Origin of the sequence: Streptomyces sp. NPDC015661 (assembly GCF_043077765.1) — a bacterium.
In the GTDB taxonomy this organism is placed as follows: Bacteria; Actinomycetota; Actinomycetes; order Streptomycetales; family Streptomycetaceae; genus Streptomyces.
Genome location: NZ_JBIBST010000010.1, coordinates 223,878 through 280,766 on the forward strand (window position 1 = coordinate 223,878; position 56,889 = coordinate 280,766).

Genomic DNA, 56,889 nt, shown 5'->3' on the forward strand with positions numbered 1-56,889 from the left:
TACATCCACGTCGCCGACCTCGCCGAGGCCCACCTCCTGGCGCTCGACGCGATGACCGCCGGCGAGCACCTGATCTGCAACCTCGGCAACGGCAACGGCTTCTCCGTCCGCGAGGTCGTCGAGACCGTGCGCAAGGTCACCGGCCACCCGGTCCCCGAGACCACCGCCGCGCGCCGCCCCGGCGACCCCGCCGTCCTGGTCGCCTCCGCCGAGGCCGCCCGCGAGCGGCTCGGCTGGACGCCGTCCCGCCCGGACCTGGCCGATGTCGTCGCCGACGCCTGGGCCTTCGCCCGACAGCAGGCAGGAGTCCGGCCATGACGTCGACGCGTGTCGCCGCCGACTTCGAGGCGCTGTACGGCGCCGCCCCCGACGGTGTCTGGGCCGCCCCCGGCCGGGTCAACCTCATCGGGGAGTACACCGACTTCAACGACGGCTTCGTGCTGCCGCTCGCGCTGCCGCACACCACCGTCGCCGCCGTCTCCCGCCGCGACGACGGCGTCCTGCGGCTGCACTCCGCCGACATCGACGGCGGGATCGTCCAGCTGGACGTCGACGCCCTGGAGCCGCTCTCCGGCGGCGGCTGGGCGGCCTACCCCGCCGGGGTCGTCTGGGCGCTGCGGGAGGCCGGGCACCCGGTCGCCGGGGCCGACGTCCACCTCACCTCGACCGTGCCGACCGGCGCCGGTCTCTCCTCCTCGGCGGCCCTGGAGGTCGTCACCGCGCTCGCCCTGAACGACCTGTTCGGTCTCGGGCTCTCCCGCCCCGAGCTCGCCCGGCTCGCCCAGCGCGCCGAGAACGCCTTCGTCGGCGTGCCCTGCGGCGTCATGGACCAGATGGCCTCCGCCTGCGCCGAGGAGGGCCACGCGCTCCATCTGGACACCCGGGACCTCTCGTACCGTCAGGTCCCCTTCGACCTGGCGGGCGAAGGGCTTCGGCTGCTCGTCGTCGACACCCGCGTGAAGCACGCGCTCGGAGACGGCGCGTACGCCGAGCGGCGCGCCGGGTGTGAAGCGGGTGCGCGGGCGCTCGGCGTGCGCACCCTGCGCGAAGTGAGCGCCGCGCATCTGCCCGAAGCACTCGGGCGTTTGAGCGACGAGACGATTCTGCGGTACGTGCGGCACGTCGTCTCCGACAACGCCCGGGTGGAGCGGACCATCGCGCTGCTCGACGCCGGCGCCACCCGTGCCGTCGGCCCGGTGCTCACCGAGGGCCATGCCTCCCTCCGGGACGATCTGCGGGTCTCCTGCGCCGAGCTGGACCTCGTCGTCGAGGCGGCGAACGCCGCCGGGGCGCTCGGCGCCCGGATGACCGGCGGCGGCTTCGGCGGCTCGGCCGTCGTCCTCGTGGAGACCGAGCGGGCGGAGGCGGTGTCCGCCGCCGTCGGCAAGGCCTTCGCCGAGGCCGGGTACGCGGCCCCGGGCATCTTCCCGGCCGTCCCCTCGGCGGGCGCGCGCCGCCTCTGAACCACCGCACACACCCGGACGGCTTCCGCGGCTGAACCACCGCTCGCGTTCACACGACTTCGGACAGTTCCGCGAATCGGCCCCCACCGCGGCGCCCCGCCCCTACTCTGAGGGGCAGCGCCGGTGGGGGCCGGTGCTGTTCAGGGGGCGAGACCCGTCGGGTACGGCGCCAGAAGCGGGGTAGCAGTCAACGCACGGCGGCGGCCGTGCCTTCGGCGGACCCGCCTCCGGCGCCGTACCCGCGTCGGTCCGTTCCTCGACACTTGGGAGTGTCCGTGGCACGCATCCGCGTCCTGGTGGTGGACGACCACCGCATCTTCGCCGAATCGCTGGCCGCCGCCCTCGCGGCGGAGCCCGACGTCGACGTCGCCGCCGCCGGCAGCGGCCCGGCGGCCCTGCGCTGTCTGGAGCGCGGCGCGGCGGAGGGCCGCCGGTTCGACGTGCTGCTCGTGGACGCCGAGCTGGGCGCGGGGCCCGCAGGGGCGGCCGTGGCGCGCGTGGTGCCCGAGGACGGGGAAGGTGCCGTGGACGGGATCTCGCTGGTCACGGGCGTACGACGGATGCAGCCCGCGCTCCGTACGGTCGTCCTCGCGGAGAAGGACGACCCGCGCCGGGCCGCGCTCGCGCTCCAGGCCGGGGCCTCCGGCTGGGTCGCGAAGGACTGCTCGCTGCAGCGGCTCCTCGCGGTCGTACGGGGCGTGCTGCGGGACGAGACGCATCTGCCGCCCGCGCTGCTCACCGGGGTCCTGCGGGAGCTGACGGAGGCCCGCAAGCACCGGACGGACAGCGAGCGGCTCGTGGAGTCGCTGACCCCGCGCGAGCGGGAGGTGCTGCGCTGCATGGTCGCGGGCCTGGGCCGCAAGGCGGTCGCCGAGCGGCTCTTCCTCTCCCCGCACACCGTCCGTACGCACATGCAGAACGTGCTGGGGAAGCTGGGTGTGCACTCGACGCTCGCGGCGGTGGCGCTGGCCCGCCGGGCGGGCGTGGGTCCCGCGGAGCCGGTGCTACCCGGGGATGTTGTCGAACGGGGCGGTCAGCCGGCGTAGCAGTCCGGCCAGTTCGCCGCGCTGGGCGCCGGAGAGCTGGGCGAGGATGGCGCGCTCCTGCGCGAGGAGTCCGGCGAGCGCCTCGTCGGCGCGGTCGCGGCCCTCGGGGGTGAGCCGGACCAGGACCCCGCGCCGGTCGCTGGGGTCGGGGAGCCGCTCGACGAGGCCCTTCTTGGTGAGCCGGTCGATGCGGTTGGTCATGGTGCCCGAGGTGACCAGGGTCTGGGTGAGGAGCTGTCCGGGGGAGAGCTGGTACGGGGCTCCGGCGCGGCGCAGCGAGGTGAGGACGTCGAACTCCCAGGGCTCCAGCTGGTGCTCGGAGAAGGCGAGCCGACGGGCGCGGTCGAGGTGGCGGGCGAGCCGCGAGACACGGCTGAGCACCTCGAGCGGTTCCACGTCGAGGTCGGGGCGCTCACGGCGCCATGCTGCGACCAGTCGGTCGACCTCGTCCTCCATGACGATCAGTGTAGAGGGTCTGTTGACATAAAGTCTCTTGTATTCGAGTTTCTCGACATCGAGTATCTTGGGGTCAAGATATATTTCCCTGGACTATGGGGAAGGGACCCCGCCGGAACTCGTTCCGCTTCGGCAACTCGTGCCAGCAAGGGGGCTTCGAACATGCATTCCGTCGACTCTGCCGCACCGACCTGGGATCCGCAGCAGTACCTCCGTCACTCCGGCCACCGCACCCGCCCGTTCCTCGATCTGCTCGCCCGAATACCGCGGCTGCCGGCCCAGGACCGGCCCGCCCGCATCGCCGACCTCGGCTGCGGACCCGGCAACGTGACGGTCCTCCTCGCCGACCGGTGGACCGACGCGCACATCACCGGCTTCGACCTCTCCGCCGAGATGCTGGAGCGCGCCGAGAAGGACTGGTCCGGCACCACCCTGGGCGGCGGCTGGCTCGACTTCCGGCCCGCCGACGCCGCCCACTGGACCCCCGGCGAGCCCTACGACCTGATCGTCTCCAACGCCGCCCTCCAATGGGTCCCCAACCATCCCGAATCCTTCGCCGCCTGGATCGACGGACTCCATCCCGGCGGCACCCTGGCCTTCCAGGTCCCCGGCAACTTCACCTCGCCCAGCCACGCCCTGCTCGGCGAGCTCTGCGAGACCCCCGAGTGGCGCTCCCGCCTCCGCGACCAGGGCCGCCGCTACGTCCACATCCTCGACACCGCCGACTACCTCGCCCGCCTCACCGACCTCGGCTGCGAGGCGGACGTCTGGGAGACCACGTACTGCCAGCTGCTCCAGGGCGAGGACCCCGTCCTCGACTGGGTCAAGGGCACCGCGCTGCGGCCCGTCCTCACCACCCTGGGCGACGACCAGGAGGCCGTCGACGCCTTCCTCGCCCAGTACCGCGCGCTGCTCCGCGAGGCCTACCCGCCCGGCCCGCACGGCACGGTCTTCCCGTTCCGCCGCATCTTCGCCGTCGCCCGCAAGAAGTCGTGAACGCCATCGTGCCGTTAGCGCGCGGACGCCCCGCACCGGAACTCCGGTGCGGGGCGTCCGTGGGATCCCGTGGTGTCAGGACATGCTGTTGTAGATCCCGTAGCCGTAGCCGATCTTGGCCCGCGGGGCGAACTTGCCCGGGGTGGTGTTCAGGTAGCGGTACACGTCGCCGCCGGAGGTGATGCCGATCAGGTCGGCCTTCCCGTCGGCGTTGAGGTCGCCGGGGGCGACCACCTTGGAGTACGTGTTCCAGCCGTAGCCGATCTTCACCCGCGCCTTGAACGGCGTCGCGGCGACACCGGTGCCGGCGTACAGGTAGAGGTCGCCGCCGGAGGTACGGGCGATGAGGTCGGCGCGGCCGTCGCCGGTGTAGTCGCCGGCGCCGACGAGCTTGTTGTACGCGCCCCAGCCGCTGCCGATCCTCACCCGGGAGCCGACGGCGGTGCCCGTGCCGTTGCCCTGGTAGAGGTACAGGTAGCCCGAGGTGTCACGGGCAAGGAGGTCGCCCTTGCCGTCGCCGGTCAGGTCACCCGGGCCGACGAGCGCGTTGAAGACGCCCCAGCCGCTGCCGAGGTCGTTGCCCTCGATCCAGAGGCGGCCCTGGTAGACGACCGCGATGTCGGAGGAACCGTCCGCGTTCATCGAGGACAGGTGCGTGAAGTTCAGACCCGCCCACTCGCCCGGGTCGCCGAGCTGGACACGCGAGGCGAGCAGACCGGTGGTCCGGGCGCCGTACCACCACATCGTGCCGGCGTTGTCCCGCGCAAGGACGCCTTCCTTGCCCAGGAACGGAAGGCCGCCCGACCCGCCGAACTGCGGGATCCCGGCCCAGCCGCCCACGTCGCTGGACTGCTCGCGCGGGGCGAGGGTGCCGTCGCCCTTGCCGGTGTAGTACCAGAACGTGCCGTTCATGTCGCGGGCGAGCAGCTCGCCGTTGCCGTCGCCGTTGTCGTCGCCGACGGGGAAGATCGCGTTGTAGATGCCCCAGCCGACGCCGATCTGCTTCCGGGCGGCGAACGGGTTGGCCTTGTCGCCCGTACCGGCGTACAGCCACAGGTTGCCGGCCGTGTCACGGCCGAGGAGGTCCGCCCAGCCGTCGCCGTTGTTGTCGCCGATGCCGAAGAGCTGGTCGTAGATGTTCCAGCCGGCGCCGATCTTCACCCGCGTCGCGAACGGCGCGGTGCGGTTCCCGGTGGCGTAGTACAGCCACAGGACGCCGTCCTTGTCGCGGGCCACCAGGTCCGCGCGGCCGTCGTCGTTCACGTCGCCGGGCGCGACGACCTTGTTGTAGATGCCCCAGCCGTTGCCCGTCCAGGCGTACGACGCGTTGTACGGGGTGGCGTCCGTGTAGAGGCGGAGCTGGCCCTGCTGCGAGAGCGTCAGGACCTCGGGGCCGCTCGGGTCCGTGTCCTGGTTGCCGATCGGGATGACGTCCTTCACGGGCTCCGAGGCTTCCCCGTTGAAGAGGCCGCCTTCGCCGGAGGTCGTGGCCGTGTAGAGGTCGCCGCTCCAGGTGCGGTAGATCAGGTCGCCGCCGCCGTCACCGTCGAAGTCCGACAGCAGAGGGGAGGCACCGACCGCGGAGGCCTCCGCGGTGCCGGCACGGACCGCGCCGCTCGCCGGGCGCGTCAGCGACGGCGGGGTGAAGTCGGCGGCCGGCTTCTCGGCGACCGGGACCGGCGACGGCGTGCCGGCGGACGCCGGGCCCGCGAGGAGCATGCCGGCGGAGAGGACGAGCGCGGTGCAGGCGGCGAGCCGACGCGCGCGCGTGGAGGAACGGAAGGACATGGGATCCCCCCCAGGGATCAGAGGTGCGAAGGAACCGGAGAGGGGGCTGGCACTGCGCGGAACGGCGTCGGCGCGGGCCGGTGGGGCCACACGGAGACGACCTCGTTCGCGGGCCGGAGCGCCCCTCGGACGGTCGAACGGGAGTCTACTCACGGAGCCGGGGCGGCCCCGCACCGGAGTCCCGGTGCGGAGCCGCCCGAAGGCCCGTCAGTACAGGGTGTTGTAGATCTGGTAGCCGTAGCCGATCTTGACCCGGGCGGTGATGGCGGAGCCGGTGCCCGTGCCCAGGTACCGGTACAGGTCGCCCGCCGGGTTCACCGCGAGCAGGTCGGCCTTGCCGTCGCCGTTCAGGTCGCCCGGCGCCACGAGCTTGTCGTAGATGCCCCAGCCGGTGCCGATCTTCACCCGCGCGGCGAACGGGGCGGTCGCCACGCCGGTGCCCTTGTACAGCCAGAGGTTGCCGGAGCCGTCCCGGACCACGAGGTCCGCACGCCCGTCGCCGGAGAAGTCGCCCGCGCCGAGGGTCCGGTTGTACGCGCCCCAGCCGGCACCGATCTTGATCCGGGAGGCGACACCCGTGCCCAGGCCGTTGCCCCGGTACAGCCACATGACACCGGAGGCGTCACGCGCCAGCAGGTCGGCCTTGCCGTCGCCGCTCAGGTCGCCCGGGCCGACGAGCAGGTTGTAGATCTGCCAGCCGGCACCGAGGTCCCGGTCGGCGTTGTAGAGGTGACCCTGGTAGATCTCCAGGAGGTCGGCGAACGGGCCGCCGTCGAGCGCGGAGACGAACGAGATGCTCGCGCCGCCCCAGTTGTCGCTGGTGCCCACCTGTTCGCGCGCGGTGATGTTGCCGTTGTTCAGGCTGCCGTACCAGAAGAGGTATCCGGACTTGGCGCGGGCGAGGAACGCCGTCTTGCCGGCGGCGGGGACGTTGCCCGCCGCGGCGAACTGATCCACGTTGTTCCAGGTGCCGCCGAGCTTCAGCCGCGTCGCGAAGGTGCCGTCACCGCGGCCGCTGTAGCCCCACAGAGCACCGCTCTGGTCCCGGGCGAGCAGATCGGCGTTGCCGTCGCCGTTGATGTCGTCGGAGCTGAGCAGCTGGTTGTAGATCTGCCAGCCGGTCCCGACCTCCTTGCGCGGCTTGAACGGCGCGGCCGTGTCGCCGGTGCTGCCGTAGAAGTACAGCTTGCCGTCCGTGGAGCGGGCGACCGCGTCGCCCTTCCCGTCGCCGTCGTTGTCACCGATGCCGACGAGCTGGTCGTACACGCCCCAGCCCGCGCCCACCCGCACCCGGCCGGCGAACGGCTCCGTCGCTCCGCCGGTCCACCGGTAGAGGTACAGCTCGCCGTTGTACTGCCGGGCAAGGAGGTCGTTCTTGCCGTCGCCGTCGACGTCGCCGGGCGAGAACACCTTGTTGTACATGTTCCAGCCCTTGCCCGACCAGGTGGGCGAAGCCGAGGTCACGGTCGTCTCCGAGTACAGCCGGAGCACACCGTCCGCCGACAGCGACAGCACCTCGGGCTTGCCCGAGCCGTCCTGGTCGCCGAGCGGAACGAGGTCGAGGTCCAGGACCGAACCGTCGGTGATCAACTCGGTGGTCACGCCCGAGGACGACGCGATGATCGTCCGGCCGTTCCAGTCGCGGTGGAGCAGATCGGTCTGGCCGTCGCCGTCCACGTCGAAACGCGACGGCACGACAGCCGCCGCCTCGGCGGTACGGGCCGTGCCGGCCGGGCCCGCCAGCGGCGACAGGTCGAGGCGCGGCGGCGCCCCCGCCTCGCGCAGCGGATCCGCCACGACGGGACGCGGCGGCCGGGAGCCGGCATCGGCCACGGCGGGCGACGCAAGCAGCATGCCGGCGGAGAGAGCGAGCGCGGTGCAGGTGGTGAGGCGCGCACGCGTGAACATCACAGAACGCAACAGATCCCCCCCAGGGATCACAGAAACCATGGCCGGGCCCAGGGGTCCGCGACGCCCTCGCAGGCGGCGAACGCACACGAGGGGCGAACACCCTCCCGGATGTGAGAGGAGCGTACCGCCCCGGTACGTCAGTCGATCAAGCGAGATTCCCGGCAGCCGGTGCCCCGCCCGACTGCCGGATCCAGCCCTTGTGACGCCCGGCCACCGGCCTCAGCTCTTCCGGTGCCCTATCAGCCGCGGCTTCTGCTCCAGGCCGTCGAGACCGTGCCACGCCAGGTTCACCAGATGCGCCGCGACCTCCGACTTGTCCGGCTTGCGGACGTCCAGCCACCACTGGCCCGTCAGCGCCACACTGCCCACGAGCGCCTGCGCGTACAGCGGCGCCAGCTTCGGGTCGAAGCCCCGGGCCTTGAACTCCAGACCCAGGATGTCCTCCACCTGCGTGGCGATGTCACTGATCAGCGACGCGAACGTGCCCGTCGACTGCGCCACCGGCGAATCCCGTACGAGAATCCGGAACCCGTCCGTGTAGTTCTCGATGTAGTCGAGCAGCGCGAACGCCGCCTGCTCCAGGAGCTCCCGCGGATGCCCCGCCGTCAGCGCCCCCGTCACCCCGTCCAGGAGCTGCCGCATCTCCCGGTCGACGACGACCGCGTACAGCCCCTCCTTGCCCCCGAAGTGCTCGTACACCACCGGCTTGGAGACCCCGGCCTTCGCCGCGATCTCCTCCACCGACGTGCCCTCGAAGCCCTTCTCCGCGAAGAGCGTGCGACCGATGTCGAGGAGCTGCTCCCGGCGCTCCGCGCCCGTCATCCGCACCCGGCGTCCCCGCCGGGGCTTCGTCTCTCCGCCGCTGCTGCCGGTACCGCCGGTCCTGCCCTCGATCGCCACGTCTTCCATCATGCCGCGTCTGCGGACGCGCTCTGGCGGCGGGCTTCGATGCGGGACTTCGCCGGCCAGCGGACATCGCTCGCCCAGCCCAGCTGCTCGAACCAGCGGATCAGACGGGCGCTGGAGTCGAGCTGGCCGCGCAGCACCCCGTGCCGGGCCGAGGTCGGGTCCGCGTGGTGCAGGTTGTGCCAGGACTCGCCGCAGGACAGCACCGCCAGCCACCACACGTTGCCCGAGCGGTCACGCGACTTGAACGGACGCTTGCCGACCGCGTGACAGATCGAGTTGATCGACCACGTCACGTGGTGCAGCAGCGCCACCCGCACCAGCGAGCCCCAGAAGAACGCCGTGAACGCGCCCCACCACGACATCGTCACCAGACCGCCCACCACCGGCGGGATCGCCAGCGACACGATCGTCCACAGCACGAACTGGCGCGAGATCGCCCGGATCGCCGGGTCCTTGATCAGATCGGGGGCGTACTTGTGCTGCGGCGTCTGCTCCTCGTCGAACATCCAGCCGATGTGCGCCCACCACAGGCCCTTCATCAGCGCCGGCACCGTCTCGCCGAACCGCCACGGCGAGTGCGGGTCGCCCTCCGCGTCCGAGAACTTGTGGTGCTTGCGGTGGTCCGCCACCCAGCGGACCAGCGGGCCCTCCACGGCGAGCGAACCCATGATCGCGAGCGCGATCCGCAGCGGCCGCTTCGCCTTGAAGGAACCGTGCGTGAAGTACCGGTGGAAACCGATCGTGATCCCGTGGCAGCCGATGTAGTACATCGCCACCATCAGCCCCAGATCCAGCCAGCTCACCCCCCAGCCCCAGGCCAGCGGCACCGCCGCGAGCAGCGCCACGAACGGCACCGTGATGAACAGCAGCAGGGTGATCTGTTCGATCGAACGCTTGCTGTCCCCGCCCAGCGTGGCGGAGGGCAGGGCCGCGGTGTCGTCCGGCGCCTCGGCCGTCGACGTCAGCTCCGGGCTGATGGTCATGGGTGTCCCTGGGGGGTGAGTGAAAAAGGGGGAAACGCGTCGAAGCACGAAGCCGTGGCTACGCATCCGTAACCTACGGCGTCGTAAGTATGGCAGCGCCGTGGCGCGCGGCAAGAGGGCGCAAAGAGGGGCCTGCCCGCCGCCCACCATGTGGACACCTATCCTGGGGGCGTCGGACAGCGCGGTCCGCAAGCCTCCAGAACCCCTCCAGACGTGCTCAAACACTGCAAGGAGCCGCACCTGTGAGCAGTGCCGACCAGACCTCCACCGCCAGCACCGAGCTGCGCGCCGACATCCGCCGACTGGGCGATCTCCTCGGCGAGACCCTCGTACGCCAGGAAGGCCACGAGCTTCTCGACCTCGTCGAGAAGGTCCGCCGCCTCACCCGCGAGGACGGCGAGGCCGCCGCCGAGCTGCTCCGTGGCGTCGAACTCGAGACGGCCGCCAAGCTCGTGCGCGCCTTCTCCACCTACTTCCACCTCGCGAACGTCACCGAGCAGGTCCACCGCGGCCGCGAGATGCGCGAGAAGCGCGCCGCCGAGGGCGGCCTCCTCGCCCGCACCGCCGACATGCTCAAGGACGGCGACCCCGAGCACGTCCGCGAGACCGTCAAGAACCTCAACGTACGGCCCGTCTTCACCGCGCACCCCACCGAAGCCGCCCGCCGCTCCGTCCTCAACAAGCTGCGCCGCATCGCCGCCCTCCTGGAGACCCCGGTCAGCCAGTCCGAGCGGCGCCGCACCGACCTGCGGCTCGCCGAGAACATCGACCTCATCTGGCAGACCGACGAGCTCCGGGTGGTCCGCCCCGAGCCCGCCGACGAGGCCCGCAACGCCATCTACTACCTCGACGAGCTGCACGCCAACGCCGTCGGCGACGTCCTGGAGGACCTCGCCGCCGAACTGGAGCGCGTCGGCGTCGAACTGCCGGCCGGCACCCGCCCCCTCACCTTCGGCACCTGGATCGGCGGCGACCGCGACGGCAACCCCAACGTCACCCCGCAGGTGACCTGGGACGTCCTGATCCTCCAGCACGAGCACGGCATCACCGACGCCCTCGAACTCGTCGACTTCCTCCGCGGACTGCTCTCCAACTCCATCCGCTACACCGGAGCCACCCAGGAACTCCTGGACTCCCTCCAGCGCGACCTGGAACTCCTCCCGGAGATCAGCCCCCGCTACAAGCGCCTCAACGCCGAGGAGCCGTACCGCCTCAAGGCCACCTGCATCCGGCAGAAGCTCGTCAACACCCGCGAGCGCCTCGCCCACGGCACCCCGCACCAGGACGGCCGCGACTACCTCGGCACCGCCGAACTCATCCGCGACCTCACCCTCATCCAGACCTCGCTGCGCGAGCACCGCGGCGCGCTCTTCGCCGACGGCCGCATGGACCGGGTCATCCGCACCCTCTCCGCCTTCGGCCTCCAGCTCGCCACCATGGACGTCCGCGAGCACGCCGAGGCCCACCACCACGCCCTCGGCCAGCTCTTCGACCGCCTCGGCGAGGAGTCCTGGCGGTACGCGGACATGCCCCGCGACTACCGGCAGAAGCTGCTCGCCAAGGAGCTCCGCTCCCGCCGCCCGCTCGCCCCGACCCCGGCCCCGCTGGACGCCGCCGGCGAGAAGACCCTCGGCGTCTTCCACACCATCAAGGAGGCCTTCGAGCGCTTCGGCCCGGAGGTCATCGAGTCGTACATCATCTCGATGTGCCAGGGCGCCGACGACGTCTTCGCCGCCGCCGTCCTCGCCCGCGAGGCCGGCCTGGTCGACCTGCACGCCGGCTGGGCCAAGATCGGCATCGTGCCGCTCCTGGAGACCACCGACGAGCTCAAGGCCGCCGACGTCATCCTCGACGACATGCTCGCCGACCCCTCCTACCGGCGCCTCGTCTCGCTCCGCGGCGACGTCCAGGAGGTCATGCTCGGCTACTCCGACTCCTCCAAGTTCGGCGGCATCACCACCTCCCAGTGGGAGATCCACCGCGCCCAGCGCAGGCTCCGCGACGTCGCCCACCGCTACGGCGTCCGCCTGCGGCTCTTCCACGGCCGCGGCGGCACCGTCGGCCGCGGCGGCGGCCCCTCGCACGACGCGATCCTCGCCCAGCCCTGGGGAACCCTGGAGGGCGAGATCAAGGTGACCGAGCAGGGCGAGGTCATCTCCGACAAGTATTTGATCCCCTCCCTCGCGCGGGAGAACCTCGAACTGACCGTCGCCGCCACCCTGCAGGCCTCCGCCCTGCACACCGCGCCGCGCCAGTCCGACGAGGCCCTCGCCCGCTGGGACGCCGCCATGGACACCGTCTCGGACGCCGCCCACACCGCGTACCGCCGGCTCGTCGAGGACCCGGACCTGCCCGCGTACTTCTTCGCGGCCACCCCCGTCGACCAGCTCGCCGACCTCCACCTCGGCTCCCGGCCCTCGCGCCGCCCCGACTCGGGGGCCGGCCTCGACGGACTCCGCGCCATCCCCTGGGTGTTCGGCTGGACCCAGTCCCGGCAGATCGTCCCCGGCTGGTACGGCGTCGGCTCCGGCCTCAAGGCCCTGCGCGAGGCCGGCCTCGACGCGGTCCTCGGCGAGATGTACGAGCGCTGGGGCTTCTTCCGCAACTTCCTCTCCAACGTCGAGATGACGCTGGCCAAGACGGACCTGCGGATCGCCCGCCACTACGTCGACACCCTGGTCCCCGACGAGCTCAAGCACGTCTTCGCCACCATCGAGGCCGAGCACGCTCTGACCGTCGCCGAGGTCCTCAAGGTCACCGGCGGCGAGGAGCTCCTCGACTCCAACCCGGTCCTCCAGCAGACCTTCGCCATCCGTGACGCCTACCTGGACCCGATCTCCTACCTCCAGGTCGCCCTCCTCGCCCGCCAGCGCGGGGACGCCGAGCGCGGCGAGGACCCGGACCCGCTGCTCGCCCGGGCCCTGCTCCTCACGGTGAACGGCGTGGCGGCGGGCCTCCGCAACACCGGCTGACGCCCTTCCCGTACACACGACAGAGCCCCCGCCGGATTCCCCGGCGGGGGCTCTGTCGTCGTACGGGGTACGTCAGTTCTGCGTGGCCTTGCGACGGCGGGTCACCAGGACCGCGCCGACGGCCGCGAGGGCCAGAGCGGCGGCGGCGAGGATGCCGACGGGCGCGCTGGAGCCGGTCTCGGCGAGGTTGCCGTTCTCGTCCTTGACCTCGCCGCCGGTGGTGGAGCCGCCGGAGGCGGTGGTCTCGCCCGTGGTGGAGCCGCCCGTGGCGGTGGTCTCGCCCGTGGAGGAACCGCCGGTGGCGGTGGTCTCGCCGGTGGTGGAGCCACCGGTCGTGGTGGTCTCGCCCGTGGTGGAGCCGCCCGTGGTCTGCTCGCCCGTGGTCGAACCGCCGGTGGTCTGCTCACCGGTGGTGGAGCCGCCCGTGGTCTGCTCGCCCGTGGTCGAACCGCCGGTGGTCTGCTCACCGGTGGTCGAACCGCCGGTCGTGCCGCCGGTGGAGGTGGCCACGCAGGTGTGGGACAGGTTGAACCAGCCCTGCTTGATCACACCGTCGACCTCGGCCTCGGCCGAGACCAGCTTCGCGCCCGGCTCGGAGGCCACGTACGCGTGCTTGTCGGACGGCGGACCGAAGGTCGTGATGACCTGCTCGCCGCCCGGCTCGAAGGTCACCGTCAGCTTGGTGAAGTCGGCGGTGTTGCCGGGGATGACGAAGTGCCAGCCGTCCTTGTCGGCCGGGATCGTCGGGCAGTCACCGTCGTGCGGCGCGTCCGCGGCGACGATCGGCGTCGGCTGGTGCAGCGGGTACGTGTGGGAGCCGTCCGACGCGAAGGCGGCGGGGGCCAGGGACAGAGAACCCGCCATGGCCGCGACAAGAGCGGCTGCGGGTATGAAGGAGCGTCGCATGTGCAGTCGTCCATCTGTGGGATGAGGATGCCGTGGGAGGTGGCTGGGGCAGCCTATCCGTCGGCTTAAGTCGCCCTTAAGCCAGCGGGCCATAACGATTGGCCCAGGAAACAGGTTTAAAAGAGCGTCAGAGGGCGAAGAACGCCGCCACCAGCACCGCCCCGCCGACCCCCGCCAGCGACCACGCCGTCCGCGTCAGCCGCATCCCGCCGCCCACCAGCGGCGCCGCGAGCAACAGCGCCCCGCCCAGCGGCAGCCACGCGTGCAACCCGCCGCCCCAGCCCGTCCGCACACCCTCGTCCGTACCCGGCTTCACCACCACCGGGATCGTCACGCCCTTCTCCGCCGCCACCGAACGCGCGATCGTCAGCGTCCGACGCGTCGACGAAGGATCCTCCGGGGCGTAACGGCCGCTGCACGTCTCGTCGGTGCAGTCGGTCACCGTCAGCGTCCCGTGCTCACGGCCCTTCGCGAGCAGGACGTGCTGGGCGGAGTTCCACGAGGCCCAGGCGCCCGCGACGACGAGGAGCAGGGCGACCAGGGCCATGGCTGCGGTACGGACGTGCGTCATGACCCGCGATCGTACAGTCGTACGTCCCGATCGCCAGGGCCACCGCCGGGGCCACTGCCGGGACCGTCGCCGGGGCCACTGCCGGGACCGTCGCCGGGACCTAGGAGTTGTACGCCGACTGGGCCCGCTCCAGGCCCTCCGCCACCAGACACTCCACCGAGTCCGCCGCCCGGTCCACGAACCAGTCCAGGTCCTTGCGCTCCGTCGACGAGAAGTCCTTCAGGACGAAGTCCGCGACCTGCATCCGGCCCGGCGGACGCCCGATCCCGCACCGCACCCGGTGGTAGTCCGCGCCCATCGCCTTCGTCATCGACTTCAGGCCGTTGTGCCCGTTGTCGCCGCCGCCCAGCTTCAGCCGCAGCACCCCGTAGTCGATGTCCAGCTCGTCGTGGATCGCCACGACGTGCGCCGTCGGCACCTTGTAGAAGTCGCGCAGCGCCGTCACCGGGCCGCCCGAGAGGTTCATGTACGACATCGGCTTCGCGAGGATCACCCGGCGGTTCTCCGGCCCCGGAGGACCCATCCGGCCCTCGACGACCTGCGCCTGCGCCTTCTGCGCCCGCTTGAACGAACCGCGGATCCGGTCCGCGAGCAGGTCCACGACCATGAAACCGATGTTGTGGCGGTTGGCCGCGTACTCGGGCCCCGGGTTGCCGAGACCGACGATCAGCCAGGGCGCGTTCGCGTCGTCCGTCATGTGCGCAGCTCTCCTCGTATCCGCGTATCCGTACAAGAGAAACGGGGTGACGGGCCCGTACGGCCCATCACCCCGTCACGTCAGGCAGAGCCTACGGCTCAGGCCTCGGCGCCCTCGGCGGCCTCGCCCTCGGCGGCCGGCTCCTCGGCCTGCGCGGCCAGGACCTGCAGGACGACGGCGTCGGCGTCGGTGACCAGGGTCACGCCGTTCGGGAGGGTGATGTCCTTCGCGAGGACGGAGGCGCCGGCCTCCAGGCCCTCGACGGAGACCGTGACGGCCTCGGGGAGGTGGGTGGCCTCGGCCTCGACGGAGAGGGTGGAGAGGACGTGCTCCAGCAGGTTGCCACCGGCGGCGAGCTCACCCTCGGCCTGGACCGGAACCTCGACGGTGACCTTCTCGCCGCGCTTCACGAGGAGCAGGTCGACGTGGACCAGGAAGCCCTTGATGGCGTCACGCTGGACGGCCTTCGGGATCGCCAGCTCGTTGGTGCCGTCGATGTCGAGGGAGAGCAGGACGTTCGGCGTACGGAGCGCCATGCCGAGCTCGTGGGCCGGGAGGGTGATGTGGACCGGCTCCGAGCCGTGGCCGTAGACGACGGCGGGAACCTTGGCGTCGCGGCGGATGGCGCGGGCGGCACCCTTGCCGAACTCCGAGCGGACGGAAGCGGCGAGCTTGACCTCGGACATGTTGCACTCCTCGTAGAAGGTGACGAAAAAGGTGGTCACCCGGCCACGACTGGCGATGGCCTGCTACGAAGAGCGCGTCGATAACGGACCGCCGTGACCCTGAACGGGTACGGCCTCCCTCGCCGAGCAACTACGGCAGTCTACCCGCCGCCCGGGGCCCGCCCAAATGGATCAGCCAGCCCGCCCCTCCGCCCAGGTCAGCCCGCCCCACCCCCTCCGCCGGGCCGGCCTGCCGCTCGCGCGGCGGGACCCGCACCACACGGCCGACCGGCCCGCCGGCTCGCGCGGCAGGTCCCGCACCACACGGCCGGCCCGCCGGCTCGCGCGGAGGTCCCGCAGCACGCGCGGCACGTCAGCCCGCCGGCTCGCGGAGCAGGTCCCGCAGCACGCGCGGCACGTCAGCCCGCCAGCTCGCGGAGCAGGTCCCGCAGCACGCGCGGCACGTCAGCCCGCCGGCTCGCGCAGCAGGTCCCGCACCACGCGCGGCACGTCAGCCCGCCAGCTCGCGCAGCAGGTCCCGCAGCACCGGGCCCGCCGAGCCCGAGCCGCTCTCCGCCTCCTCCACCACGCACGCCACCGCGATCTCCCCGTCGTACGCCACCAGCCAGCCGTTGTTGTTCCCGTCCTCCGTCACCTCGGCCGTCCCCGTCTTCGCCCCCACCTCACCCGGCACCCCCGCCAGGACCTTCGCCGAACCGTCCGTCACCGTGTCCCGCATCAGCGACCGCAGGCCCGTCACCACCTCCCGCGGCAGCGGCTTCGTCACCACCGCCGGCTGCTCCGTCCCCTTCACGAGCAGCGGCTGGTGGAACGTCCCCGACACCGCCGTCGCCGTCACCGAGGCCATCGCCAGCGGATTCGTCCGCAGCCGCCCCTGCCCGAACAGCGAAGCCGCCTTCTCCGGCTCGTCCGCCGGCACCGGCACCTCCGCGTCCACCGAACTCACCCCCGTCTTCCACTCCGGCCCCAGCCCGAAGTACTCCTTCGCGAACACCGTCATCTCGTCCCGTCCGAGCCGCCCCCGCAGCGCCACGAACGCCGTGTTGCACGAATGGATGAAGTCCTCCCGGAACGTCGCGTCCCGGATCTCCGACGTCTCCACGTTGTGGAACTGCTTCCCCACCGTCAGGTACTTCGGACAGTCCACCCGCGACTCCGGCGTCACCGCCCCCTTCGCGAGCAGCGCCGCACTCGTCACCACCTTCCACGTCGACCCCGGCGCGTACGTCCCCTGGAACGCCCGGTTGAACCCGCCCGACGGACCGTTCACCACCGCGACCACCTCGCCGCTGTCGATCCGCACCGCCACCAGACCCGCGTTCCGCCCCGTCGCATGCCGGGCGAGGGCCTCCTCCGCCGCACGCTGCGTCCGCGCGTCGACCGTCGTCCGCAGCGGACCCCCGTCCTTCCCCGGATCCGGCCCGAACCGCACCGCCGTCCCCTTCGTCTCCCCGGTGATCCGGTCCACCACCCGCACCTCGCCCCGCGGCTTCCCCCCACCGAGACCGAGCACCGACACCAGCGAGGGATGCTCCTCCGCCGAGATCGCCTTCCCGTCCCGGTCCACCGCCGCCAGCTCCGAGGACTCCTCCTCCACCAGCTTGAACCGCTGCTTCTCGTTCAGCTGCGGATGGATCAGCGGCAGCTCCCACCGCACCCGCCACCCCGCGTCCGTACGCGCCACCGCAAGCTCCGACCCGTACGACCACGTGCCCAGCGACGCCACCGGCATCCGCGCCGAGAACGCCAGACGCGCCCCCGCCTCACCCTCCGGCCGGGCCGCCCCCGCCGTCAGCACCGGCTTCGCGATCTCCAGACCCGCCGTGAAGTTCCGCAGCGTCTCCTCCGCCTTCACCGGCGCATCCGTCAGCTGCCCCGCCGCCGCCAGATCGCCCGCCGCCCACCGGCCCAGAAACGCCTTCGCCGTCCGTACGGCCTCCGGATCCGCCACCACCGGCCCCTCCGCACCCGGCCTCAGCGGCCCGTACGCCACCGCCCACCCGGAGGCCCCCGCCACCAGCACCCCCGCCACCGCCACCGCCGGCCACCTGCGCCGACCCCTGCCCCTGTGTGTCCTCGCCACGTGCGTCATACCCGGCAGCGAAACAGACACCCGTACGACCAGTCCAAGACTCATATCGCGATAGAAGCCATAGCCAAACACCTATCCTTGCTGCTCATGGACCTGCTCCTGCATCTGCGGTACTTCAGGACCGTCGCCGAGGAACAGCACTTCGGCCGCGCCGCCGCCCGACTGCGCATGGCCCAGCCCTCCCTCTCCCAGCGCATCCAGCGCCTCGAACGCGAACTCGGCGTCCGCCTCCTCGACCGCGGCCCCCGCGGCGCCACCCTCACCCCCGCAGGCCGCCTCGTCCTCGCCGACACCGAACAGCTCCTCGCCGCCGCCGACCGCCTCACCGCCACCGTCGCCCGCGTCCACAGCGGCGCCCTCGGCACCCTCCGCGCCGCCGTACCCCCCGGACTCGGCGCCGCCGCCGTCGGCGCCCTCCTCACCGCCTTCCGCACCCGCTCACCCGGCGCCGACCTCGAACTCCGCGAACTCCCCACCACCGAACAGACCGCCGAACTCGCCGCGGGCACCCTCGACGTCGGCATCGTCCGCCACCCCTGCCCCGCCCCCGGACTCGCCTTCGGCCCCACCCTCCGCCAGCCCCTCGGCGCCCTCCTCGCCGCCGACGACCCCCTCGCCGCACCCCCGTACCTCCCCGCCGCCGCCCTCACCGGCCGCGACCTCGTCCTCTTCCCCCGCGCCGAAGCCCCCGCCCTCCACGACGAGACCCTCACCGCCTGCGCCCGCCACGGCTGCACCCCCGCCACCGTCCACGAAGCCGCAGGCCCCGACTTCACCCGCGGCCTCGTCCTCTCCGGCCGCGCCGTCGCCCTCGTCCCCCGCACCCCCGACGGAGCCGGCACCGTCTGGCGCCCCCTCCGCGGCGCCCCCGTCACCTGGCGCACCTCCACCGCCTGGCCCGAGGGCAAGGACGGCCCCGCCGTACGCCTCTTCGCCGACACCGCCCACGAGATCCTCCGCGAGCACGCCGACATGCGGCCCGCCCCGTCCGCCAGGATGGTCTTCCCCCGCCCCGCATCGGAGTTCCCCCTGTGACCCCCCACCCCGCCACCCGCCGCATCACCGCGGCCTTCACCGACGCGGGCGTCACCGGCCGCCTCCACGCCACCGACATCGACACCGGCACCGCCCTCGGCACCGGCTCCGACACCCTCGTACCGACCGCCAGCGTCCACAAGCTCTGCCTCGTCGCCACCCTCTACCGCCAGGCCCACCTCGGCCTCGTCGACCCCACCCGGCCCGTCGACATCCCCGCCGAAGGCCGCACCCCCGGCTCCACCGGCCTCTCCGTCATGCGCGACGCCGCCCGCCTCTCCCTCCGCGACCTCGCGAGCCTCGCCGTCGCCGTCAGCGACAACACCGCCGCCGACCTCCTCTGGAACACCCTCGGCCTCGACACCGTCAACGCCACCATGACCGCACTGGGGCTCCGCAGGACCGTCGCCGTCCAGACCATGAGCGAGCTCTACGCCACCCTGCGCGAGGACGCCGCCGACGACCCCACCGCCTACACCGACCCCGCCACCGTCGCCCGCCTCCGCGCCCTCGACCCCACCCGCACCAACCGCTCCACCCCCCGCGAGATCACCGCCCTCCTCGCCGCCGTCTGGCGCGACGAGGTCTGCCCCGGGGAGTACGGCGAAGAGCTCCGCGCCCTCCTCGGCCTCCAGGCATGGACCCACCGCCTCGCCGCCGGCTTCCCCTTCGACGACGTCCGCGTCAGCGGAAAGACCGGCTCCCTGCCCACCCTCCGCCACGAGGCCGGCGTCGTCGAATACCCCGACGGAGGCCGCTACGCCGTCGCCGTCTTCACCCGGGCGGCCTCCACGGACCTCACCCTCCCGGCCGCCGACGCGGCGATCGGAAAGGCGGCGAGGATCGCGGTGGACGCGCTGAGGTCGCTCGGCGCATGAGAAAGGGCCCTTTCCCACCGGGGAAAGGGCCCTTCTCGGCTATACGCCTACAGCTCAGTGCTCCTCGAAGAGGCTCGTCACCGAACCGTCCTCGAACACCTCACGCACCGCGCGCGCGATCGTCGGCGCGATCGACAGCACCGTGATCTTGTCCAGCTCAAGAGCACCCGGCACCGGCAGCGTGTCCGTGAACACGAACTCGCTGACCTTGGAGTTCTTCAGACGGTCCGCGGCCGGACCCGACAGGATGCCGTGCGTGGCCGTCACGATGACGTCCTCCGCACCGTGCGCGAACAGCGCGTCCGCGGCGGCGCAGATCGTGCCACCCGTGTCGACCATGTCGTCCACCAGGACACAGACGCGGCCCTTCACGTCACCGACGACCTCGTGCACGGTGACCTGGTTGGCGACGTCCTTGTCACGACGCTTGTGCACGATCGCCAGCGGCGCGTCCAGACGGTCGCACCAGCGGTCGGCGACCCGCACGCGGCCCGCGTCCGGCGAGACGATCGTCAGCTTCTCGCGGTCGACCTTCGCACCCACGTAGTCCGCCAGGACCGGCAGGGCCGACAGGTGGTCCACCGGACCGTCGAAGAAGCCCTGGATCTGGTCCGTGTGCAGGTCCACGGTCAGGATGCGGTCCGCACCCGCCGTCTTCAGCAGGTCCGCCACCAGACGCGCCGAGATCGGCTCACGGCCGCGGTGCTTCTTGTCCTGACGGGCGTAGCCGTACGACGGGATGATCACGGTGATGCTCCGGGCGGAAGCCCGCTTCAGAGCATCGATCATGATCAGCTGCTCCATGATCCACTTGTTGATCGGAGCCGTGTGGCTCTGGATCAGGAAGCAGTCCGCGCCGCGCGCCGACTCCTGGAAGCGGACGTAGATCTCACCGTTGGCGAAGTCGAACGCCTTGGTCGGAACGAGACCGACACCCAGCTGGTGCGCGACCTCCTCGGCCAGCTCGGGGTGGGCGCGGCCGGAGAAGAGCATCAGCTTCTTCTCGCCGGTCGTCTTGATCCCGGTCACAGCACTGTCTCCTCAGACGTGTTCTCTGGCCGCGATCCCGCGCCTGTCGAGCGCATGTGCGTGCCAGCCGAATTTGTGTGCACGTATCACGGTACGCCGAGTTCGACGTACCCGTTTCCGGTCAGCTTTCGCCGGCGGACTCCTCAGAGGCGACCTGAGCGGCCTGCGCGGCAGCACTGCCGGGCCGCTTCCGGGCCACCCAACCCTCGATATTCCGCTGCTGGCCCCGGGCCACGGCGAGCGAACCGGCCGGTACGTCCTTCGTGATCACGGACCCCGCGGCGGTGTAGGCCCCGTCCCCGATGGTGATGGGAGCCACAAACATGTTGTCCGAACCCGTACGGCAGTGAGAGCCGATCGTGGTGTGGTGCTTCGCCTCGCCGTCGTAGTTCACGAAGACGCTCGCGGCGCCGATGTTCGTGTACTCGCCGATCGTCGCGTCACCCACGTACGACAGATGGGGGACCTTCGTGCCTTCGCCGATCGTCGCGTTCTTCATCTCGACGTACGTACCGGCCTTGGACTTCTTGCCGAGGTTCGTCCCCGGACGGAGGTACGCGAACGGGCCCACGGACGCGCTCTCGCCGACCACGGCGGAGAAGGCGACGGTGTTGTCCACCCGGGCGCCCTTGCCGACGGTGACGTCCGTCAGGCGCGTGTTCGGGCCGACCACGGCGTCCTCGGCGATGTGGGTGGCCCCGAGCAGCTGCGTACCCGGCAGGATCACGGCGTCGGCCTCGAAGGTCACGGTGACGTCCACGAACACGGACGCCGGGTCCACGACCGTCACGCCGGCCAGCATGGCCCGCTCCAGGAGTCGCCGGTTCAGCAGGGCGCGGGCCTCGGAGAGCTGCACCCGGTTGTTGATCCCGAGGATCTCGCGGTGGTCGCCGGCGACGGACGCGCCGACCCGGTGACCGGCCTCGCGCAGGATCGACAGCACGTCGGTGAGGTACTCCTCGCCCTGGCTGTTGTCCGTACGGACCTGGCCGAGGGCCTCGGCGAGCAGCTTCCCGTCGAACGCGAAGACCCCGGAGTTGATCTCCCTGATCGAGAGCTGCTCGGCGGAGGCGTCCTTGTGCTCGACGATCTCGGTGACGGCCCCGTCGGCGTCCCGCACGATCCGCCCGTACCCGGTGGAGTCCGGGACCTCGGCGGTCAGCACGGTCACGGCGTTGCCGTCGGCGGCGTGCGTGCCGGCGAGCGCCTTGAGGGTCTCCCCGGACAGCAGCGGAGTGTCGCCGCAGACGACGACCACGGTGCCCTCGGGCGCCGCGCCCAGCTCCTCCAGAGCCATCCGCACGGCGTGCCCGGTCCCGTTCTGCTCCTCCTGAACGGCGGTCCGGGTCCCGGCGTAGTGCTCGTCGAGGTGCCCCTTCACCTGCTCCCGGGCGTGCCCGACGACCACGACGAGGTGCTCGGGCTCCAACTCCCGGGCGGCGGACACGACATGCCCGACGAGCGAACGCCCGGCGATCTCGTGCAGGACCTTGGGGGTCTTCGACTTCATGCGGGTGCCCTCACCCGCTGCGAGGACGACGACGGCTGCCGGGCGGTTGGCGCTCACGGGAATGCCCTTCGGCTTTGGGTGGTGGACCCACGAAGGATACCGGGGGGCAAGGAGCCGGACATGAGTGCGGGTCCTGACCTGGACGGTCAGGACCCGAACTGAGCTCTTGTGTGCTGTGGCTCCCGGAGAAGGATTCGAACCCTCATTCAATGGACCAAAACCATTTGTCCTGCCCTTAGACGATCCGGGATGGTTCGCCTGTCATGTCCGATTCCTTGGTCGGGAGATCGGGACGGCCCCTACTATGCCGTACCAGGCCCCCTCGATGCGACGGTACAGATCGGCGCCGCCGAGGATCCGGATTGCCAGGCAGCCACGGTAGTCATCGTTCACGTTCTTGCGGTTGGTTCGCGGGTTGTGGCGCTTGAGGGTCGTCTTGCCGAATGCCGACGAGTCGGCGCCGACGAGATCACCCCAGTACTGCTCGGCTCCGGCCACGTCGGCGGTCTCGTGGATCATGACGTAGTACCTCCGCCGCTCGGGCTCGATGTCGAGGAGGTCGAGCCAAGCGCTGAAGACCCGGATCATCCCCGGATCGCTGTTCACGAACGTCACGCGTTCCCGGCGGGCGTGCGGCTTGTCCTTCGTGCCCTCCGCCCAGTAGAGCCCCACGCCCAACAGGAAGAGCTCGCGCTCCGACATGGCGCCGATCTCCTCGGACGCGGTGCGCTTGACGGCATGCCGTTCCTCGTCACGTCGGCGCAGGGTCGCCTCCCAGCCCCGCCTGGCGATCTCCGACGCCTCCTCCCGGGTCCGTTTCCGTTCCGGCTTCGGGAGGTCTCGCACCCAGAGGGAGATCGAGCTCTTCGAGCAGCCCAGCTCGACCTGGATCTGGTCATAGGTCATGCCCTGGAGGCGCAGCTCGCGGGCTCGGGCGCGGAGGTCGTCCTTGGCGTTGGGGCGCTTGGTCCACTCCGGTGGGGGCTCGCCTTCGAGCAGGCGGTTGAGAATGTCGTTGTTGTCGACGTGGAGGCGGTCTCGGATCTGGCGTCGGCTGAGGCCCTCGCGGCGGAGGGCGACTGCCCGCTCGCGCAGGTTCTCGAAGTCCGCGTACTTGCTGGTGGCGGCTGTCATACGAACACCATCGTCCGGAATGCGGACGTCCGGATCGAAAATGCGGGCGATTCAATAGTTCGAGGGACTGGTGTCCACGGCGTTGACGAGCGGGCTCGCCCGTAGGGTGGTGGGTATGACCACAACGGGGGCAGACCGGGACGCCGAGGGCGTCGGGACTTGGTGGTGGTGGGGGAGACGGCGCAGCGCCGTGCTCGACGTCGGGCTCGCGCTCGTGTCCGCGCTGGAGTGTGCCGTCGAGGGCGTCGGCTTCGCCGACAAGGCCTCGCTGCCCGTGCCCGTGGGCGTGCTCTTCGGGCTGGCCGTCGGCTCCGTGCTGCTCGTCCGCCGCCGCTGGCCCATCGCCGTCGTCCTCGTGTCGATCGCCGTCGCGCCCGCCGAGATGGGCTTCCTCATGGGGATCGTCGGGCTGTACTCGCTCGCCGCCTCCGAGGTGCCCCGGCGGATCACCGCCGCTCTCGCCGGGATGTCGACGCTCGCCGTCTTCGTCGTGACCTTCGTGCGGATGCGCCAGGACGTCGCCCAGGTCGACCAGGGGTCGCCGACCATCGACCCGAGCGGCTGGTACGTGCCGAGCGTCGCGCTCTTCATGACCCTCGGGCTCAACGCGCCGCCGGTGCTCTTCGGCCTCTACATAGGGGCGCGCCGTCGCCTCATGGAGAGCCTGCGCGAGCGGGCCGACTCGCTGGAGCAGGAGCTGTCGCTGCTCGCGGACCGGGCCGAGCAGCGGGCGCAGTGGGCGCGGCAGGAGGAGCGGACGCGGATCGCCCGCGAGATGCACGACGTGGTGGCGCACCGGGTGTCGCTGATGGTGGTGCACGCGGCGGCGTTGCAGGCGGTCGCGTTGAAGGATCCGCAGAAGGCCGTGCGGAACGCGGCGCTGGTCGGTGACATGGGGCGGCAGGCCCTGACCGAGCTGCGGGAGATGCTGGGGGTGCTCCGGGAGGAGGGGGTTCCCGCCGCTCCCGCCGCCGTGCCCCTGGCCGCCGTGGGGCGGGCCGCTGCCGCCGCCGCGGAGGCCGCCGCCGAGGACGGGCCGTGTCTGGACGCCGTCGAGGCCTTGTGCGAGCAGTCGCGGCTCGCGGGGGCGGCCGTGGAGCTGGTGGTGCTGGGTGAGGCGCGTCCGTACGCCCCCGAGGTGGAGCGGACGGCGTACCGGGTGGTGCAGGAGGCCCTGACTAACGTCCACAAGCATGCGGCGGGCGCGAAGGTCGTGGTGCGTCTGGCGCACCGGGACGCGGAGGTCGCGATGCAGGTGGAGAACGGGCCCTCGGACGCGGCGGTGGCCGATGTGGGGCTGCCGAGCGGCGGGAACGGCCTGGTCGGCATGCGGGAGCGGGTGCTGCGGCTGGGCGGTGTGTTCGTGTCGGGGGCGACGGACGCGGGCGGTTTCAAGGTATCGGCGGTACTGCCGACGGCCGAGCGGGGCGCTGCGTAAGACTGCCGACGGCCGAGCGGGGCGCCGCGTGAGGCTGTGGGCGGTCGAGCGGGGCGCTGCGTGAGGCTGTGGGCGGTCGAGCGGGGCGCTGCGTGAGGCTGTGGGCGGTCGAGCGGGGCGCTGCGTGAGGCTGTGGGCGGTCGAGCCGTGCAGTTCCTGAGGCCGCCGGTGGGCGAGCCGGGTGGTTCCTGCGGCCGCCGGTGGGCGCGCTGAGCGGTTCCTGAGGCTGCCGGCGCGTGAGCCTGGCGGTTCCTGCGGCCGCCGGCCGCGCCGGCGGGGCGCTTCGTGGGCGTTGCGGCGTGCCCGTGGGTGCCTCGGCGGGCCTGCCGCTAGCCCGCCGTCAGTCGCGTCGGCTGCGCCCCCGTGATCAGCGTCGACAACGCCGCGTCGATGTCCCTGCCGAGGTACCAGTCGCCCGCGTGGTCGAGGCTGTAGACGCGGCCCTCGACGTCCATCGCCAGGACGGCCTGGTGTTCGCCCTCCTCGCCGAGGGGTGCGAGCTCGGTGTCGAGGGCGCGGCCGAGGTCGGCGAGGGTGCGGGAGAGGTGGAGTCCGGCGAGCGGGTCGAAGCGGACGGCGGCGGGTGCTATCTGCCGCCCGTGGCCGGGTGCGGTGATCCGCAGGCCGCCGAATTCGGCCCAGGCCTCGACGGCGGCGGGGAAGACGCTGTGCCGGTGGCCGGCGGGGGAGATGTGGGCGCGCAGGGTGTCGGCCCATTCTTCGGCGAGCTTGATGTCCCAGCGGCCGGGCTGCCAGCCGGCCTCGCGGAGGGCGGCGTCGACGTTGACCGGGAAGCGCGTGGTGCTGAGGTGGTCGGGCATGGGGGTGCGGTCAGCCGTTCTCGACAGGCGTGGTGGGGTCGACGGCGCGGACGCCGAAGTGGGCGAGCATCGCCGTACAGGAGCGGCAGGGTGCGGCGTAGCTGCCGTGGAGCGGGTCGCCGTCCTCCCGGATGCGCCGGGCGGTGAGTTTGGCGTGCTTGAGGGAGCGGCGGGCCTCGCTGTGGGTGAGCGCCTTGCGCTGGGCGCGTTTGGAGCGGCCGTTCTCGGCGGCGGTGAGGTGCCGGGAGAGGAGGATCGCTTCGGGACATCGTCCGGTGAAGCGTTCCCGCTGGCTGCTGGTGAGGGTGTCCAGGAAGTCCTGGACGAGGGCGTGCAGGACGGGGGGCCGGTCGCCGCGGCCCGCGGTGCACGTGAGGGTTTCGCCGCGGACGGAGAGTGCGGCTCCCACAGTGGGCAGGATTCCGTCGCGACGGTGACGCAGTAAGGGTGCTCGCGTGGCCTCGGCGCTGCTGCTCCAGTTGAGGCGTGGGTCACCCTGTGTGGGCGTTGTTGTTGCGTGCATGGTGCTCGTCTTCCCCTCCTGCAATCCCCCGAGTTGCGTGGACAGCCTGCCAAATAGGGAGCCATATGGGGAAGCTGGGGCGGCGAAAGACGTCTTCGGTGTGTCGGAATCATGGTGCGGCTGTCATGGGGTCGTGACAGTTGGTCACGGTCCGTCGTCGTCGGATCGGCTCCGGTTCGGCCTCTTGTGGCAGCGCATAGGCTGTGCGGAATCAGGCTGTGCGATGCAGCCGGTAGCAGCAGTCAGCGACGCCATGCAGGGGGCAACCGCCATGACGACAGGTCGGCTCGGGCAGGACACCGCGCCACCGAACGCGGCCTACGCCGGGCAGGTCGTGCATTTTCCGGATCCGGTGCGTGCCTCCCGTCACCCCAGAGGGGTACGGGTGGACGAGTTCGGTCACCCGGATTTCTCGCCGTACGCGCGCGCGGCGGCGGAGATCGCCGATCCGCCGGAGGGTTTCGGTGTCGACGAGCTGCGGCTGACGGACTACGTGTCGGCGAACGCGGCGATGGCGGCGACGGGCCATGAGCTGTGGGACACGATTCCGGCGGTGGCGACGCCGCACGGCTGGACCTGGCATCACGTGGCGCGGTCGCGGCGGATGGAGTTGATCCCGGTCGAGGTGAAGGCGCTCCTTCGCCATCACGGCGGGGTGGCGACGGCGGCCGTGGACCAGTCGAAGCGGGGGACGCGTCCGCTGCAGGAGACCCGGCCGGTGCACTTCGGGCTGCCGAAGGGTCTGGTGTCGGTGTCGGAGCAGCAGCTCCAGGGTGTCGAGGAGGATCTCGGCTATCGGCTGCCGGGGGCGTACCGCACGTTCCTGAAGGCGGCGGGCGGGTGTGCCCCGGTGGGGGCGGCGCTCGACGCGGAGCTGGGGCTCCTGGTCGACCAGCCGTTCTTCACGGTGCGGGAGGAGGCGGGCGTCAATGACCTCGTCTATGTCAACAAGTGTCTCCGTGACCACCTGACGAAGGACTATCTGGGCGTGGCTTTCGTCCAGGGCGGTCTGATCGCGCTGAAGGTGCGGGGTGCGGCGGTCGGTTCGGTGTGGTTCTGCGCGTACGACGACGCGCGGGACTCCGGCGAGGTGGCGGCCGGCTGGACGGTGAACGAGCGGGTGGAGCGGCTGTTGCTGCCCTGCGGCGCGGACTTCGACGCGTTCCTCGGGCGTCTGGCGGGCAATCCGCCGGAGCTGGAGACGGTGGCGAACCTGATGGTGGACGGCGGCTTCGCGCGCGCCGTGCCCGTGGTCCCGGTGGGGGAGTGAGCTGGCTGTGGTGACGTTCGCGCAGGCGCAGGAGCGCGCCGAGGAATGGATCAACGGCGACCTGCCGTCGTATCAGCACCGTGAGGTGCGGGTGCGGGAGTTCGAGCTGGGTTTCGTGGTGTGGGCGGAGGACCGCGAGGGCGGTCCGACGTCGGACGGCGGGCGTCAGCGGTTGGTGATCGCGCGCAGTGGTGAGGCGACGCTGTGGCCGGGGCTGCCGGTGGGTGAGGTGATCCGGCGGTACGAGGAGGAGTACGGGGCGACGGACGAGGTTCCGGCGCAGGCGGCGGTGCCGGCGGCGCGGATCGATCTGAACCAGACGTCGTTCCTGCTGAGTCCGCCGGAGTGGCTGCAGGACGCGGCGGACAAGATCGGGCTTCCGCGGGAGGAGTCGCACGCCTCGCAGGAGAGCGTGAGTGCGTCGGCCTCGGTGGACGACGCGTCGGACGCGGTGGGGGCGGGGGAGTCGGGGCCTTCGGCTTCGGTGGCTTCGTCGGCTTCCTCTGCGTCGTCGGCTTCGTCGTCTTCCTCGGCTTCCTCTGTCTCCTCTTCTTCGGAGGTCCCTACGGCGCCGGTTGCGGCTGCCGAGCCCGCTGCGGGTTCCGAGGCGTACGAGCCCACGGCGATGGACGGCGTACCGGCGAAGCCCGTGGCTCCCACGCCCGCGCCCGCGCCTGTGCCCGCGCCTGCGCCCGCGCCCGCTCCCGCGCCTGCGCCCGCTCCCAGTAGTCCGTGGGCGGACGCGAACGCGAGTTCCGGGGGCGCGGACGGGGCGGTGCCGCTGCCCGCGACCGTCTTCGCGCCGCCGCTGTCGGGGACGGACGACGAGGACGCGCCGCCGCCGTCGGTGGGCGCGGACGCGCCGACCGCGCTGATGAAGGGGGGCAGTGCGCTGCCCCCGACGGCGATCGCCCCTCGTCTGGACCCGGCCGCACCGGCCCCGGGTGCGGTGCCCCCGGCCCCGCCGACCCCGGCCGCACCGGCCCCGGGTGCGGTGCCCCCGGCCCCGCCGACCCCGCCCGCACCCCAGGCTTCGCCGGCTCCGGCTCCGGCTCCGGCTCCCGTTCCCGCTCCGACTCCCGCTCCGGCTCCCGCGCAGGCGGGCCCCGGTGCGCCGACGCCTCCTCCGCCGCCCGCGCCCTCGGCGCCGGGTGTCGGGGACATCGCGGACGCCGCGACGAGCAAGGCCGCGCTGCCGCCGAAGGCCGGGCGTGGTCCGACGCCGCCTCCGCCGCCGGGTGCCCCCGGTGTGCCGGGTGGCTCGTCGGGATCCAACGCGTACATCCCCACGCAGCTGGTGTCGCAGCTCGGGCCCGAGGGGCTCACGCCGCCGGCCCAGCCGGGGCCGCCCGGTCCGCCGCCTCCGCCGGCCGCGCCGGGTCCCGTGACGCCGCCGCAGCCGGTGCACCACGCGGCGACGATGCTGGCGCATCCGAACCAGGGCGGTCCGGGCGCGCCTCCGCCGCCCCCGCCGCCGCCGGGTGTGCCCGGTGGTACGCCCGCGGGCGGTATCGCGCATGCCGCGACGATGCTGGCGCACCCCGGTCCGGGTGGTCCGGGCGGCCCGGGTGCTCCGCCGCCCCCGCCGGCTCCGGCGCCGCCGGTCGGTGGGCACACGCCGCCGCCCGCGCCCGGTCCCGTGCCTCCGGGTGGTCCCGTACCCCCGGCGTACGGCTATCCGCAGCCGACCGGTCAGCCGACGGTGGGGCCCGGCTATCAGGCGGTGCTGCGGTACCGGGCGCCGGACGGTTCCGAGGCGCAGATCATCCGGCGTTCGGCGCCGGGCACCCCGCATCCGGAGTGGCAGATCCTGCACGAGCTGCGTGCGATGAACGTGCCGCCGCAGCAGGTGCTCGAACTCCACACGGAGCTGGAGTCCTGTGAGCTGCCGGGCGGTTACTGCGCGCGGATGATCCGGGAGACGTGGCCGCAGGCGCGGATCACGAGCATCGCCCCGTACGGCCGTGATCACGCGGGCCGGCAGCAGGGCATGCGGCAACTCCTGACCCATCAGGGCGAGTTGCATCAGGTCGCGGACGGTCCGGCGCGTCCGGCTCCGGTGCGGGCGCCGCTGCCGCAGGTGCAGCCGGCGCCGCCGATCCCCCCGGAGGGGATCGCGCAGGAGCTGGCGGGGGCGTTCGGTCCGGGTGTGCTCCGGTTCGACCAGCGGGCGGTGTCCCGGCAGGGTGTGCCGGAGCTGGTCGCGCGGACGCTGGTGTGGGCGGGTCTTCCGGCGGACTTCGGTCCGTTCTTCTGGGCGCAGCCGGCGATCCCGGTGGTGCCGACGCTCGCGGAGCTTGCGGCGCAGCGGCAGGTCCAGGCGGCGCCGGACGCGAGTTCGTATCTGGTGCTCGGTTCGGACTTCGGGCGGGCGATCTGTGTCCAGTACGGGACCGCGCACATCGTGGCGGTGCCGGTGGAGGCCGGTCCTGGCGGGCAGTCGGTGCCGCCGCAGTTCGTGAACACGGGGCTGCCGGAGTTCACCCGGTCGATGGCGCTCCTCGGCCGGATGTGGCGGCTGCGGTTCGGTCTCAACCCGGAGCAGGCGGGCCGCTGGACGGTCGACTTCCAGGCGCAGTTGGCGATGCTGGACCCGGCGGCGCTGTCGTCGCCGGAGAACTGGTGGTCGGTGCTGCTCGAACAGATGTGGGACGGCCTTCTGTAGGCGTAACTGAACCGAATGTGACGAAAGGCGCTCGACGTGTGTGCACGTTGGGCGCCTTTTGTCCGTTCTGATGGCGCATCCTGGTTGTTCGAGGCCAAGGGAAGGGGCGTCAGGGATGAGTTTCGCCGTCGGACGGGGGCGCGGTTACCGCCCCGAGCAGGTCGACCGCCACCTCGCCGCGCTCTCCGACGAGCGTGACGCCGCCTGGGAGCGGGCGGCGCGGCTCACGGTCCTCGCGAAGGAGATGGAGGCGGAGGCCGCGGGCCTCCGGCTGGCCGTCACGCAGCTTGTCCCGCACCGGTACGAGTCCCTCGGCGAGGCCGCGCAGAAGATCCTGGAGCTCGCCGAGCAGGAGGACGAGCGGCTCGTCCGCGGCGCCGAGGCGGAGGCCCAGGCCCTCGCGGAGGCCGCCGAGCAGGCGGCCCGGGAGGCGGAGGATGCGGCCTCGGCGTACGCGGAGGGCGTCAGGGCGGCGGCGGACGCGGCGGCCCGGGCCGCCCTGGAGGAGGCCCGCGCGCGGGCCGAGGAGATGGGCGTGATCGCCCGCCGGGACGCGGAGGGGGCCCGGGACGCGGCGCGGGAGACCTTCGAGGAGGCGGAGCGCCGGGCGGAGGCGCTGCTCGCGGAGCAGTCGGACGAGCAGCGGACCGTACGGGACGAGGCGGAGCGCACGGCGGAGGCGGCGGCGACGGCCCTGGACGCCCGCCACGAGGAGCTCGTCGCGGCGGCGGAGGCGCGGCTCGCGGAGACGCAGAAGGCCCTGGCGGAGACGGAGGAGCAGGCCCGGCACGGCCAGGAGGACGCCGAGGCCCGCGCGGAGGAGCTGCTCGCCGAGGCGAGGATGAAGACGGAGCGGGTCGAGCGCGAGACGGAGCGGGTGCTGCGGGAGCACGAGGAGGGGCGGGACGAGATCCACTCCCACATGGAGCACATCCGCAACTCGCTCGCGGCACTGACGGGCCGTCCGGCGGCCCCGGAGCCGGACGGCCCGGACGGCCCCAAGGGGCCGGAAGGACCGGAGGGGCCGGCGCCGGAGTCCGACGCCGACCTTTCCTAGTCGTCGGCGGGGTTACGGGGTGGCGCCGCCCGTGCAGATCGTTCCGTACTCGCCCCACCAGCCCCCGTTGGAGCTGTTGGAGCTGAAGCCGCCCGGCCGGATCGTTCCGTCGTACACCAGCGCCCCGTAGTAGCCGTTCCGGTGGTAGACGTCGACCTTCACCGGCAGGTAGTTCACGTAGGAGCCGATACCGACCGCGAACTTGGTCTCCCCGTACTTGCGCAGGTCGATGCAGGTCTTCGTGGTGCCGGTCTCGACGTCGCGGTCGTAGTAGCCGATGTTCTCGTGGAAGCACGCTCGGCCACTCGGGCAGTTGCCCTCGTTCGCCGCCGCGGACGGTGCCGTCGCCGCCACGCCCGTCAGGGCCAGTCCCCCGGCGAGCGCGACCGTCGCCAGCTTGCGCTTCAACTTCACTGATACCTCCTGGTCAGGGTGTGCACAGTGCGTTCTTGCGTGACGGGAAGAGTCTGTCCGTCCGAGAACTCTCTTTCCACGCGAAGAAATTGCAGATATTAAGGACGATCGTCCGGCGAGTTCCGTGCGCCGCCCCGCGGCCCGAGCGACGAGGTACGTCCACCCATGCGCATCGACACGAGTGAACGAGCCGCCCTGAAGCGGGTCCTCCAGGCGAGACGGGCGGCAATTGACCCTCTGGCCAAGGGGTTCGTCCGAAGATCCGCCGGGCCCGGCCGGCGGGCGGCCGGGCTCAGCCAGGAGCAGATGGATGAGCTGCTCCTGCGTGCCCGGGGTACGTACAACCGCTTCGAGAACGGTCAACTGGACCGCCCGTGCGCGGATTTGCTCGCTTCGGTTGCGAAGATTCTGGAGTTGAGCGAGCAGGAGTGGACGTTGCTGTGGCGGCTGACCCGCAAGGAGGAACCGCCCGGCACCCTGCACGGCAGTACGGGGATGTCCGTCGCGGGGATGTGGGGGAGGCTCATCGAGGGGGTCGGCGGCGCGGTGGCGTACATCAGCGATGCCGCGTTCGGCATCGTCGCCCACAACGAGGAGTTCGTCCGGCTCTTCCCGCCGGGACGCGCCCCGCGCAACATCATGCGGTACCTGCTGCTCGACACCCGGGCCCGGACCGAGACCCTGATCGACTGGGAGACCCGCTGGGTGCCGGAGATGCTGACGCACTTCAAGCACGCGGTGGTGCGGCGCCCGGAGGACTCCGCGCTCGGCCGGCTCGAACAGGACGTCCTCGCCGACCCGGTGACCGGCCCGCTCTACCGGGCCTGCGACCCCGTCCCCCTCTCGTACACCGACGGCGCCGCCCTCCCCGTCCGCCATGCCCTCCACGGCCCCGGTCACCTCACGACCTGCCTGGCGGAACCGCTCACGGCCCCGGGCGCCGTCATCAACCTCAGCGTCTACACGCCCGATCCGCCCGCCTAGGCTCCCGCCCATGCTCATGAAACTGACGGCGATCACGCTCGACTGCGCCGACCCCATGGCCCTGGCCGCGTTCTACCACCACGCCACGGGCATCCCGCTCGCCGACCGGTCCGACGACGAGTTCGCGGGACTGCGCGACGCGGACGGGATGTTCCTCGGCTTCCAGCGCGTCGACGGCTACCGTCCGCCGTCCTGGCCGGACCAGGAGGTCCCCCAGCAGCTGCACCTCGACTTCGACGTCGACGACCTGGAGGAGGCCACGGCCCGCCTCGTCGCCCTCGGCGCGACCGTCCCGGACGTCCAGCCGCGCCCGGACCTGTGGCGGGTGGTCCTGGACCCGGCGGGCCATCCCTTCTGCCTGACGATCCCGCGCCCGCCGCGGGACGCCCGGGCGGAGTCCGGCCGTTCCTAGGAGGCGCGGCCGAGCAGCGCCTCGCCGAGTTCGCTCGTCCGGTAGTACACCTCGCGCCGGTACCGGTGCGAGGTCACCAGGCCCGCGTCCCGCAGCACGGCGAGGTGCTGCGAGACCGCGCCGACGCTCAGGCCGGTCTGCAGGGCGAGGCCGGTGGTGGTCGTCGGGGTGCTCGTACGGCCGAGGAGTCCGGCCCTGCTGCGCCCGAGGAGCCGCGCGAGCCCGTCGCCCGGCTCGGCGGCCCGCTCCCACAGGGTGCCGACGGCCCGTACGGGATAGACGAGGCACGGCGCGACGCCGTACCGCCCCGGGAGCAGGACGCAGCGGGCGGTGAAGGCGCTCGGGGCGAGGGTGATCCCGCCGCCGTCCAGGGCGAGCCCCCCGGGCGGGAGGCCGGCGCCGGTGAGCCGGTCCTCCGCCCACCGCAGGCTCGGGTGCAGATGGGCGAAGACCTCCTGGATGCCGTCCTCGGCGAGCTGCCGGGTGCGGTGGGCGAGGTCGGCCTCCAGTACGGCCCTGATCCGGGGCCAGTACGGGCGCACCCCGGCCCGCCACCAGGCGAGCACCGCCTCCGTGAGGGACGGCGGCCCGGCGAGGGCCGGGAGCTCCTCCTCGATCTCGGCGAGGGGGCAGCGCGGGGGAGGGGCGAGGGCTTCGAGCTCCGGCAGGTGCGGGAGCAGGCCGGTGCGCTCGCGGCCGACGGTCAACGCCGTTTTGATCCAGGGGAGATGGAGGGCGTGGCCGCCGGGGTCGGCGGAGGCGCGCAGGGCGGCGAGGGACTCCCAGAGGGGTGACACGGCGAACCGGAGCTGCGCCAGGTCGTCGACCCCGAACCGTATCTCTCCCACCGGACACCACCCCCACGAGCTTTTCGCCCAGACTAAAACAATGGTCGGCTCCGGCCGGGGGTGGTGGTGTTCCCCGACATGACCACCGCAATCTCTCCCGTCCGTCCCCGGCTCGTCCGGCTGCCGGATTTCCGCCGGCTGTGGATCGGCGACACCGTGAGCCAGGCGGGCACCGCCGTCACCGTCCTCGCGCTTCCGCTCGTGGCGATCGGGCCGCTGGACGCGTCCCCCTTCGAGGCGGGACTGCTCGTGATGTGCGAGTACCTGGGCTTTCTCCTGCTCGGGCTGCCCGCCGGGGCGTGGGTGGACCGGATGCGCCGCCGCCGTGTGATGATCGCGGGCGATCTGGGCCGGGCGGTCCTCCTCGCGACCCTGCCGCTCGCCGCGTGGCTGGACGTGCTGACGCTCCCCCATCTCTACGCGGTCGCCTTCGGGCTGTCCGTCTGTACGGCCTTCTTCGACATCGCGTACCAGAGCCATCTGCCCCAACTGGTCGACGAGGACCGCCTCGTGGACGCGAACGTGGCCCTGGAGGCGACCCGTACGGTGACGGCTGCGGGCGGGCCCGGCGCGGGCGGCGCGCTCGTCGCGGCGGTGACGGCGCCGGTGGCGCTCGCCGTCGACGCGGCCAGCTTCCTCGCCTCCGCGCTGCTGCTGTCCCGGATCCGCCGCCCGGACCCCCGGCCGGCCCGGGTGCCCGGGGCCCGGCTGCGGGACGAGATCGCCGAGGGGCTGAGGTTCGTGTTCCGGGACCGGCTGCTGAGGGCGCTGACGCTGACGGCCGCGATCTCCAACCTGTGCGGCACGATCGGCGCGTCCATGCTCCTGGTCCTCCTGGCGGGTGACCTGGGCCTGTCGCCGTTCCTGTGCGGGCTCGTGTTCACGGCGGAGGCGCTCGGCGGCTTCCTCGGCAGCCTCCTCACGACCCGGATCTCGGCGCGCCTCGGCGAGGGGCGCGCGATGTGCGCCTCGGTCGTGGCCAGCGGGGTGCTGTGGCTGTTCGCGCTGCCGTTCTTCCAGGCGGACGGGCGGTACGCGGTGGCGTGCCTGCTCCAGGGGCTCGGCTGGACCGCCTTCATGACCTTCAGGATCAACTCGGTGGCGCTCCGCCAGCGCCTCACCCCGGCCCCTCTCCTCGGCCGTGTGACGGCGACGTTCCGTTTCGTCGTGTGGGGCTGCATGCCGCTGGGCGCGCTGGCGGGCGGGCTGGTGGGGGAGTACGCGGGGGTGCGTGCGGCGCTGTGGACCGGAGCCGTGGGCGAACTGCTCGCGGTGGTACCGCTGTTGCTGGTGGTGCGGGCGCGGAGGGAGGTCTGACCGGAGCGTGTCGGCCCTGCCGATTGGTCTTTCAACAACCCGGTGGGGTAGAAAGCTCCGTCGATCAATCATGATCACGTCACAAGGCTCTCTCATTCGGGGGAATGGAAGAATGACCTCAACTCGCCGTGTTCTCAGTGCGATTGCCCTTCTCGCCGCCCTGGGTGGCGTCGCTGCCTGCGGTCCGGAAGACCCCAGCGCCGCGGGTGCGACCGGAGGTTCCGGCAGCAGCGCGGCGCCGTCGGCCACGGCGTCCGGGACGACGGACCCCGGCGAGGCCGGCGGCGACGCCCCGGCCGACGACGTCGACGGTGACGGAAAGGGCGGGGACTGCGGCAAGCCGCCGGTCCTGCCCGCGGGGATCAAGAAGCTGAAGGTCCAGCTGATGCGTGACTCCGGCGGTTTCGAGGCCGCGGAGGCCAAGCCGCACTGCACGCCGAACGACTGGATCTACGGCGCCGAGCAGGACGACCCGAGCAAGCACTACGTCCTGCCCAAGGACGTCAAGGCGTACCTGGCCCTCGGCCCCGGTCAGTCGAAGCAGGTCGACCACGAGCAGCTGGCGCTGCACATCGACCGCTGCCTGGCCCAGGAGATCGGGGCTCCCACCGAGGACTACCCCAAGGTGGAGGCCCCCTACGGCTGCTACGGCAACGTGTACGAGGTCACCCTGAACGCCAAGGGCGAGGTGGCGACGATGAAGGAGATCTGGAGCGTCTGACGACGTCCGCCGCCTCCGGTCGGAGTCCGGGCTCCGGCCGGGGGTGACGGGAGGCGGGCCCCGGGGGGCGGCTAACGTCAGCCCCTCTAGGGGAGGGAACAACTTGAAGCACGTACGCATGTCCGGTCGTCGCCGTCTCACGGCCGCAGCCGTCACCGCCGTCCTCGCGACGACGGGCGCCACGATCGCCACGGTCCCGGCCGCAGCCGCACCGGCCTCGGGTCCCGCGGCAGTCGCCGACGAGACGCCGCAGCCCACCGCCGCCCGTTTCCCGCTGGACGCGGAGATCGTCACCGGCGGCACCACCGGCTTCCTGTCCCGGACGAACGGCACGACCCCCGAGTACCGCTGGACGCGGTACGCCGACGGCACGTCGACCGTGCTGCCCGGTGTCGCCCTGGCGACCGGTGGCGTCTCGGACACCGTAGTGACGGGCGAGGTCGAGGAGCCGACCGACAACCGCGTCCTGAAGCTCCACGACATGAGCGACCCGTCGGCGGCGCCGGTCGAGGTGAACCTCGACGCACTGGGCTCCGGCTACTCCTTCGCGGGCGCCGTCGGCTCGACGCTGGTCGTCATGGTGGACCAGGAGGACGGCCCCTGGCTCCCGCACCTCGTCACGGTCGGCGCCGACGGGAAGCTCATCGACCGCCCGGTGACCGGGATGCCGGGGAGCGTCTGCTTCTTCTTCGACGGCTCGCATGCCCCGGGCACCGCGGTGGTCGACTGCGGGCTCGGGTACGACGACGGCCCCGAGACCAGGTTCGTCGTGGACCTCGCCACGGCCGCCGTCGTCTCCTCGTACGACGCCGGCGCTCCGTGGGCCATGGACGGGGCCGCGGTCTCCGCCACCCACGTGGCCTGGGAGCTGTACGACGGCGCGAAGTACCGGATCGGCGTCGGCCGGATCGGCACGCCCGGGACCAGGCTGATCGACGCGAACGGCTACTTCGAGGACACCATCCAGCTGCTCGGCGGCTGGCTGACGTACGGCCAGCCGCGGCGCGTCGAGGAGGGCGGGCAGCCGTACGCGGGCCAGGACCCCGAGGCGCCGAGGCCGTTCACCGCACAGTCGCTCGACACCGGCGAGAAGATCGCGCTCCTCACCCACTTCTCGTCCGCCGTGCAGGCCCCCGACGGCACCCTGCTCGTGCGCGGCGGCTCACTCGACAAGGGCGAGGGTTTCTACCGCGTCGCGCTCGGCGCGGACGGCAAGCCGGTCGCCACGCTGGTCGCGCCCACCGGCCAGGCGACCGCCGTCACCCTGCGCGGCACCACCGCTCCCCCGGCGCTGACCGGTGAACAGCTCGCCAAGGGCGTCGACCTGACCTGGGACCTGTCCCGGGGAGACGTGTACGCCTGGGTGACCCTCAAGCATGTGCGGACCGGAGTGCAGGAACAGTGGGCGGTCGTGACGGGCGACGGCTCCACGGCCCCGCAGACGGTCGGCCTGCATTGGGACGGCAAGGAGCTGACGAACTCGTCGTACGACCCCACCGGCCCCGCCCTGAACGGCGAGTACACGTGGGAGCTCACCGCCCGCCCGGACGAGGGCATCGGCCCCGAGCTGGTCGCCACCGGCCGGTTCACCGTGACCCGGCCCGCCGCCCCGCACGACTTCGACGACAACGGCACCGCCGACCTCCTCGTCCGGGACCCCGCCGGTGTGCTGTGGCGCCTCGGCAGCCGGCCCACGGCCCCGGGCGGCTCCCTGACGGACACCGGCGCCTCGCGCGTCGGCAGCGGCTGGGGGATCTACGACCGGCTGGAAACCGTCGGGAACATCGCGGGCACGACCGCGCCCGACGCCGTGGCCCGCGACAAGGACGGCGTCCTCTGGCTCTACCAGGGCACCGGCGACCGGGCGAAGCCCCTCGGGGTCCGTACGAAGATCGGTGCCGGCTGGCAGATCTACGACCAGCTCGCGGGCGGCTCCGACCTGACCGGCGACGGCCGCGCGGACCTCGTCGCCACGGACAAGGCGGGCGACCTGTACCTGTACAAGGGCACGGGCTCCGCCACCGCGCCCTTCGCGACCCGCAAGAAGATCGGCTACGGCTGGGGCATCTACAACCAGCTCAGCGCCACCGGCAACATCGCCGGAGGTCCGGCCGGGGACCTCGTCGCCCGCGACAGGGCCGGTGTCCTCTGGCTGTACCTCGGCAAGGGCGACGGCACCTTCGCCGCCCGCACGAAGGTGGGCGCCGGGTGGGGCGCCTTCACCGGCCTCACCGCCGTCGGTGACGCCAACGGCGACGGCCGCGCCGACCTGATCGCCTCGAACGGCGACGAGACCTTCTACGCCGGCACGGGTGACTGGAGGGCTCCCTTCAAGCGCGGTGTCTCCGTGTCCCTGACGCAGGACATCACCTACAACACCGCCTTCTAGCCCCGACCTTCAGGCGAGGGCGCACTCCGCCCACGCCTCCGGCAGCAGCCCCGGCGCTCGGCGAGCCCGTCGAGCGCCGGGGCTGCGCCGCGCCCGTGGAGTCGGGGGAGCGCCGGGGCTGCGCCGCGCCCGTGGAGTCGGGGGAGCGCCGGGGCTGCGCCGCGCCCGTGGAGTCGGGGGAGGGTCTTCACGTGGTGGGGCGGCCCTCGGCGCCTGAGTAGCGCTACCCAAATCACTCTGGGCGCCTGCGCGTTGGGGGCTGCCTAGCCGGTCGCGGCGGCGGCCGTCGGCTCAGTCGGCGGGGCCTGGGCGGGGCATCCCCTGGTCCTCCTCCTTCAGGACCGGAAAGCGGCGGGGAGCCACGGTCAGGAGGGCCAGGAGGGCGAGGGCCGCCGCTGCCGCCGCGCCCAGGTAGACCCAGTCCACCGCCGCGTCGACCGCCCGCCGGATGTCGTCGGTGGTGTCGAGGGAGCGGGCCAGGGCGTCGAGGTCGGTGTCGGCGCCGAGGCGGGCGGCGAGGACGCCGTTCGCGACGGCCCCGAAGAGGGCCGCGCCGACGCTCTGGCCGACCTGGCGGCAGAAGAGGACGGAGGCGGTGGTGGTGCCGCGCTCCTCGTACGGGACGGTGGACTGCACGCCGACGATCAGGGGCAGTTGGAAGAGGCCCAGGGTGCCGCCGAGGAGCAGCATGAGCAGGGCGGGCTGCCAGGCCTCGCCGGGGTACGGCAGGAACGGGAAGGCGAGCAGGAGCAGCAGCGCGCCGGAGATGCCGAGGATCGCGGTGAGGCGGAAGCCGATGCGGGTGTAGAGGCGGTTGGACAGGGCGGCCGTGATGGGCCAGCTCAGGGTCCAGGAGGAGAGGACGAAGCCGGCGGCGATCGGGCCGAGGCCGAGGACCGACTGGGCGTACGTGGGCAGGAAGACCGTCGGGGCGACCATCAGCAGGCCGAGCGCGCCGAGGGAGAGGTTGACGGCGGCTATCGTGCGGCGGCGCCAGACCCAGCCGGGGATGATCGGTTCGGCCGCGCGCCGCTCGATGACGACGGTCAGGGCGGCGAGGGCGGCGGCTGCTCCGAGGAGGCCGAGGGACGGGGCGGAGAGCCAGGGCCAGGCGACGCCGCCCTGGACGAGCGCGGTGATGAGGACGGCTCCGGTGGCGAAGATCGCGAGCGCCCCGGCCCAGTCGATGCGTACGCGCGCGCGGGGTGCGGTGCGGGCGGGTTCCAGCAGGTGGCGGGCGATCAGCCAGAGCGCGACGACTCCGACCGGCAGGTTGATGAGGAAGATCCAGCGCCAGTCGGCGTAGCCGGCGAGGAGTCCGCCCACGGCCGGTCCGGCGATGGAGGAGGCGGCCCAGACGGAGGACAGCTTCGCCTGGATCTTCGGGCGTTCCTTCAGGGGGTACAGGTCGGCGGCGATGGTCTGGACGGTGCCCTGGAGGGCGCCGCCGCCGAGGCCCTGGACGACGCGGAAGGCGATCAGGGAGGCCATGTTCCAGGCGGCGGCGCAGAGCACGGAGCCGATGAGGAAGAGGACGGTTCCGGCGATGAGGACGGGCTTGCGGCCGAAGGTGTCGCTGAGCTTGCCGTACACGGGCAGGGTGACGGTGACGGCGAGCAGATAGCCGGAGAAGAGCCAGGAGAAGACGGAGAGCCCGCCGAGGTCGCCGACGATCTGGGGGACGGCGGTGGACACGATCGTGCCGTCGAGGGCGGCGAGCCCCATGGCCAGCATGAGCGCGATGACCACGGGACCGCGGGGCCCGGCGGTGGGGGAGGCCGCCGGGGCGGTGCCGGCTCCGGCCCGGGTCGTCGACGGTTCCGTCACCGCACACCCTTCCTTTCTTCGTACACCTAAATGTCCGCGGACAGGGTCTCACCGCACGGGCGGCGCCGGATAGTCGTCGACGGTGACGGAGTCGTAGAGGCGTGCGGTCCTGGTGGTGAGGCGGACGAGGGCGCGGCTGGGGCCCGTGGGGAGGGCGGAGATCAGACGGGCGCCCCGGGCCAGTCCCCACACGCCGAGGCGGGAGCCGGGGATCAGGGTCTTCGCCGCGCTCAGCGCCGCCGCGTGGCTGCCGCGCACGTGCTCCGCCATCGCGCGCTCGTAGGCGGGGAAGGCGCGCTCGTGGTCGCCGCCCGCCCGCGCCAGCTCTCCGGCGAGGACGTACGCGCCGACGACGGCCAGGGTCGTGCTGCCGCCGACCGCCGGACCGGGGCTGTAGCCCGCGTCGCCGACGAGCGTCACCCTCCCCCGCGACCAGGTGTCCATGCGGAGCTGGGTGATCGAGTCGAAGTAGAACGCCGGGGTGCGGTCGAGCTCGTCCAGCCAGCGGTCCACGTCGGTGTGCATGCCGGCGAACGCGGCGCGCAGCAGTTCCTTCTGCCGGGGCACGTCACGGTGGTGGTGGCCGAGTTCGTGCTCGCTCCGGAACAGGAACAACGCGCGCGCTTCGTCGCCGAGGTGACGCGCGCCGTACATGCCGGCGGTGCGGCCGACGCCGACGTGCAGGAGCAGCTCGCGGTCGAGGCCGGAGACGTTCGGCAGGGTCAGCACCCCGAAGTGGGCCCCGATGAAGGAGGTGAAGCGGGCGTCCCCCTCGAAGACCAGGCGGCGCACCGTGGAGTGCAGTCCGTCCGCGCCGACGACGAGGTCGAAGCGGCGCGGCGCGCTGTTCTCGAACCGCACCTCGCCGTCGGGTGAGATCGCGGTGACCGAGTCGTCGAAGACGTACTCGACGTCGTCGCGTGCGGCGTCGTGGTAGATCGCGCCGAGGTCGTCGCGCATGATCTCGACGTGTCGGCCGGAGGCGGCGCCGAAGATCTTGGAGAGGTCCGCCCGGACGGGACGCCGTGAGCCCTCCCGGTGGACGGTCATCCGGTTCGTGCCGGTGGCCCGCTCCTCGATACGCGTGAGCACGCCCATCCTCTCCGAGACGAGCACCGCGGGCCGGAACAGGTCGACCGCGTGCCCGCCGGTCCTGCGCAGAGCCGGCGCGCGCTCGACGACGGTGACGGAGAAGCCGTACCTGGTGAGCCAGTAGGCCAGCACCGGACCGGCGACGCCTGCGCCGGAGACGAGAATCCGCATGGCACCCCTCCTGTTCATGCGTCCGCCGGTACGGAGTGGATCGCGGCGAAGGCCAGCAGGGGAGCTGCCGTCCGCGGCGGATCCTCGAGCAGGGGCGAGTGGCCGAGACCGGGGAGCAACTCGACCTTCGCGCCGGGAACGGCGCGGTAGTCGGAGGCGGACGAGGACCGCCATCGGCGGTCGTCCTCGCCGAAGACCACCAGGAGCGGCTTGCCCAGGACCGCCAGGCGATCGGGCAGGGCCCGCTGCTCCAGGTAGGAGCGGGTGGCCACCGTCGTCGCGGTGAGCGTGTGGGGGGTCATGGCGCGCACGTCGTCCAGGAGCTCTTCCGGGATCAGGTAGCCCGGGCGGCTGACGGCGGTGCTCGCGAACCGCCGGAGCTGCTCGTCGGCCGGCGGCCACGGCGAGAGGTCGATCGTGGCGGACCCGGTGGCGATGAAGGCGTCCAGGCCGGGGCCGGTGTTGATGAGCGCGAGCGCGGTCACCAGCTCGGGCCGTCGCTCGGCGAGGGCGGTGGCGACGGCGCCGCCGCTCGAATGACCGACGGCCACGGCGTGCTCGATCCCGAGCCGGTCCAGTGCCGCGCCGGCCCGGCGTGCCTGCTCCGGGATCGCGTAACTGCGGTCGGCCGGTTTGGCCGACCGGCCGTGTCCGAGCAGGTCGATCCGGATGACGCGGTGAGATCCGGTCAGCAGCGGAACCAGCGGGTCCCACACGCGGGTCGAGGAGGCGGACCCGTGGATGAGCAGGAGCGCGGGGGCGTCGCGGGGGCCGTCCTGGCGGACGTGGATGCCGTCGTCGTCCGGGGACGGGGGCGAACTCGCGGTGGCCGCGGCGCCGCCGTTCACGTGCGGATCGCTGCTGGAGTACGGATCGCTGCTGGAGTACGGGTCGGTGTCCGCGTACGGGTCGGTGTCCGCGTACCGGTCGCTGTCAGGAGCTGTCATGAGCCCACGGTCTCCGCCGGCACCCACCGGCGTATTGGACAAATGTTCCCCCGTCCTCCCGCCGGGGAGGCTCCCGTAGCACCATGGGACGGTGCAGACGTTCAGGCACGGTGCCGCTGAGTGGGACGTCGCGTGCCCGCGGCGGCCGAGCCGGGTCCCCGGCCTCACCATGGCCGGGTTCCGGGTCGGCGACCTGGACGCGCTCCGGATGGTGCCGCACCCGGCCGTGACGCTGCTCCTGGAGTTCGGCGCCGGCTCGCCCGTCCTCGACTGTCCCTCCGGGCGGCAGCAGCGGGGATGCGTCGTCGCAGGGGCCGGGCTCGGGTCCGGAGGCGCGGTCCGGGCGCACGGAGAGAACGTCGAGTGCGTGCAGGTCCGCCTGTCCCCGGTGATCGCGCGCGCGATTCTGGGTGTCTCCCCCGCCGAACTCGACGGCGTCGTCGTGCCCCTGGACGACCTGTGGGGCCGGGAGGCGTCCCGGATCCGTGAGCGGCTCGGCGGCATCCCGTCCTGGCAGGAGCGCTTCGCGCTGACGGACGCGCTGCTCGCCCGCCGGTACGCGGCGGGGCCGACGGTGGACCCGGAGGTGGCCCGGGCCTGGCACCGGATCGTCGGCAGCCGTGGCCTGGCCCGGGTCGACGGACTCGCCGCCGAGGTCGGATGGAGCCGGAAGCGGCTGTGGGCCCGGTTCCGGTCGCAGCTCGGGCTGCCGCCCAAGCGCGCCGTGACGCTGGTCCGCTTCGACCATGCCGCCCACCGCCTGGTCTCGGGTGAGAGCGCGTCCCGGGTCGCGGCCGACACCGGCTACGCCGACCAGTCGCACCTGCACCGGGACGTCATGGCGTTCACCGGGGCGACCCCCGCGACCGTGGCCGGTGAGCCGTTCCTCGCCGTCGACGACCTCGCATGGCCCGGCCGGGGGACGACCGCGGGTCGCTGATCCCCGTAGGGGTACCGCCGGCAGGCTGCGCGCCCGTGTACGGATCCGGTCGCACCCCCTTCGGCGGGCCGGTCTCCCACCACGGGTGGAGGAGCCCCTAGGGGAACCTCCCCCATGCGGTCCAGGGGTCGTTCGTCCCGGCGGAGGAGGTGAAGTGCCCTTGCCGCTTCTTAACTTGAACTTACAAACCACCCACCGCTCCAAGGAGAAAACCGTGACTTCGGCTCTGACCATCCCCCGGCACGGGGGTACGGGAGAGGGAACGGCCGTCGCCGCGCGGGCGCGTCAGGTCGTGAAGGCGTACGGCTCGGGGGAGACCCGGGTCGTCGCCCTCGACTCCGTCGACGTGGACATCGCCCGCGGACAGTTCACCGCGATCATGGGTCCCTCTGGCTCCGGCAAGTCGACCCTGATGCACTGCCTGGCCGGGCTCGACACCGTCACCAGCGGGCAGATCTTCCTCGACGAGACCGAGATCACCGGCCTCAAGGACAAGAAGCTCACCCAGCTGCGCCGGGACCGGATCGGCTTCATCTTCCAGGCCTTCAACCTGCTGCCCACCCTGAACGCCATCGAGAACATCACGCTCCCGATGGACATCGCCGGGCGCAAGCCCGACGCCGACTGGCTGCGGCGGGTCGTCGACACCGTCGGGCTCTCCGAGCGGCTCAAGCACCGGCCGAACCAGCTCTCCGGCGGCCAGCAGCAGCGCGTCGCCGTGGCCCGCGCGCTCGCCGCCCGGCCCGAGATCATCTTCGGCGACGAGCCGACCGGAAACCTCGACTCGCGGGCCGGCGCCGAGGTCCTCGGCTTCCTCCGCGCGTCCGTGGACGAGCTGGGCCAGACCATCGTCATGGTCACCCACGACCCCGTCGCCGCCTCCTACGCGGACCGGGTGCTCTACCTCGCCGACGGGCGGATCGTCGACGAGATGGAGCGGCCCACCGCCGACGCCGTACTCGACCGCATGAAGGACTTCGACGCGCGCGGGCGGACGTCATGACCGTCCTCAAGACCTCGCTGCGCAACTTCTTCGCGCACAAGGGCCGCATGGCGCTCTCCGCCGTCGCCGTCCTGCTCTCCGTCGCCTTCGTCAGTGGGACCCTCGTCTTCACCGACACCATGAACACGACGTTCGACAAGCTCTTCGCGTCGACCGCCTCCGACGTCACCGTCAGCCCGAAGAGCGCGGGCGGCAACGACGAGACCCCGCAGAACGGCCGCCCCGAGTCCCTCCCCGCCTCGCTCGTCGAGCAGGTCAGGAAGGCCGAGGGCGTCAAGGACGTGCAGGGCTCGGTCGCCTCCCTGAGCGTGACCGTCGTCGACGCGCGGAACAAGAACGTCGGCCCGACCGGCGGCGCGCCGACCATCGCCGCCAACTGGACGCCCAACGAGCTCCGTTCGGTGGAGATCGCGTCCGGTCACGAGCCGCGCGGCCCCACCGAGGTCGTCGTCGACGGCGCCACCGCCGAGAAGCACGGCCTGAAGCTCGGCGACGAGCTGCGGACCATCGCCGTCACCGGCGACTTCACCGCGAAGATCTCCGGCATCGTCGAGTTCAAGGTCACCAACCCGGGCGCCACCGTCGTCTACTTCGACACCGCCACCGCCCAGCGCGAACTCCTCGGCAAGGAAGGCCTGTTCACCCAGATCTCCGTCGACGCGAAGGACGGGGTGTCCGACGACGCGCTCAAGGCGGACGTCGCCGCCGCCGTCGGCGACGGCTACAAGCTGCAGACCGCGGCCGAGGTCGCCGACGCGGGCCGCGAGAGCATGGCCGGCTTCCTCGACGTCATGAAGTACGCGATGCTCGGCTTCGCCGGGATCGCCTTCCTCGTCGGCATCTTCCTCATCGTCAACACCTTCTCCATGCTGGTCGCCCAGCGCACGCGCGAGATCGGCCTCATGCGGGCCATCGGCTCCAGTCGCGAGCAGGTGAACCGTTCCGTCCTCGTCGAGGCGCTCCTCCTCGGCCTCGTCGGCTCGGTCGCCGGTGTCGCCGCGGGCGTCGGCCTCGCCGTCGGGCTCATGAAGCTGATGTCCTCGATGGGCATGGAGCTCTCCACCCGCGACCTCACCGTCGCCTGGACCACCCCGGCCGTCGGCCTCGCCCTCGGCATCGTCGTCACCGTCCTCGCCGCGTACATCCCCGCCCGCCGGGCCGGGAAGGTCTCCCCGATGGCCGCCCTCCGCGACGCGGGCACCCCCGCCGACGGCAAGGCCGGCCGGGTACGGGGCGGCATCGGGCTCGCCCTCACCGCCGCCGGAGCGGCCGCCCTGGTGGTCGCGGCCCGCGCCGACGAGGCCGGACCCGGCTCCCTCTGGCTCGGCCTCGGCGTCGTCCTCTCCCTCCTCGGCTTCGTCGTCGTCGGCCCGCTCCTCGCCGGCGGGGTCGTCCGCGCCCTCGGCGTCGTCGTCCTGCGGATCTTCGGCCCCGTCGGCCGGATGGCCGAGCGGAACGCCCTCCGCAACCCGCGCCGCACCGGCGCCACCGCCGCCGCCCTGATGATCGGCCTCGCGCTCGTCGCCGGCCTGTCGGTGGTCGGCTCCTCGATGGTCGCCTCGGCCACCGAGGAACTGGACCGCTCCGTCGGCGCCGACTTCATCGTGCAGTCCGGCACCGGGCAGCCGATCGTGCCGCAGGCACAGGCCGCCGTGGAGAAGACCGCCGGCCTGGACCACGTCACCGAGTACAGGTGGGTCGACGCCAAGGTCACCGACCCGCGGGGCAAGGTCTCCACGGCCGACCTGGCCGCCACCGACCCGACGTACGTGAAGGACCTGCGCCGCGAGGTCACCGCCGGCACCCTCACCGACGCGTACGGCAAGGACGCGATGTCCGTCGGCAGCGACTACGCCACCGAGCACGGCGTGAAGGTCGGCGACGTCCTGACCGTCGCCTTCAAGGGCGGAGACACGGTCAGGCTCAGGGTCGCGGCGATCACGGCGGACACCGGTCAGGTCGACAAGGGGGCGATGTACACCGACGTCTCCACCGTCACCCGCCACCTGCCCGCCGAGCGGGTCCCGAACAGCCTGCTCATCCTGGCCAGCGCCAAGGACGGCCAGGAGACCCGGGCCTACCAGGCCCTCAAGGACGCCCTCGCGCCGTACCCCCAGTACAAGGTGAGCAACCAGGCCGACTACAAGGAGGAGCTGCAGAAGCAGGTCGGCCAGCTGCTGAACATCGTGTACGGGCTCCTCGCCCTGGCGATCATCGTCGCGGTCCTCGGCGTCGTGAACACCCTCGCCCTCTCGGTGGTCGAACGGACCCGCGAGATCGGCCTCATGCGGGCCATCGGCCTCTCCCGCCGGCAGCTGCGCCGCATGATCCGCCTGGAGTCGGTGGTCATCGCCCTCTTCGGCGCCCTCCTCGGCCTCGGCCTGGGCATGGGCTGGGGCACGGCCGCGCAGAAGCTCCTCGCCCTCGAGGGCCTCGGGGTCCTGGAGATCCCCTGGCCGACGATCGTGACGGTCTTCATCGGCTCGGCCTTCGTCGGCCTCTTCGCGGCACTGGTCCCGGCGTTCCGGGCGGGCCGCATGAACGTCCTGAACGCCATCGCGAGCGAGTAGCGCCCGGGGCGGTGCCCCCGCCCCCCGTTGTGGGCATGCGTTCCGCCGGGGCGGAACGGGTGGGCACAACGGACGGCGCCCCTGCCGGCGCCAGAGGCTCCCGAGCCTGGACCCGCACCCCGTGCGCAGTGCACTGGTGGTGCGGGTTCAGGCGCGGAAGGCGGGGGCGCGGACAAGCGCGCCGTCCCGTGTGCCCACCCTCCCCCAAGCTCTCGGCTTCGCTCGAGCAGGGGGGACCCCCATCGCCCGAGCGGGACGATTGCCCACACGGGGGCGGGGCGGGAGGTTACTCGTCGTCCCCGAAGGCCTCGTCGAAGGCCTCGGGGGCATCGTCGAAATCGTCGGCGGCGGTGATGCGGCCCCTGAGGGAGCCGTAGCCGCCCCGGTGGGTCTTGCCGGCCAGCGGGACCACCTTCGCGACCGGTTCGCCGGACTTGCTGATGATCACCTCCTCGCCGGTGGCGACCGCATCCAGGATCTTGGAGAAGTGGGCCTTCGCCTCGTTGACGTTGTACTGCCGGGCTGCTTCCATCGCGGCCTCACAGTGAGGTGTGCTCACAGCTGGAGTGTGCGCGGGGTGGACCGGGTGTGGGTGTGAGCCTCAAGCGTAGTGCGAGGGGCTGAGCGGGAGCCAGCTTCCCGGTCCCGAGTGGCCCCGTTCTTTCGGGCGCGTGACAGTGCCACGTCGTAGGCTGGGGGCGCACCGGGCCGTACGCGCCCGGGACCACCCGGCCCGTTCGACGTGTCGGGCTGTTCGCGTTGCCCGCCCCCGTCGTACGAACCCGGGATGGAAGAAGCTCCATGAGCCTGCACGGTCTGCTCGATGTCGTCGTCAAGGACGCCGCCCTCGCCGAGGCGGTGAAGGCCGCCGCCGACGGGAACCGTCCGCACGTGGACCTGGTCGGGCCGGCGGCCGCGCGCCCGTTCGCCGTGGCCGCGCTCGCCCGGGACTCGGGGCGGCCGGTGCTCGCGGTGACCGCGACCGGCCGGGAGGCCGAGGACCTCGCCGCCGCGCTGCGCTCCCTCCTCGACCCGGACACGGTCGTGGAGTACCCCTCCTGGGAGACCCTGCCGCACGAGCGCCTCTCGCCCCGCTCCGACACCGTCGGGCGGCGTCTGGCGGTGCTCCGGCGACTGGCTCACCCCCGCGAGGACGACCCCGCCGCAGGTCCCGTCTCCGTGGTCGTCGCGCCCATCCGTTCCGTGCTCCAGCCGCAGGTCAAGGGCCTGGGCGATCTGGAGCCGGTGGCGTTGAGGGGTGGGCAGACCGCCGACCTGAACGAGATCGTCGAGGGCCTCGCGGCCGCCGCGTACTCCCGGGTGGAGCTCGTCGAGAAGCGCGGCGAGTTCGCCGTGCGCGGCGGCATCCTGGACGTCTTCCCGCCGACCGAGGAGCATCCGCTCCGGATCGAGTTCTGGGGCGACGACGTCGAGGAGATCCGGTACTTCAAGGTCGCCGACCAGCGGTCCCTGGAGGTCGCCGAGCACGGGCTGTGGGCGCCTCCCTGCCGCGAACTGCTGCTGACGGACGAGGTGCGCGAGCGTGCCGCGGCCCTCGCCGAGGAGCATCCCGAGCTCGGCGAGCTGCTCAACAAGATCGCCGAGGGGATCGCGGTCGAGGGCATGGAGTCCCTCGCTCCGGTCCTCGTCGACGACATGGAGCTGCTGCTCGACGTGCTGCCCAAGGGGTCCCTGGCCGTCGTCTGCGACCCCGAGCGGGTGCGGACCCGGGCCGCGGACCTGGTCGCCACCAGCCAGGAGTTCCTGCAGGCCTCCTGGGCCGCCACCGCCGGTGGTGGCGAGGCCCCGATCGACGTCGGCGCGGCCTCCCTGTGGGGGATCGCGGACGTACGGGACCGGGCGAGCGAGCTCGGCATGGCCTGGTGGTCGGTGTCGCCGTTCGCGGCGGACTCCGGCGAGGCCGACGGCGACACGCTGACCCTGGGCATGCACGCCCCCGAGTCGTACCGCGGGGACACCGCCCGCGCCCTCGCCGACACCAAGGGCTGGCTGGCCGACGGCTGGCGCACGGTGTACGTGACGGAGGCGCACGGCCCCGCGTCCCGTACGGTCGAGGTCCTCGGCGGCGAGGGCATCGCCGCCCGCCTCGACGCGGACCTCGCGGAGATCTCGCCGTCGGTCGTGCACGTGTCGACCGGCTCCATCGACTACGGCTTCGTCGACCCGGCGCTCAAGCTGGCCGTGCTGACCGAGACCGACCTGTCCGGCCAGAAGGCGGCCGGCAAGGACGGCCAGCGGATGCCGGCCAAGCGCCGCAAGACGATCGACCCGCTGACCCTGGAGGTCGGCGACTACATCGTGCACGAGCAGCACGGCGTCGGCCGGTACATCGAGATGGTCCAGCGGGCCGTGCAGGGCGCGACCCGCGAGTACCTCCTCGTGGAGTACGCGCCCGCGAAGCGCGGCCAGCCCGGCGACCGGCTGTACATCCCGACCGACCAGCTGGAGCAGGTCACCAAGTACGTGGGCGGCGAGGCGCCGACCCTGCACCGGCTCGGCGGCGCGGACTGGACGAAGACGAAGCAGCGCGCGAAGAAGGCGGTCAAGGAGATCGCCGCCGATCTGATCAAGCTGTACAGCGCCCGCATGGCGGCCCCCGGCCACGCCTTCGGCCCGGACACCCCGTGGCAGCGGGAGCTGGAGGACGCCTTCCCGTACGCGGAGACGCCCGACCAGCTGTCCACCATCGCCGAGGTGAAGGAGGACATGGAGAAGACGGTCCCCATGGACCGTCTGATCTGCGGCGACGTCGGCTACGGCAAGACGGAGATCGCGGTGCGGGCGGCCTTCAAGGCCGTCCAGGACGGCAAGCAGGTCGCGGTCCTCGTGCCGACGACGCTGCTCGTGCAGCAGCACTTCGGCACGTTCAGCGAGCGGTACTCGCAGTTCCCGGTGAAGGTGCGGGCGCTGTCCCGGTTCCAGACGGACACCGAGTCGAAGGCGACCATGGAGGGGTTGCGGGAGGGTTCGGTCGACGTCGTCATCGGCACCCACCGCCTCTTCTCCTCCGAGACCAAGTTCAAGGACCTGGGTCTGGTCATCGTCGACGAGGAGCAGCGCTTCGGCGTCGAGCACAAGGAGCAGCTGAAGAAGCTCCGGGCGAACGTCGACGTCCTGACGATGTCGGCCACCCCCATCCCCCGTACGCTCGAAATGGCGGTGACGGGCATCCGGGAGATGTCGACGATCACGACGCCGCCGGAGGAGCGGCACCCGGTCCTCACCTTCGTCGGCCCGTACGAGGAGAAGCAGATCGGCGCCGCGATCCGGCGTGAACTCCTGCGCGAGGGCCAGGTCTTCTACATCCACAACCGGGTCGACTCGATCGACCGCGCCGCCGCCCGGCTCCGCGAGATCGTGCCCGAGGCGCGGATCGCGACGGCGCACGGCCAGATGTCCGAGCAGGCCCTGGAGCAGGTCGTCGTCGACTTCTGGGAGAAGAAGTTCGACGTGCTCGTCTCGACGACGATCGTCGAGTCCGGCATCGACATCTCCAACGCCAACACCCTGATCGTCGAGCGCGGCGACAACTTCGGGTTGTCGCAGCTCCACCAGCTGCGCGGCCGTGTCGGCCGTGGCCGCGAGCGGGGCTACGCGTACTTCCTGTACCCGCCGGAGAAGCCGCTCACGGAGACCGCGCACGAGCGGCTCGCGACGATCGCCCAGCACACCGAGATGGGCGCCGGCATGTACGTCGCCATGAAGGACCTGGAGATCCGCGGCGCGGGCAATCTGCTCGGCGGCGAGCAGTCCGGTCACATCGCGGGCGTCGGCTTCGACCTGTACGTACGGATGGTCGGCGAGGCCGTGGCCGACTACCGGGCCTCCCTCGAAGGCGGCGTGGAGGAGGAGCCGCCGCTGGAGGTCAAGATCGAGCTCCCGGTCGACGCGCACATGCCGCACGACTACGCGCCGGGCGAGCGGCTGCGGCTCCAGGCCTACCGCTCGATCGCCTCGGCGAACTCGGAGGAGGACATCAGGGCCGTACGCGAGGAGCTCACCGACCGGTACGGCAAGCTGCCCGAGCCGGTGGAGAACCTGCTCCTGGTGGCGGGCCTGCGGATGCTGGCGCGCGCGTGCGGGGTCGGCGAGATCGTCCTCCAGGGCTCCAACATCCGCTTCGCGCCGGTGGAGCTGCGCGAGTCCCAGGAGCTCCGCCTCAAGCGCCTCCACCCGCGCACGGTCATCAAGCCGGCCGTCCACCAGATCCTGGTGCCGCGCCCGACGAGCGGGAAGATCGGCGGGAAGCCGGTGGTGGGCCGTGAACTCCTCGCGTGGACGGGCGAGTTCCTGACGACGATCCTCGGGGGCTGAGCTCGTGGCGGCGCCCCTCCCGCGGGGGCGCCGCACCGCGAGGGGTTACAGCTCGTCGAGGTCCAGGGCCTCGGCCATCGCGTGGTAGCCCGCGTCGTTCGGGTGGAGGGCGTCGCCCGAGTCGTACGCGGGGAGGATGCGGTCCGGGTCGGACGGGTCGGCGACGGCGCGGTCGAAGTCGACGACGGCGTCGTACGCGCCGGAGGTGCGGACCCAGTCGTTGAAGGCCTCCCGCTTGGCCTCGTTGGCCTCGGTGAAGTAGAAGGAGCCCTTGACCGGGGTGAGGGTGGCGCCGACGACCTTGAGGCCGTGGGCGTGGGCCTGCCGGATGAGGGTGCGGTGGCCCTCGATGAGGCGGTTCACGGAGACCTCGGGGGTCGGGCCGCCGGGGAACGCGGGGCCGCTGCCGCCGAAGTCGTTGATGCCTTCGAGGAGGACGACCGTGCTGACGCCCTTCTCGTCCAGGACGTCCTTCTGGAAGCGGGCGACGGCCTTCTCGCCCGCCCACGTGGTGTCGTTGGTGACCTGGTTGCCGCCGATGCCGTGGTTGAGGACGGCGCGGGACCGGCCGGTGGCGGCGAGGCGTTCGGCGAGCTCGTCGGGGTAGCGGTTGTCGGCGTCCGGCGTGGAGCCGACACCGTCGGTGATGGAGTCGCCGAAGGTGACGATGCCGTCGCGGCGGGCGGTGTCGCGGCCGCCGCTGACCTCGATGCCGGAGAGGTAGTACCAGGAGGCGCTGGTCTCGGTGAAGGCCGTGCCGGAGGAGTCGGCGCGGTGGTCGCCGGTGGCGCGGTAGCTGGTGGCGGCGGCGAGGTGGTGGAAGGTGGCGGGGCCGGTCGGGTCCGCCAGGTACAGGGTGACGGTGACGGACTCCAGGGCGGCGGTGCGGAAGGGCACGCCGTCGCTGAGGAGGGTGCCGCCGGCGGGGATCGTGACGGAGGTCCGGCCGCCGCCGAAGGTGAGCGGGCGCACCGAACCGGGCTGTACGGCCCCGCCCTTCGCGGTGCGGGCGACGGTGGCGCCGGTGATCCGGAGCGGGGTGGTGCCGTAGCGGTTGGTCAGTTCGACGCGGGCCCTGGTGCCGCCTGCGGTGACCCGTATCACCTGGCGGACGGTCTGGTCGGCGAAGCCCTGCTTCGACCAGTTGGGGGTGAAGGGGGCGGTCGGCGACTGCGGGGAGGCGGCCCAGGCGCCGCGCCACGCGGGGGCGTGGTGGCCGGGCGACGTGGCGGTGGCGACGGCGGCGGGGGTCAGGGCGAGGACGGCCGTGGTGGCGAGGGTCAGGGCGGTGTGGCGCAGCGGCTTCGCGATCTTCATGTACTGCTTCAATTGCCCGCCCGCGCGGGCTATTCCCTTTCTCGGGGCGGGAGTTGGGCGGTGAGCTCCCGGAAGTACGCCTCGGGGCTGCGGTCGCCCATCGCCTCGTCGACGTTGTGGCTGAGGAGCAGCGTCGCGAAGCCGTGGGCCAGTGACCAGGCGGCGATGCCGGCGGTACGGGGGTCGGAGGCGCCCCGCAGGTCGGCGACGCCCGCGCGGAGTTCGGCGGAGGCGTGCTCCTTGGCGGCGAGGAGCTCCGGGTCGTCGGCGCGGAGGAGCTCGGGCCGGAACATGACCTGGAAGTGCGCGGGGTGCGCGACGGCGAAGCCCACGTAGCGGGCGCCGCGGTCGACGAGGGCCGGGGTGCCCGCGAGGGCTTCGGCGAGGAGCTCGTACCCCTCGGTGGCGATCGCGGTGAGCAGGCCCGTGCGGTCCTTGAAGTGGTGCGCGGGGGCGGCGTGCGAGACGCCCGCGCGGCGGGCGAGGTCGCGCAGGCTGAGCGCCCCGGGGCCCTCGGTGGCGATCACGTCGAGGGCGGCGGCGAGAACGGCCTGCCGCAGGTCGCCGTGGTGGTAGGTGATCCGGCTCGTCGTCATGGCAGCAGCCTAGCCGCCATCTAGTCATTGACAAGTTTCGGCTCCGGCTGCAATCTAGTCACTGACAAGATGTGGCTGAAGCCGGGAGGACACCGTGGACACCGCTCGCGTACGTCAGATGTGGCACCTGCTCGAACCCCTGCACGCCGTGCTCTACTACGCCCCCGAGGCCTTCGAGGAGGCCGCCGCCCTCGGCTACGAGACCGCCGACCGCTGGCCCTCCTACTTCGCCTGGCGCGCCGCCGCCCTCGGCCCCGTCGGACCGGTCCGCGTCACCTCCGCCTTCTACGGCTTCAGCCCCGAGACGGTCGCCCGGCACGTCCCCGCCGCCTGGGCGGTCGCCACCCCCGCCGACGTGCTCGCCGCCCGGCTCCGCGCCGTCGACCGCACCTACCGGACCCTCCTCGGCGGGGAGACGCTCGACAGCCCCGCGCTGGCCGAGGCCGCCGGGCTCGCCCGCCGCGCCGCCGAGGCGGCCGGCCTCGAAGGCCGCCCGCTCGCCGCCGCCCACGCCGAGCTGCCCTGGCCCGAGGCCCCGCACCTCGTCCTCTGGCAGGCGGCGACGATCCTGCGCGAGCACCGCGGGGACGGCCACATCGCCGCCCTGGTCGCCGCCGGCCTCGACCCGGCCGAGTCGCTCGTCTCCTTCGCCGCCGTCGGAGCCGCCCCGGAACCCGTCTTCGCGAGCCGGGGGTGGAGCCCCGCCGCATGGGCCGCCGCCCGCGAGCGCCTCACCGCCCGGGGTCTCCTCGGCCCGGAGGGGACGGCCACCGAGACCGGCCGCGCCCTGCGCGAAGAGGTCGAGCGCCGCACGGACGAGCTGGCCGCCGGCCCCTGGGAGGCCCTCGGCCCGGAGGCCACCGCACGCCTTGCCGAGCTCCTGGGCGGCCCCTGGCTCACGATCGTCGGCTCCGGCCTGCTGCCCTCCGAGAACACCCTCGGCATCGGGAAGGTCTGACGCGACCTCACCTCCCGGGCCTTCGGGCCGTCCGATGCGGGACCGAAGATCCGAAGGGTCCGGCGCTCCTCGGCCTAGGATCCCAGGGTGCTGACACGTCGAACGATCCTGCCCGCGGCCCTCGCCGTCACCGCCGTACTCACGGCCGGCGCCTGTTCACCGGGCGGAGGGGGCGAGCCGTCCGGCGGCGCCGCCGGGAGGCCCGCCGCGCGCGGGACGGCGCTCGCCGCCGTGGACACCCTCACCGTCAAGGGCCGCGCCCCGAAGACCGGTTACGAGCGGGAGAAGTTCGGCCGCGCCTGGGTGGACGTCGACGGCAACGGCTGCGGCACCCGGGACGACATACTCAAGCGCGACCTGACGGGCGTCCGCTTCACGGACGGCCACTGCAAGGTCGCCTCCGGCACCCTCACCGACGACCCGTACACCGGCACCACCGTCCGCTACGTCCGCGGCCGCTCCAAGGTCGACATCGACCATGTCGTGGCGCTCTCCGACGCCTGGCAGAAGGGGGCGCAGAAGTGGGACGGCGAGACCCGGCGCCGCTTCGCCAACGACCCGCTCAACCTCCTCGCCGTCGACGCGGCGACCAACCGCCGCAAGTCCGACGGCGACGCCGCGACCTGGCTGCCCCCGAACCGCGCCTACCGCTGCACGTACGTGGCCCGGCAGGTCGCGGTGAAGAAGAAGTACGGGGTGTGGGTGACGGCGGGGGAGCGGGACGCGATGAAGCGGGTCCTCGGCGGCTGCCCGCAGGAGAGGCTGCCGTAGGAGAAACGGTTGTGCGCTCCGTGGAAAAAGCGGTTGGGCACTCCGTGAACGATCTTTAACCTGGCTGTATGGACCTGAACATATCGACCCTCGCCGAACGACCCGAGCTCGAAGGGGCGATGTGGTCCATGAAGGACCTCTGGCCCGAGTTCATGATGTACGACCCGGTCGGCTGGGCCAACATGGGACGGATCGTGCGGGAGTTCCCGGAGTTCGTGCTCGTCGCCACCGACTCCGCGGGCGCGGTCGTCGCCCGTGGTTTCAGCGTGCCCTTCCGGCTGGACACCGAGGGCCGTCGCGAGCTGCCCGCCCGCGGCTGGGACGAGGTCCTCAACTGGGCCTTCTCCGACCTGCGGCACGGCCGCGAGGCCGACACGGTGAGCGCGATCGAGATCACCGTCGACCTCGGCCACCTCGGCAAGGGCATCTCGCACACGATGCTCGCCGCCATGCGGGAGAACGTCGGCAAGCGCGGCTTCGCCGAGCTGGTCGCCCCGGTCCGCCCCAACGGCAAGCACCTGGAGCCCGGGGCCTCCATCCACGAGTACGCCTTCCGTACGCGTGAGGCCGACGGCCTGCCGCACGACCCGTGGCTCCGCGTCCATGTGCGCGCGGGCGGCGTGATCGAGGCGGTGGCCCCGGCGTCGATGACGGTCTCCGGCTCCGTCGAGCAGTGGCGGCAGTGGACCGGCCTCCCCTTCGACACGGACGGCCCGGTCGAGGTCGAGGGCGCGCTGGTGCCCGTCCACTGCGAGGCCGCGCGCGGCTACGCGGTGTACGTGGAGCCCAACGTGTGGGTCCGGCACCGGATCTGACACGCCGGACGTACGCGGGAGGGGGGCCGTCACCAGGTGACGGCCCCCCTCCCGCGTATCGGTCAGTCGGTCTCGACGACGTCCTTCGCCGCCGGGGCCTTCGCCTCGACCGGCTTGCCGTAGTGGGAGAAGGTGATCGTCCCGGGCTCCTCGCCGCCCTTCGTGACGATCTTCAGGACGTACGGGGTGCCCTGCGTGGCCACGTAGACCGTGTTGGTCTCGCCGTCGTCGCCCGGCTCCGTCAGGGCCAGCGCCTTCTGGCCGCCGACGGTGGTCTCCTCGCCCTTCACGATCCCGCTCGCGCCCTCCTCGAACCCGCCGAGGAGCTCCTTCAGGTCGCAGAGCTCCAGCATGCCCTTGTTGTCGGGGTCGGAGACGGGCCCCTTCATCCAGCGGCCCTTGAGCTCCTTGACCATGGCGTCCTGAGCCTCCGGACCCTCCTCCTTGACCTGCTGACGCAGGAAGGCCTCGTCGAAGCGCATGTAGACGCTCTTGGCGTCGGTCTTGAGCAGTTCGACCGTGCCGGTCGCGCCGATCGTCAGCGTGCCGGTGCACCGCCCCCGGGTGTCGAGGGACAGATAGGCCTTGAGCGGCTCGACGGGGCTCTGCTCGTCGACGTCCACGGTCACGGACTTCGCGGTCCTCGTCGCCGCGAAGGCCTTGTCGACGATCTGCGATCCGGTCAGCTCCCCGAAGGGCCCGGCCGGCTTCGCGTCGTCCGCGAGCGGGCCGCAGGCGGTGGCCCCGAGGGCGAAGGCGGCGCTCAGGGCGGCGACGAGGGCGGTTCGGCGGGGGGCGGCAGGCATGGTGGTGTCTCCGAGGGGGTCGTACGGGGGGTGGGGCCCCGAAGGGCCCCGGTCCTTGTGGTGCGTGGTGCGTGGTGCGTGTCCGGCCCGGGTCAGCCGACCTTCAGCTCCCACTGGGAGGCGTCGTACGTGAAGCCGGGGTTGACCTCGACGGTCAGGTTCTTGGCGTCCTTCGGGGCGTCGAAGGCGATGGTGACGGTGGCCTTCTTGCCCGGCATGATCGTGCCCTCGAAGCCCGCGCCGACCTTGTCGTCGAGAACCTGCTCGGCCGCGACGCCGTCCTTGCCGGCCGTGGCGCTGAAGGACACGAGGGTGGTGTCGAACTTCTCCTTGCCACCGTTCTCGATGAGGACGGTGACCTGGTACGCCTTGTTGCCCTTGGTGTGGCCGATCGCGTACTCGCCCGGGGAGAACGGCTTCGGGTTCGAGACCGTGACCTTCAGGTCGTCGTCGTAGACCGAGCTGTCGCCGTCCGCCAGGCCCTGGCCCTTGTTCTTGTCGGCCTTGCCGGCGTCGCCCGCCGGGGCCTTGCTCGCCGGGGCGGAGCTCGACGGGTCCTTCGGGGCGGTGTCCTTGATGGACTTGTCGAGCTCGTCGGCCACGTCGCTGACGGCCGTGACCACGATGACCAGGCCGACGACCGAGAGGATCAGGGACGCGAGGCCCAGGATCACGCCGGTGAGCGCCACTCCCTTGTTGTTCGCCTCGCCCCGCTTCACACGGCCCTTGCCGACGAGGCCCAGGATCAGCGCGATCAGGCCGAGGATGCCGGCCAGCCAGAAGAAGAGCGGGATGAATCCCGAGATCGTGCCGATGATGC

At 72.4% G+C, this 56,889-nt stretch carries 48 protein-coding genes and 1 tRNA gene (2 of these 49 running past the window's edge); 23 read left to right on the top strand and 26 right to left on the bottom strand.

The window, feature by feature from the left end:
- From galE to ACF07V_RS27145, 3 genes are all read left to right on the top strand, one after another.
- On the top strand, positions 1–318 hold the 3' portion of the coding sequence (galE, locus tag ACF07V_RS27135; protein WP_392157969.1) for a UDP-glucose 4-epimerase GalE. It extends 654 nt beyond the left edge of the window; only the last 318 of its 972 coding nucleotides appear in the window; its start codon lies off the left edge, out of view; the stop codon is at positions 316–318.
- Positions 315–1,463 (top strand): galactokinase, encoded by a 1,149-nt coding sequence (gene galK / locus ACF07V_RS27140; RefSeq protein WP_392157971.1) that lies wholly within the window; start codon positions 315–317, stop codon positions 1,461–1,463. The genes galE and galK overlap by 4 nt, the downstream gene beginning before the upstream one ends.
- 275 nt (positions 1,464–1,738) lie before the next feature.
- Positions 1,739–2,509, top strand: coding sequence for a LuxR C-terminal-related transcriptional regulator (locus ACF07V_RS27145; RefSeq protein WP_392157973.1), 771 nt, complete (start codon positions 1,739–1,741; stop codon positions 2,507–2,509).
- Here ACF07V_RS27145 and ACF07V_RS27150 read toward each other — a convergent pair.
- Positions 2,468–2,965 carry a MarR family winged helix-turn-helix transcriptional regulator gene (locus ACF07V_RS27150; RefSeq protein ID WP_392157975.1) on the bottom strand — a complete coding sequence of 166 codons (498 nt, stop codon included), beginning with the start codon at positions 2,963–2,965 and terminating at the stop codon, positions 2,468–2,470. The two genes, ACF07V_RS27145 and ACF07V_RS27150, sit on opposite strands and share 42 nt — an antisense overlap.
- Before the next feature lie 162 nt (positions 2,966–3,127).
- Here ACF07V_RS27150 and ACF07V_RS27155 point away from each other — a divergent pair, with 162 nt between their 5' ends.
- Entirely contained in the window at positions 3,128–3,961 is an 834-nt protein-coding gene (locus ACF07V_RS27155) for a trans-aconitate 2-methyltransferase (protein WP_392157977.1), read from the top strand.
- Positions 3,962–4,036: 75 nt separating this feature from the next.
- Here the strand turns inward: ACF07V_RS27155 and ACF07V_RS27160 are convergent, their stop codons facing one another.
- The 4 genes from ACF07V_RS27160 to ACF07V_RS27175 form a co-directional block, all read right to left on the bottom strand.
- Positions 4,037–5,749, bottom strand: coding sequence for an FG-GAP repeat domain-containing protein (locus tag ACF07V_RS27160; protein WP_392157979.1), 1,713 nt, complete (start codon positions 5,747–5,749; stop codon positions 4,037–4,039).
- A gap of 207 nt (positions 5,750–5,956) precedes the next feature.
- Positions 5,957–7,657 carry an FG-GAP repeat domain-containing protein gene (locus ACF07V_RS27165; RefSeq protein ID WP_392157980.1) on the bottom strand — a complete coding sequence of 567 codons (1,701 nt, stop codon included), beginning with the start codon at positions 7,655–7,657 and terminating at the stop codon, positions 5,957–5,959.
- A gap of 222 nt (positions 7,658–7,879) precedes the next feature.
- On the bottom strand, positions 7,880–8,572 hold the full coding sequence (locus ACF07V_RS27170) for a TetR/AcrR family transcriptional regulator (RefSeq protein ID WP_392157981.1): 693 nt from the start codon (positions 8,570–8,572) through the stop codon (positions 7,880–7,882).
- Positions 8,569–9,552 carry an acyl-CoA desaturase gene (locus ACF07V_RS27175; RefSeq protein ID WP_392157983.1) on the bottom strand — a complete coding sequence of 328 codons (984 nt, stop codon included), beginning with the start codon at positions 9,550–9,552 and terminating at the stop codon, positions 8,569–8,571. The genes ACF07V_RS27170 and ACF07V_RS27175 overlap by 4 nt, the downstream gene beginning before the upstream one ends.
- A 242-nt stretch (positions 9,553–9,794) precedes the next feature.
- On the opposite strand from ACF07V_RS27175, the gene ppc reads away from it, so the two are divergent.
- Positions 9,795–12,524 (top strand): phosphoenolpyruvate carboxylase, encoded by a 2,730-nt coding sequence (gene ppc, locus ACF07V_RS27180; protein ID WP_392157985.1) that lies wholly within the window; start codon positions 9,795–9,797, stop codon positions 12,522–12,524.
- Between the two features lie 72 nt (positions 12,525–12,596).
- Here the strand turns inward: ppc and ACF07V_RS27185 are convergent, their stop codons facing one another.
- From ACF07V_RS27185 to ACF07V_RS27205, 5 genes are all read right to left on the bottom strand, one after another.
- Positions 12,597–13,388, bottom strand: coding sequence for an LPXTG cell wall anchor domain-containing protein (locus ACF07V_RS27185; RefSeq protein WP_392157987.1), 792 nt, complete (start codon positions 13,386–13,388; stop codon positions 12,597–12,599).
- Positions 13,389–13,557: 169 nt separating this feature from the next.
- Positions 13,558–14,001: a hypothetical protein gene (locus tag ACF07V_RS27190; protein WP_392157989.1), complete on the bottom strand. Its 444-nt coding sequence runs from the start codon at positions 13,999–14,001 to the stop codon at positions 13,558–13,560.
- Between the two features lie 100 nt (positions 14,002–14,101).
- Positions 14,102–14,698, bottom strand: coding sequence for an aminoacyl-tRNA hydrolase (gene pth / locus ACF07V_RS27195; RefSeq protein WP_392157990.1), 597 nt, complete (start codon positions 14,696–14,698; stop codon positions 14,102–14,104).
- 98 nt (positions 14,699–14,796) lie between these two features.
- The gene (locus tag ACF07V_RS27200; protein ID WP_392158163.1) at positions 14,797–15,384 is read right to left on the bottom strand and encodes a 50S ribosomal protein L25/general stress protein Ctc; all 588 of its coding nucleotides are present in this window, start codon (positions 15,382–15,384) and stop codon (positions 14,797–14,799) included.
- Between the two features lie 490 nt (positions 15,385–15,874).
- Positions 15,875–17,476 (bottom strand): penicillin-binding transpeptidase domain-containing protein, encoded by a 1,602-nt coding sequence (locus ACF07V_RS27205; RefSeq protein ID WP_392157992.1) that lies wholly within the window; start codon positions 17,474–17,476, stop codon positions 15,875–15,877.
- Positions 17,477–17,563: 87 nt separating this feature from the next.
- Here ACF07V_RS27205 and ACF07V_RS27210 point away from each other — a divergent pair, with 87 nt between their 5' ends.
- Together ACF07V_RS27210 and ACF07V_RS27215 are read left to right on the top strand one after the other, a co-directional pair.
- Positions 17,564–18,511, top strand: a complete 948-nt coding sequence (locus ACF07V_RS27210; protein WP_392157994.1) for a LysR family transcriptional regulator — start codon at positions 17,564–17,566, stop codon at positions 18,509–18,511.
- The gene (locus ACF07V_RS27215; RefSeq protein ID WP_392157995.1) at positions 18,508–19,389 is read left to right on the top strand and encodes a serine hydrolase; all 882 of its coding nucleotides are present in this window, start codon (positions 18,508–18,510) and stop codon (positions 19,387–19,389) included. The genes ACF07V_RS27210 and ACF07V_RS27215 overlap by 4 nt, the downstream gene beginning before the upstream one ends.
- Before the next feature lie 54 nt (positions 19,390–19,443).
- Here the strand turns inward: ACF07V_RS27215 and ACF07V_RS27220 are convergent, their stop codons facing one another.
- The 4 genes from ACF07V_RS27220 to ACF07V_RS27235 form a co-directional block, all read right to left on the bottom strand.
- Positions 19,444–20,418 (bottom strand): ribose-phosphate diphosphokinase, encoded by a 975-nt coding sequence (locus ACF07V_RS27220; protein ID WP_030690291.1) that lies wholly within the window; start codon positions 20,416–20,418, stop codon positions 19,444–19,446.
- Positions 20,419–20,539: 121 nt separating this feature from the next.
- Positions 20,540–21,985, bottom strand: coding sequence for a bifunctional UDP-N-acetylglucosamine diphosphorylase/glucosamine-1-phosphate N-acetyltransferase GlmU (gene glmU / locus ACF07V_RS27225; protein WP_392157997.1), 1,446 nt, complete (start codon positions 21,983–21,985; stop codon positions 20,540–20,542).
- Positions 21,986–22,104: 119 nt separating this feature from the next.
- A tRNA-Gln gene (locus ACF07V_RS27230) sits at positions 22,105–22,178 on the bottom strand.
- Positions 22,179–22,189: 11 nt separating this feature from the next.
- Complete coding sequence (locus tag ACF07V_RS27235) at positions 22,190–23,062, bottom strand: hypothetical protein (protein WP_392157998.1); 873 nt, start codon at positions 23,060–23,062, stop codon at positions 22,190–22,192.
- 115 nt (positions 23,063–23,177) lie between these two features.
- Here ACF07V_RS27235 and ACF07V_RS27240 point away from each other — a divergent pair, with 115 nt between their 5' ends.
- Positions 23,178–24,500 (top strand): sensor histidine kinase, encoded by a 1,323-nt coding sequence (locus tag ACF07V_RS27240; protein WP_392158000.1) that lies wholly within the window; start codon positions 23,178–23,180, stop codon positions 24,498–24,500.
- 329 nt (positions 24,501–24,829) lie between these two features.
- On the opposite strand, the gene ACF07V_RS27245 is transcribed toward ACF07V_RS27240, so the two are convergent.
- Positions 24,830–25,321, bottom strand: a complete 492-nt coding sequence (locus tag ACF07V_RS27245) for an SUKH-3 domain-containing protein (RefSeq protein ID WP_392158001.1) — start codon at positions 25,319–25,321, stop codon at positions 24,830–24,832.
- A 10-nt stretch (positions 25,322–25,331) separates the two neighbouring features.
- Complete coding sequence (locus ACF07V_RS27250) at positions 25,332–25,844, bottom strand: YwqJ-related putative deaminase (protein ID WP_392158003.1); 513 nt, start codon at positions 25,842–25,844, stop codon at positions 25,332–25,334.
- A gap of 271 nt (positions 25,845–26,115) precedes the next feature.
- Between ACF07V_RS27250 and ACF07V_RS27255 the strand changes: the two genes are divergently transcribed.
- From ACF07V_RS27255 to ACF07V_RS27265, 3 genes are all read left to right on the top strand, one after another.
- Entirely contained in the window at positions 26,116–27,114 is a 999-nt protein-coding gene (locus ACF07V_RS27255) for an SMI1/KNR4 family protein (protein ID WP_392158164.1), read from the top strand.
- Positions 27,115–27,121: 7 nt separating this feature from the next.
- Positions 27,122–29,779 carry an SUKH-4 family immunity protein gene (locus ACF07V_RS27260; RefSeq protein ID WP_392158005.1) on the top strand — a complete coding sequence of 886 codons (2,658 nt, stop codon included), beginning with the start codon at positions 27,122–27,124 and terminating at the stop codon, positions 29,777–29,779.
- A 115-nt stretch (positions 29,780–29,894) separates the two neighbouring features.
- Positions 29,895–30,836 carry a cellulose-binding protein gene (locus ACF07V_RS27265; protein WP_392158006.1) on the top strand — a complete coding sequence of 314 codons (942 nt, stop codon included), beginning with the start codon at positions 29,895–29,897 and terminating at the stop codon, positions 30,834–30,836.
- Between the two features lie 12 nt (positions 30,837–30,848).
- Here the strand turns inward: ACF07V_RS27265 and ACF07V_RS27270 are convergent, their stop codons facing one another.
- Positions 30,849–31,250 carry a hypothetical protein gene (locus ACF07V_RS27270; protein WP_392158008.1) on the bottom strand — a complete coding sequence of 134 codons (402 nt, stop codon included), beginning with the start codon at positions 31,248–31,250 and terminating at the stop codon, positions 30,849–30,851.
- 165 nt (positions 31,251–31,415) lie between these two features.
- Here ACF07V_RS27270 and ACF07V_RS27275 point away from each other — a divergent pair, with 165 nt between their 5' ends.
- A complete protein-coding gene (locus ACF07V_RS27275) occupies positions 31,416–32,234 on the top strand; it encodes a helix-turn-helix domain-containing protein (RefSeq protein ID WP_392158010.1) in 819 nt (272 codons plus the stop codon).
- A gap of 10 nt (positions 32,235–32,244) precedes the next feature.
- On the top strand, positions 32,245–32,646 hold the full coding sequence (locus ACF07V_RS27280) for a VOC family protein (protein ID WP_392158011.1): 402 nt from the start codon (positions 32,245–32,247) through the stop codon (positions 32,644–32,646).
- Here the strand turns inward: ACF07V_RS27280 and ACF07V_RS27285 are convergent.
- Complete coding sequence (locus tag ACF07V_RS27285; RefSeq protein WP_392158013.1) at positions 32,643–33,494, bottom strand: ArsR family transcriptional regulator; 852 nt, start codon at positions 33,492–33,494, stop codon at positions 32,643–32,645. The genes ACF07V_RS27280 and ACF07V_RS27285 overlap by 4 nt on opposite strands.
- A 78-nt stretch (positions 33,495–33,572) precedes the next feature.
- Here ACF07V_RS27285 and ACF07V_RS27290 point away from each other — a divergent pair, with 78 nt between their 5' ends.
- From ACF07V_RS27290 to ACF07V_RS27300, 3 genes are all read left to right on the top strand, one after another.
- A complete protein-coding gene (locus ACF07V_RS27290) occupies positions 33,573–34,811 on the top strand; it encodes an MFS transporter (protein WP_392158015.1) in 1,239 nt (412 codons plus the stop codon).
- A 112-nt stretch (positions 34,812–34,923) separates the two neighbouring features.
- Positions 34,924–35,532, top strand: coding sequence for a hypothetical protein (locus ACF07V_RS27295; RefSeq protein ID WP_392158017.1), 609 nt, complete (start codon positions 34,924–34,926; stop codon positions 35,530–35,532).
- 103 nt (positions 35,533–35,635) lie between these two features.
- Positions 35,636–37,921, top strand: a complete 2,286-nt coding sequence (locus ACF07V_RS27300; RefSeq protein WP_392158019.1) for an FG-GAP repeat domain-containing protein — start codon at positions 35,636–35,638, stop codon at positions 37,919–37,921.
- Between the two features lie 291 nt (positions 37,922–38,212).
- Here ACF07V_RS27300 and ACF07V_RS27305 read toward each other — a convergent pair whose 3' ends face one another.
- Genes ACF07V_RS27305 through ACF07V_RS27315 form a run of 3 tightly spaced genes read right to left on the bottom strand, consistent with a single transcriptional unit; the run spans position 38,213 to position 41,958 of the window.
- The gene (locus ACF07V_RS27305) at positions 38,213–39,748 is read right to left on the bottom strand and encodes an MFS transporter (protein WP_392158021.1); all 1,536 of its coding nucleotides are present in this window, start codon (positions 39,746–39,748) and stop codon (positions 38,213–38,215) included.
- 48 nt (positions 39,749–39,796) lie between these two features.
- Positions 39,797–41,011 (bottom strand): FAD-dependent monooxygenase, encoded by a 1,215-nt coding sequence (locus tag ACF07V_RS27310; protein WP_392158023.1) that lies wholly within the window; start codon positions 41,009–41,011, stop codon positions 39,797–39,799.
- Positions 41,012–41,025: 14 nt separating this feature from the next.
- A complete protein-coding gene (locus ACF07V_RS27315) occupies positions 41,026–41,958 on the bottom strand; it encodes an alpha/beta fold hydrolase (protein WP_392158025.1) in 933 nt (310 codons plus the stop codon).
- 91 nt (positions 41,959–42,049) lie between these two features.
- Between ACF07V_RS27315 and ACF07V_RS27320 the strand changes: the two genes are divergently transcribed.
- The 3 genes from ACF07V_RS27320 to ACF07V_RS27330 all read left to right on the top strand — a co-directional run bounded on the left by ACF07V_RS27320 (position 42,050) and on the right by ACF07V_RS27330 (position 46,471).
- Positions 42,050–42,898 (top strand): helix-turn-helix domain-containing protein, encoded by an 849-nt coding sequence (locus ACF07V_RS27320; RefSeq protein WP_392158026.1) that lies wholly within the window; start codon positions 42,050–42,052, stop codon positions 42,896–42,898.
- A gap of 214 nt (positions 42,899–43,112) precedes the next feature.
- Positions 43,113–43,901, top strand: coding sequence for an ABC transporter ATP-binding protein (locus ACF07V_RS27325; RefSeq protein WP_392158028.1), 789 nt, complete (start codon positions 43,113–43,115; stop codon positions 43,899–43,901).
- On the top strand, positions 43,898–46,471 hold the full coding sequence (locus tag ACF07V_RS27330; RefSeq protein WP_392158030.1) for an ABC transporter permease: 2,574 nt from the start codon (positions 43,898–43,900) through the stop codon (positions 46,469–46,471). The genes ACF07V_RS27325 and ACF07V_RS27330 overlap by 4 nt, the downstream gene beginning before the upstream one ends.
- 286 nt (positions 46,472–46,757) lie before the next feature.
- Here the strand turns inward: ACF07V_RS27330 and ACF07V_RS27335 are convergent, their stop codons facing one another.
- Positions 46,758–47,003 (bottom strand): type II toxin-antitoxin system Phd/YefM family antitoxin, encoded by a 246-nt coding sequence (locus ACF07V_RS27335; RefSeq protein WP_392158166.1) that lies wholly within the window; start codon positions 47,001–47,003, stop codon positions 46,758–46,760.
- A 269-nt stretch (positions 47,004–47,272) separates the two neighbouring features.
- Between ACF07V_RS27335 and mfd the strand changes: the two genes are divergently transcribed.
- Entirely contained in the window at positions 47,273–50,806 is a 3,534-nt protein-coding gene (mfd, locus tag ACF07V_RS27340; RefSeq protein WP_392158032.1) for a transcription-repair coupling factor, read from the top strand.
- Between the two features lie 45 nt (positions 50,807–50,851).
- Here mfd and ACF07V_RS27345 read toward each other — a convergent pair whose 3' ends face one another.
- Together ACF07V_RS27345 and ACF07V_RS27350 are read right to left on the bottom strand one after the other, a co-directional pair.
- Positions 50,852–52,123 (bottom strand): SGNH/GDSL hydrolase family protein, encoded by a 1,272-nt coding sequence (locus tag ACF07V_RS27345; protein ID WP_392158033.1) that lies wholly within the window; start codon positions 52,121–52,123, stop codon positions 50,852–50,854.
- A 29-nt stretch (positions 52,124–52,152) separates the two neighbouring features.
- Positions 52,153–52,719 carry a TetR/AcrR family transcriptional regulator gene (locus ACF07V_RS27350; protein WP_392158034.1) on the bottom strand — a complete coding sequence of 189 codons (567 nt, stop codon included), beginning with the start codon at positions 52,717–52,719 and terminating at the stop codon, positions 52,153–52,155.
- Between the two features lie 118 nt (positions 52,720–52,837).
- Here ACF07V_RS27350 and ACF07V_RS27355 point away from each other — a divergent pair, with 118 nt between their 5' ends.
- From ACF07V_RS27355 to ACF07V_RS27365, 3 genes are all read left to right on the top strand, one after another.
- The gene (locus tag ACF07V_RS27355) at positions 52,838–53,677 is read left to right on the top strand and encodes a hypothetical protein (protein WP_392158168.1); all 840 of its coding nucleotides are present in this window, start codon (positions 52,838–52,840) and stop codon (positions 53,675–53,677) included.
- Positions 53,678–53,767: 90 nt separating this feature from the next.
- Positions 53,768–54,448 carry an HNH endonuclease family protein gene (locus tag ACF07V_RS27360; RefSeq protein WP_392158169.1) on the top strand — a complete coding sequence of 227 codons (681 nt, stop codon included), beginning with the start codon at positions 53,768–53,770 and terminating at the stop codon, positions 54,446–54,448.
- A 68-nt stretch (positions 54,449–54,516) separates the two neighbouring features.
- Positions 54,517–55,263 carry an N-acetyltransferase gene (locus ACF07V_RS27365; RefSeq protein ID WP_392158036.1) on the top strand — a complete coding sequence of 249 codons (747 nt, stop codon included), beginning with the start codon at positions 54,517–54,519 and terminating at the stop codon, positions 55,261–55,263.
- Positions 55,264–55,325: 62 nt separating this feature from the next.
- Here the strand turns inward: ACF07V_RS27365 and ACF07V_RS27370 are convergent, their stop codons facing one another.
- On the bottom strand, positions 55,326–56,069 hold the full coding sequence (locus tag ACF07V_RS27370) for a hypothetical protein (protein ID WP_392158038.1): 744 nt from the start codon (positions 56,067–56,069) through the stop codon (positions 55,326–55,328).
- 92 nt (positions 56,070–56,161) lie between these two features.
- Positions 56,162–56,889, bottom strand: partial view of a DUF4190 domain-containing protein gene (locus ACF07V_RS27375; protein WP_392158040.1) — the 3' portion only. 79 nt of this gene lie beyond the right edge of the window; only the last 728 of its 807 coding nucleotides appear in the window; its start codon lies beyond the right edge, outside the window — the gene reads right to left on this strand; it ends in the stop codon at positions 56,162–56,164.

Coding starts and splice junctions, on each gene's coding strand:
- ACF07V_RS27315 (WP_392158025.1), bottom strand. CDS start 41,958: ATGACAGCTCCTGACAGCGACCGGTACGCGGACACCGACCCGTACGCG.
- ACF07V_RS27295 (WP_392158017.1), top strand. CDS start 34,924: ATGACCTCAACTCGCCGTGTTCTCAGTGCGATTGCCCTTCTCGCCGCC.
- pth (WP_392157990.1), bottom strand. CDS start 14,698: ATGACGGACGACGCGAACGCGCCCTGGCTGATCGTCGGTCTCGGCAAC.
- ACF07V_RS27190 (WP_392157989.1), bottom strand. CDS start 14,001: ATGACGCACGTCCGTACCGCAGCCATGGCCCTGGTCGCCCTGCTCCTC.
- ACF07V_RS27150 (WP_392157975.1), bottom strand. CDS start 2,965: ATGGAGGACGAGGTCGACCGACTGGTCGCAGCATGGCGCCGTGAGCGC.
- ACF07V_RS27205 (WP_392157992.1), bottom strand. CDS start 17,476: ATGACGCACGTGGCGAGGACACACAGGGGCAGGGGTCGGCGCAGGTGG.
- ACF07V_RS27265 (WP_392158006.1), top strand. CDS start 29,895: ATGAGTTTCGCCGTCGGACGGGGGCGCGGTTACCGCCCCGAGCAGGTC.
- ACF07V_RS27160 (WP_392157979.1), bottom strand. CDS start 5,749: ATGTCCTTCCGTTCCTCCACGCGCGCGCGTCGGCTCGCCGCCTGCACC.
- ACF07V_RS27310 (WP_392158023.1), bottom strand. CDS start 41,011: ATGCGGATTCTCGTCTCCGGCGCAGGCGTCGCCGGTCCGGTGCTGGCC.
- ACF07V_RS27335 (WP_392158166.1), bottom strand. CDS start 47,003: ATGGAAGCAGCCCGGCAGTACAACGTCAACGAGGCGAAGGCCCACTTC.
- ACF07V_RS27165 (WP_392157980.1), bottom strand. CDS start 7,657: ATGTTCACGCGTGCGCGCCTCACCACCTGCACCGCGCTCGCTCTCTCC.
- ACF07V_RS27365 (WP_392158036.1), top strand. CDS start 54,517: ATGGACCTGAACATATCGACCCTCGCCGAACGACCCGAGCTCGAAGGG.
- ACF07V_RS27170 (WP_392157981.1), bottom strand. CDS start 8,572: ATGATGGAAGACGTGGCGATCGAGGGCAGGACCGGCGGTACCGGCAGC.
- ACF07V_RS27185 (WP_392157987.1), bottom strand. CDS start 13,388: ATGGCGGGTTCTCTGTCCCTGGCCCCCGCCGCCTTCGCGTCGGACGGC.
- ACF07V_RS27210 (WP_392157994.1), top strand. CDS start 17,564: ATGGACCTGCTCCTGCATCTGCGGTACTTCAGGACCGTCGCCGAGGAA.
- ACF07V_RS27200 (WP_392158163.1), bottom strand. CDS start 15,384: ATGTCCGAGGTCAAGCTCGCCGCTTCCGTCCGCTCGGAGTTCGGCAAG.
- ACF07V_RS27250 (WP_392158003.1), bottom strand. CDS start 25,844: ATGCACGCAACAACAACGCCCACACAGGGTGACCCACGCCTCAACTGG.
- ACF07V_RS27280 (WP_392158011.1), top strand. CDS start 32,245: ATGCTCATGAAACTGACGGCGATCACGCTCGACTGCGCCGACCCCATG.
- ACF07V_RS27370 (WP_392158038.1), bottom strand. CDS start 56,069: ATGCCTGCCGCCCCCCGCCGAACCGCCCTCGTCGCCGCCCTGAGCGCC.
- ACF07V_RS27350 (WP_392158034.1), bottom strand. CDS start 52,719: ATGACGACGAGCCGGATCACCTACCACCACGGCGACCTGCGGCAGGCC.
- ACF07V_RS27235 (WP_392157998.1), bottom strand. CDS start 23,062: ATGACAGCCGCCACCAGCAAGTACGCGGACTTCGAGAACCTGCGCGAG.
- ACF07V_RS27275 (WP_392158010.1), top strand. CDS start 31,416: ATGCGCATCGACACGAGTGAACGAGCCGCCCTGAAGCGGGTCCTCCAG.
- ACF07V_RS27255 (WP_392158164.1), top strand. CDS start 26,116: ATGACGACAGGTCGGCTCGGGCAGGACACCGCGCCACCGAACGCGGCC.
- ACF07V_RS27355 (WP_392158168.1), top strand. CDS start 52,838: ATGTGGCACCTGCTCGAACCCCTGCACGCCGTGCTCTACTACGCCCCC.
- ACF07V_RS27330 (WP_392158030.1), top strand. CDS start 43,898: ATGACCGTCCTCAAGACCTCGCTGCGCAACTTCTTCGCGCACAAGGGC.
- ACF07V_RS27290 (WP_392158015.1), top strand. CDS start 33,573: ATGACCACCGCAATCTCTCCCGTCCGTCCCCGGCTCGTCCGGCTGCCG.
- mfd (WP_392158032.1), top strand. CDS start 47,273: ATGAGCCTGCACGGTCTGCTCGATGTCGTCGTCAAGGACGCCGCCCTC.
- ACF07V_RS27245 (WP_392158001.1), bottom strand. CDS start 25,321: ATGCCCGACCACCTCAGCACCACGCGCTTCCCGGTCAACGTCGACGCC.
- galK (WP_392157971.1), top strand. CDS start 315: ATGACGTCGACGCGTGTCGCCGCCGACTTCGAGGCGCTGTACGGCGCC.
- ACF07V_RS27240 (WP_392158000.1), top strand. CDS start 23,178: ATGACCACAACGGGGGCAGACCGGGACGCCGAGGGCGTCGGGACTTGG.
- ACF07V_RS27155 (WP_392157977.1), top strand. CDS start 3,128: ATGCATTCCGTCGACTCTGCCGCACCGACCTGGGATCCGCAGCAGTAC.
- ACF07V_RS27345 (WP_392158033.1), bottom strand. CDS start 52,123: ATGAAGATCGCGAAGCCGCTGCGCCACACCGCCCTGACCCTCGCCACC.
- ACF07V_RS27175 (WP_392157983.1), bottom strand. CDS start 9,552: ATGACCATCAGCCCGGAGCTGACGTCGACGGCCGAGGCGCCGGACGAC.